Source organism: Ruegeria lacuscaerulensis, assembly GCF_013031245.1.
Classification (GTDB): Bacteria; Pseudomonadota; Alphaproteobacteria; order Rhodobacterales; family Rhodobacteraceae; genus Ruegeria; species Ruegeria lacuscaerulensis_C.
In genome coordinates this window covers 55,445-110,576 of the sequence record NZ_WPZL01000011.1, presented here as the reverse complement: position 1 = coordinate 110,576, position 55,132 = coordinate 55,445, and the positions used below count along the sequence as shown (strand labels likewise).

The following is a 55,132-nucleotide window of genomic DNA, read 5'->3' as shown; positions in this document are numbered from 1 at the left end:
GATGGCGACAGTTCCCTGCGGGGTGGGTGTATAGCGCAGAAATGCTATAACCCGCAGACCCCCACACGCGACCGTCTGAAGACGCCGCTGATGCGGATCTATGGCACGCTGATGCCGGTTCCGTGGGATCTGGCGCTGGATGTGGCGGCTGAGGTGGGCAACCACGTAATCGCCAAGCACGGCACCAATGCCTATGGCGTAAAGACCTTCAGCTATCAGTATATCGAGAACACCTATGCGATCTCGAAATACGCGCTGCGCCATATCAACACCGCAAACTTCACCTTCCACGACACGCCGTCCGACGTGACCTCGACCCCCGGTTTCCGGGATGCGGGTTTCGATAATTTCGGCCCGGCGTATGAGGACTGGCGTGACGCGGAAACCCTTCTGGTCTGTGGCACCGACCCGTATGAGACTAAGACCATCCTCTATACCCAGTGGATGATGAAGGGGATGCAGAACGGTCAGCGTGAGATCTATCTGATCCCGCGCCGGTCCGCCGGTGTGGCCCATGCCGAGAAGATGGGTGGTCTGCATATCGACGTCCTGCCCGGTACTGACTTGCTGGTCGTCAACGCCATCGCCCGCGTCATCGTGGAAAATGGCTGGGAAGACAGCGACTGGATCAAGAAATGGGTCAACAACAAGTGGGAAAGCTCATCCGGCTTTGGTCAGGGGACCCGGAACACGCCATGGCAGTGGCGCACGACCTGGGGCAAGTTTCAGACCAAAGGTTTCGAGGATTGGAAAGAGTGGCTGCTGTCACAGGACGAGTTCGTGCCTGAGACCGCCGCGGCCATGGCCGAGATCGATGTGCAGAAGATCTACACCGCTGCCGAATGGCTCGCCAAACCCAAGGATGACGGCTCGCGCCCGAAAACCTCGATCATGATCGAGAAAGGGTTCTACTGGTCCAACAACACCGGCAACACACAGGCGATTTCCGCGCTGGGCATCATTTGTGGCTGTGGTGGACGTCCGGGCCAGGTCATTGGACGGGCCGGTGGTCACCAGCGGGGTGGCGTGAAGGGCGGGAAATACCCGCGCAACAAATCGCCCGAGAAACTGCCGGGCCGCCGTCGCCGTGCCATGGATACCGACCGATATCTGATCGCGGGTCATACCCGGATGGCCCATGTGATCGGCACCACCTGGATTCAGTCCATGTGTGGCAGCCAGCAACTGGCCGACAAGTTCGAGGAGCTGACCGTCCGCAACCCGCACCAGATCGCCTCTTTCGACAAGCAAGAGATGATCGATACGCTGAAGGCCCGTGCCGACAGCGGCGGTATGGTGGTGATCAATCAGGACATCTACTTGCAGGACCCCATCGGCAACCGCTATGCCGATATCGTGTTTCCGGCAGCGACCTGGGGCGAAGAGGACTTTTTACGCGCTAACGGCGAACGCCGCCTGCGTCTGTACCAGAAGTTCTACGATGCGCCCGGCTCGGCGAAACCGGACTGGTGGATCATCGCGCAACTTGCCACACGGATGGGCTTTGACGGGTTCGACTGGCAGACCTCGAACGAGGTCGCGGAAGAAGCCGTGCGCTTTACCCGCGGGTCGCGCAAGGACTTCCACGCGGTTCACCGTCTGGCCAAGGCCGAAGGCAAGACCCTGCATGCCAAGGTCCGTGAATTCGGTACCGACGGTGTGCAATGTCCGGTCATGCTGGATGCCGATGGGGTCACGCTGATTGAAACCAAGCGTCTGCACGACACGACCCGTACGCTGCCCGATACCGGCGCAGCGGGGAAGGATGTGTTCAACAAGAAGCTGACGCATTTCAACAGCCAGACCGGCAAGTGCAACATCCAAAAATCGCCCTGGGGTCTGTTCTCGGACTATTGGGAATGGCTGAAACCCAACAAGGACGAAGGCGAGCTTTGGGCCACATCCGGCCGGATCAACGAACGCTGGCAATCCGGCTTCGACGACCGCCGCCGACCGTATATCGTGCAGCGCTGGCCCGAAAACTGGGTCGAGATTCACCCCGACGATGCGGCCGAGCGTGGCATCGAAAGCGGCGACTATGTGATGGTCTATTCGGAACGGGTTCCGGGCAACAAGACCACGCTGCTGGGCGTGGAAGGCGATGACTTCCAGTTCTCGAAACTGATGGAGAACGGGCACATCGAACTGACCAAAGCGGCGATCACCGCCGTGGCCATGGTCACGCCCGCCATCAAGAAGAGCGTTGTCTACATGGACTTCTTGCACATGCAGCAGCCCGCAAACGCGCTCGAGGGCCGGATCGTCGACTGGATCAGCGGCAACTACAACTACAAGATGGGCGTTGCCAAGCTGCGGAAACTGGGGCCGAGCCCCTACAAGACCTCGTTCCGTACGATGTCATTTGCACCGCGCGACATCGCCTGATGACAGCTTTCCGGGAGGCGGACGCCATACCGCCCCTCGGGTCTGGTCCCACTGCAGAAGGGACCGTCTGGAAAGCAGGTATCGGTTGGGAAACCTGCCTTCCACTTCGCCCCAACCCGCCCAACCGCATCATGGCAGCTTGATATGAACATGCATTCCGATACTGCACTGCGCGATGAGGCCACCGGCCTGTTAACCGAATTGGCCAAATCCGAATATGACGCGATCCGCCTGCGCGCCATTCAGGCGCTGGCTGCAATTGGCGCGAAGAACAGACCGGCATTGATCAAGGCGCTGTTGGATGACGATGAAGACGTACGTCAGGATGCCGCTCAGGCACTGGGTGCGCTGGGTGTGAAAGAGGCTGTGCCGCAACTACTCGAAAATCTGATCCACGATCCCTGTGGTGAGGTGAAACTGGCCTGCGTGACCGCTCTGGCCGAGTTGAAGGCCGAGGATGCCGCACCGTATCTGCGTACTCTGGTCACCGGGCGCGGGGATGAGATCACTTGGGATGAGGACGAGGTGCATCTTGATGAATGGGACGACTGGTTGGATATTCAGATTGCGGCGATCAGGGCATTGGGCACCATGGGCGATGAGGCCGCGATTGAACCAATTGTCGTGGCTCTGATGGATGAAGACGGTCAGGAGCTGGGTGATGTGGCCTGTGAGGCGCTGGGCCGGATCGGTCAACCTTCTGTGCCAACGCTGGGTGTACTTGCCCAGTCTTCGAACCGCCGCCTGCGCCACCGTGCGCTGCGAACATTGGCCAAAATTGGCGGGGCCGAAGCCGAAGCAATTCTGCGCAAGACACTGATCGACAAGGATGGAGCTGTCCGGATGATCGCTTATGAGGCGCTCATGCCAAATGATCCGGCTTTGGTCGAACAGGCCCTGACCGATACAGTCGAGGACATCCGCATCGCAGCGCTGACCCTTTCGGGCTTTTCGGAACCGGAACTGCTGGATCGCATGATGCGCGATCCCGGCGCCAAGGTGCAGCTGGCCCTGATCAATCGGCTGGAGCGGGATACCCCCATAACCGACCCGGACGACCTGCGCTGGCAGGTGCTGGATTTCCTGGCGACGGGTCATCAACCCGAAGTATCCGCGCAAGCGCTGGGCCTTCTGGCTGCGTTGTCCCCTGAATTGGTCGCGGACCGCCTGAACGCGCTGTTCTCAGTGGACGGCGATGACCTCAAGGCCGAGCGCGTTCAATGGGCCGTCGTCGATGCGCTGACTACCTCACCCTTGCGCGAGGCGGCGGAGTGGCTACAACGGGCCTGCCGCTCGCCTTTCCGGTCGGTACGGTTGAAAGCGGTGGCGTCGCTTGCGATGATTGTGACCGACGACACCCGGTCACACGTAAACCAACAGCAGAGTCGCGAGTTGCTGTTGTCTTTTGCGCTGGTTCCGATGCCGGTCGCCGAAGATGCGCCCGAGGAAGTCACACCGCAAACCGATTTCGCCGCGCTGGAAGCGGCCGGTCTGGACGTCTCGAACGAAGGCGAAAATGGCCCGACCTCAAGCCTCGGTGCGATCCTTGGTCATGATGCTATTGCAGCCGAAATGACTCAGGAGGCCAAGGAAGACGAGGTTCAGCCTCTGACCCCGCGCGAGCAGGCGCTGCTGGCCAAAGCCACACGTCACCCCAAACGTCGCCGTGTCGCGCTGGACGACAATGCCGAGGCGCTGGAACAGGAAACCCGCATGTCCTCCATCCGTCTGCTGGGCGAGGTGAAGGGTATGCAAGTCATGCTGGCCCAGATCGCAATAGATCCTGATATTGAAATTGCGCAACAAGCCCTGTCGGCGTTGTGCGTCTCAATTGCCCGCCACGGGGCAGAATTAAGCGAAGACCATCTGGTCGAGCTGATAACGCAAGGCCTGTCACACACGGATACCAACCTCTCGCTGCAAGCACTGAAGCTGCTTCAACAGGCCAACCTGCCGCCGCAGGACGCGCTGCGTGGCAAACTGCGGGCAATGCTGAAAACAGGAGATACCCCGTTCCGTATCGATGCCATGCAGATCCTGACAAAATGGGACGGTACCGCAGATGTCGCGCGCAGTCTGCTGGATGATATCTCAGCCCCGGTGCGGCAAGCGGCGATGCGGCTGCTGTCGGAAACCGCGCCGGATCAGGCGGGGGCGGCCATCGTTCCGTTCCTGCTGGCCAATCCCGAGCAGCGGATCGTGACCTATGTCAATGACAGCACCCCTGCATTGCTGTCCATTGGGCGCACATTGCTGACCGCGCTGCGTGACCAAGACCGCCGTGCGCAATGGCCGGTGATGATCAGCGCATTGGCCGATCTTCTGCGGGAGTCCCCGCGGGTGGCCTGAACCCGGAGGGACAGATGGAATACGCGCGACGGGCTGTAGTGGCTTTCTTGTTAGCCGGGGCGGTAGCCCTAGCCCCAGCCGCGCAGGCCGAAGACCTGCCCGAAGTAGCGGTGGTGCACCAGATCATTGACCTGAATGCCGATACCCCGGCGCATGCTTTCCGGTTCGAACCAAAGCTTTTACAGGTCCCGGCAGGAGCGACTGTGCGGTTCAAAGGCTCGACCGGGCGGCACACGGTGACATCGATCCTGCGGATGATACCGGTCGGGGCGCGGGCGTTTGAGATCCGTGGCCAACCCGAACTGGATTTGACCTTCGAAAAAGAGGGCGTCTATGGCATCCGCTGCCGCGTTCATGGTCGTCATGGAATGGTCATGCTGCTGGTCGTCGGCGACCCCTCTGTAAATCTGGAGGAAGCACGGGCTTATCTGCCTAAACTTGCCGAAGCGGAACGCGTGGAATTTGAGAAGCTGTTTGCGGCTCTGGAGGGACAAAATGGCTGATGGATGCGCCTGCGACCGCAACACTCATGTGTACCTGACGGTGTCCGAGGCTTTGACCCGGGGCCTTTCGGCTGCAGATACGATCACCGGCACCGAGGTCCTGCCTCTGATTGACGCGATTGGCCGGGTTTTGGCAGAGGACTGCACCAGCAGGGTCGATATGCCCGCCTTCGACAATTCGGCTATGGATGGCTACGCCATCAGAACATGCGATCTGGGCGACGGCCCCTTGTTCGACATGCCTGTTGCCGGGCGCGTGGCTGCAGGGGACAGTGGCGCGCATGACGCGCCTGCGGGCAGCGCCTTGCGCATTTTCACAGGCGCGCCGGTACCTGCTGATTTTGACGCGGTGCTGATGCAGGAAGATTGTGAAACGACTGCCGACGGCATCCGCTTCACACGTCGCCCAAGACCCGGCCAGCATATTCGATGTGCGGGCGAAGACCTGAAGGCCGGGGGTCCGGTCCTGCGTAAGGGCTGCGAGATCGGGGCGCGCGAAGCCGCTGCATTGGCCTCGGCCGGGTACGGGCAGGTGACGGTTTATCGCAAGCTCAGGGTCACGATCTTTTCCACCGGAAACGAGCTGCGTCAGCCGGGCGAAGAGCTCGGCCCTGGCCAGATCTACAACTCGAACCGCTATATGCTGCGCGCACTGCTGGACAATCCGTGGATCGATCTGATCGACAAAGGGCCGGTCCAGGACAACCCTGACCTGTTGGAAAAGGTTCTGCGAGAGGCCTGCGATACATCCGATCTTATCGTCACCACTGGTGGGGTCTCGGTTGGTGACGAAGATCACATGCCGCGCCTGTTCTCGGAAATTGGGGGTCAGGCGGATGTGATGAAAGTGGCGATGAAACCGGGTAAGCCGATCATGTTCGGACGTCGGGGTGCTGCGCTTTATGTCGGGTTGCCGGGCAATCCGGTATCGGCATACGTGACCTGGCAAATCATCGGCTCGCAGATGATGGCCCGCCGCGCCGGGCTGCATCACGTGCCCCGGATGCCCGAGCAGGCGGTTCTGGCTGAGCCGCTGGAACGTCGCGCCGGACGTCAGGAATACCGACCCGTTTATATCGATGGCCTGACATCGGATGGCATGCCCCGGCTGCGCCTGATGGCTGCGTCCTATAGCGGGCGGGTGGCCTTGCTGGCGCAGGCGGATGGTCTGGCAGTGATCCCGGCCGAGACCGAAACCATGGCGGCAGGAGAGGCTCTGGACTTTCTGCGCTTTTGATGGAGCGTCACGGTTCCGTATCCAGCGCGGTCCGCGCCCTGCGCGCTCCAATGTCCTCCAGCTACAACAGTTCCGCGTCGGCCGACCCCGCCCGTCCGGTACCCCAATAGCGTCAAAGAACATATCCTTGTTGTTGACGATGATCCGCAGATCACCTCGTTCCTGTAGCGCTATCTTGAAAAGCAGGGCTGCCGGGTCACTTGCGTGGGTGATGGAAATGCGATGGATGCGGTTCTGGAGCAGGCAGATGTGGACCTGATCCTGCCGGAAATCGGCTTGCCGGGCCGCGATGAGATTTTCGACCGGGTTGTCGGGTTGGAGTTCGGCACCGATGACTATATCACCAAACCGTTCGAGGCGTGCGAGGTTCTGCCCCGCATCCCCACTGTTCTGCGCCGCGCCCATTCGGAAGAGAAGGCGACGAACGACGCTGGTGCCCCCTTTGATCCGGCTCGGCGACTGGGTGCTGAATGTGAACGAACGTACCCTTACCGAATTAGGTGCGAACGAGCCGACCCCTCTGACGACCCCGGAATTAGATGTTTTGCAGACCTCCGTGACCAATCCTCACATGGTCTTTTCCCGTGATCAGTTGTGGGACAAGGCACGGGGGCACGAAACCATTGTCGGTGACCGCACGATCGACGTGCATGTCATGCGGTTGTTCAAAAAGATCGAACCCGACCCCGCGGCCCCGACCTATATCAAGACGGTACACGGCATTGGCTATTGCTTCGCGGCCAGTGTTCGCAAGACCGCCTTTTAAGTCAGTTCCTTGAACATATAAGTCGTGGGTTCCAACCGATTTTCGAACGGATTGCGGCAATAGTTCGGAATTTCCCCGGCGATCTGAAACCCAAGGTTCTGATAGAGTATCCGCGACGGGTCAGAACTGCGCGTATCCAGAACCAGTACGGTCCGGTTTAACTCGGCCGCACGGATTTCCAGCGCGTTCATCAAGGCGCGCCCCAGACCCATGCGTCTGGCGTCCGGGTGAACCAGCAGTTTGGCCACGTCGGCGCGGTGCGGTTGGTTTGGCATGGCCGCCGGGATTAACTGCACTGTGCCCACGATGCGCCCGTTCTCAAGGGCAGCGAACAGATCCAGCGCGCCCGATTGCAGGTCCGGTCTCACCCGGTTCTGCCAATAGTCGCGGGCTTGGTCGGTAGTAAAGGGCAGGATGAAACCAATGCTGGCCCCGGTATGCACGCAGGCGTGCAGAATTTCCGTTAGGTCAGTCAGCGCGTGGTCAAAGGTATCCTCGGTCAGCCGTGAGATCATATCAGCACCAATAGGTACCGCGCGCCACGTGCGGTCGACGTTGCGAACCGCGACGGGCCAGAGAGGTGATAGCGCAGGCAATCTCCACCATTCAGTTCGTGTGCAACATCGTCGACCGTCAGGGTCAGAGCGCCGTCCAGCATGATCAGGTGATGCTCCTGCCCCGGTTTTGGGGGCGTGTCATACGAGATCACCGTATCCGGCGGCAGATGCCCTTCCAGCACCTCACCGCTCAACCCCGCAGCAGGGGGCGAGACGGACCGGCGCGTGAACCCGGTTTCCGGGTCGCTCCATTCGGGTTGCCGCTCGAAGGGCACGCGCGGGTCAAAGCTGTCCTCGACCATCATAAGAAGGCGCGACATCGGTAGCCCATAGGCGGCGCATAAGCGGCCCAGAGTTTCAGCGGTCGGGCTGACATCGCCCTTCTCCATTCTGGATAAGGTGGCGCGGCTGATGCCGCTGATTTCTGCCAACTGATCCAGGGACAATCCGCGTCCCCGGCGCAGTTCGCTCAGACGATTGGCGAGTCTGTTTGAGAGGTCATCAAGCATGGATCAAATACGGGAATCTCGTTCATTTAAGAGAATATCGGTCAAAACTAAACGTCATGCAACAAGAAAAAGGGCACAGAAATCTCTGCGCCCCTTGTACTGCCCGTGTTCGCCGGATGGATTACTTCCAGCCGACTTCGTTAAAGATTTTCTGCGCCTCGGGGATGTTCTTGGCGACTTCGGACAGGTTTACCTCATCCGCCTTGAACTCACCCAATGCGGCGACGTTTTCCGCCAGTGCAACGCCTTCGACCGCCGGGTATTCGTCATTGCCGTTCGAGAAATACACCTGCGCCTGATCACCGGCCAGATACTCAAGGAACTTGACGGCGTTCTCGCGGTTCGGCGCGTTGGCCGCAACACCCGCTCCCGACAGGTTCATATGCGCGCCTTCAGCATCCTGCGCCGGGAACTGTACTCCGATCATGTCGATATCGGCGCTCAGGCCTTTGACGTCCTTGCGCAGAGCGCGCGCGAAGTAATAGGAGTTCGAAACGGCGATTTCGCATTCACCTGAAACAATGCCACGCAACTGGTCGGTGTCGCCGCCCTGCGGCTCTCGCGCCATATTGGCAACTACGCCTTCCGCCCAGGTCTTGGCGGCCTCGGCGCCGTGGTTGGTGATGATCGAGGCGAGCAGGGTCTGGTTATAGGTATTGCTGGACGACCGGATGCAGACCAGACCTTTGTATTCGGGCTTGGCCAGATCCAGATAGGTTGCGGGTGGGTTTGCAACGTCGGCCTTGTCGAAGAAAATGATCCGGGCGCGCTGCGAGAAGCCGAACCACTGATTGTCTTCGTCCTGCAGGTTGGGCGCGATGCGCTCTTCCAGAACGGCGCTTTCAACCGGCTGCAGAATGCCAGCATTCTTGGCCCGCGCCAGACGCGATGTATCAACGGTCAGCAGAATGTCCGCAGGAGAGTTCGCGCCTTCAGCCTCCATCCGTGCAATCAACTCGTCGGCTTTGCCTTCGATGCGGTTAATGGTGATGCCTGTGGCTTCTTCAAAATCGCTGTAGAGACGCTCGTCCGTGTCGTAGTGGCGCGAAGAATAGAGGTTCAGTTCGCCTTCGGCAGCGACGGAGGTTCCAAGCAGGGCCGTCAGAGCGGCGGCAACACAGGTAGAAGATTTCAGCATCATTTTTCCCAACGATGAAAGTTGTAGCGGGTCGTTATCCGACTGAATTGGTCAATTATACGATTCTTCTGGAGATGCAAGGATTTCCGACCAAATTAGTTGGTCAAAATGGCGCAGCCGGTCCCATGGCCATTTTCATGATCTAATCCAGCCTCTGGTTGCCAATGGATCAGCATCCTTTTTCGACAAATGGTTTACTCTCGATCCAGAACCTCGACGGCGAGAATAGTCGGCAAGTGTCTGGCCACTTCGTCCCAAGTGTCACCTTCGTCACCGCTGGCAAAAACAGATCCGCTGTTCGTCCCAAAATAAACTCCTGCGGGGTTGCGGCGGTCTCCCGCCATGGCCTGACGTAACACCGTAAAATAGCAGCTTTCCTGTGGCAGGCCGTGCCGATGATCTTCCCACGTTGCGCCTCCGTCGGTTGATTTCCACACCGCAGCCGCAGCGTCGGGTGGAAAACGACCGATGCTGTCGCCGTTCAATGGCAAGGTCCAGATCGTGCCGGGGTCACGGGGGTGAACATGGATCGGAAAACCAAATGTCGATGGCAGGCCCCCGGTGATATCTTCCCAGCTGCGCCCTCCGTCGGGTGAGCGCCAGACGCCGTGATGATTTTGCTGATACAGTAAATCCGTCGTCCCTGGGGCCTGAACCATGTTGTGGACGCAATGGCCAGTCTCGCCGTCCCGAGGCGCTGCGGGATGATCATGGTGCCCGCAGCTTTCCGCGTTGGACAACCTGTTACGCCTTTCCCAGTTCGTCCCGCCATCCTCGGACGCAAAGACACCGGCTGCCGAGATTCCAACCCAGAGTTTTTGATCATCACTTGAATCTGTCAGGATTGTGTGCAGAACCAGTCCGGCACCACCCGGATTCCAGTTCGGCGCCGATGGGTGGTTGGATAAACCCTCAACCGTCTCCCATGTTCGCCCGTTGTCTCGGCTGGAAAGCAGGCGTGCCGGTTTGGCGCCTGCATATAGCGTTCCATGTCCGTAACTCAGCGACCAGATTTGTGAGAACTCCTCGGCGAATGGTGCCGGTTCGCCCGTCCAGCCGATCATCTGGGCAAATTCAGAGTCATTGGCGGCCCACTGATCCATCTGACCGGTGGTGAGCTTAGTCAGTTCCCAGCTTTCACCGCTGTCTTCGGACCGCCAGACACCTGCGCCGTGCCAGTCGCTGCCGCCCCCGGCCCAAAGAGAACCGGTTTCCGTATCGCCGATCACGTGGTTGATGGGCCAGCCATCGCAATGCGGGCCCGATACCTTCCAACCTGACCTTGCTTGATCGCTGGTGACAATAAATGTGCCCTTGGTCGTTCCGACCAGTATGTCGACGCCTTGTTTTGGCATGGACTCCGCGCTCCGTTTTGGTGGAGCAAGGGTAACACGTAACGTTCGAAGGTGCAGAAAACAAAAAAAACCGCGCTCGAAAGCGCGGTTTCCTAATTCAGCGTGTGCCGTTCTTAGCCCTGGCGAGCTTTGAACTTGCGCTGCGTCTTGTTGATCACGTAGACGCGGCCTTTGCGACGCACAACCCGGCAATCACGGTGCCGGTTCTTGAGCGAGCGGAGCGAGTTCTTGACCTTCATGGTCTGTCTCCAATCTGCGGCGCCTTCATCAAGGACGTGGCCAGCGCCTGGGTTAGTCGGGTGTCCCGGAGGACCGGAACAGTGAATAGATGGTGGGCGGTACAAGGATCGAACTTGTGACCCCTTCGATGTCAACGAAGTGCTCTACCGCTGAGCTAACCGCCCACTGGAACCATTGCGTGCCCTGCCCCATAACGAAATGGGGCGCGGAACCCCGCGCCGGTAGCGGGGTCTATAAAAGGAGTCGCAAAGGGGTTCAAGGGGTTTGGTAGAACTATTTTCCGGTCTATGTTCAAAGCGAACAAGGAGTCACCATGCCGAACGTCCCCTATGTATTGGATATGCCCGCCAAGCGCACGTCTTGCGTGGTCTTTTCTTCTCCTCATAGCGGCCGGAATTACCCTGATGCCTTGTTGAACCGGACCGTTCTGAGCCAGAACGTGATTCGATCCTCGGAAGATGCGTTCGTCGATCAGCTGTTTTCTGCGGCGGCTGAGTTTGGTGCTCCGATGATTTCCGCCACGATGCCACGGGCTTTCATTGACCTGAACCGCAGCGCTGAAGAGTTGGATCCCGCGCTGATTCAGGGCGCTCGCCGTCACGGGCATAATCCGCGCGTAGCTTCGGGGTTGGGCGTGATTCCCCGGGTGGTAGCCAACGGGCGCGCGATTTATCGTGGCAAGCTGACGATGGATGAGGCGCGTTTGCGCATAGATACCTGCTGGCGCCCGTATCACGCGCGGATCAAGTCATTGCTGGCCGAGTCCCACGATGCTTTCGGGCAGTCGATCCTGATTGATTGCCATTCCATGCCACATGAGGCTGTTGCCATGGCCAGCAATGCAAAATCCAGGCGGCCGGAGGTCGTGCTGGGGGACAGGTTCGGAGCGTCGGCCTCAGCCGAGATTGTCGACCAGATAGAATCAGCCTTTGTATCCGCCGGCTTGAGTGTTGCACGCAATGCACCTTTTGCTGGTGCTTATGTAGCCCAGACCTATGGTCGACCCGGTCGCCAGCAACATGCGGTCCAGGTTGAGATCGACCGCTCGCTATATATGGATGAGGCGCAGATCGAGCCGAACGACAACTTCTCGGCCTTTCAGGAAATTCTGCGCGAGGTCATTCAGGACATCGCCCGCATTGGCGACGAGCCCTTGCGTCTGGCGGCAGAGTAGCCTCAGCGCAGGGCGCGACCTTTCACAATCGCATCGGTTCCGAATCGGCGTCGTATCTCATCTGTCGCCCGTTCCGCCTGCGACCGCCGGGTCGCGCCCGGGTCTAACAAATCGCCTGAGATATCCGCCTGTTCTTCCGAGCACAAGTCGGAGAGACCACAGCCCAGCAGACGGTATGGCCCCTCATCCCCGACCTGATCAAACAACCCCCGGGCGGTGCGATAGATTCGGTCCGCGATCTGCGTTGCATCGCGTAGCGAAACGCGGCGCGTGATGATTTTGTGATTGGCTTTTTTCAGCTTCAGCGTGACGACCCGCCCGGCCAGCCCCTTGGCTTTGGCCCGGTCGGCGACCTTCTCGGCCATGCGCCACAAATGCCCGTCCAAAATGTCGATGCTGGAAGTGTCTTCGAAAAAAGTGGTTTCATTGCTGATGGATTTCATAGGTTCATGCGAGGACACGCGCCGCTTGTCCTGCCCGCGTGCCAGATGCCACAGCCGATAACCCATTGACCCGAACCGGACCGTCAGTGCCTCCTGATCCCAGCGCAGCAAATCGGCAAAAGTGCGGATACCTGCGCGGTCCAAAGACTCCTGAGCAGCAGGCCCGATACCCCAGATCAAACGCACCGGTTTGTCGTACAGGAAATCACTCGTCTCGGCCTTGCCGATCACGGAAAACCCGCGCGGTTTGTCGAGGTCAGAGGCTACCTTTGCCAGAAACTTGTTGTGCGACAGCCCGATCGAGCCGGTCACACCCAGTTCTTCTTTCATCCGCTTCACAAGCCGCGCAAGCATTACCGCGGGCGGGGCGCCGTGCAGGCGCTCTGTTCCGGACAGGTCCATAAAGGCTTCGTCCAGAGACAGCGGCTCGATCACCGGGGTCAATTCGTCCATCATCTTCCGGATCTCACGTGAAACCTCGGCGTAGACTGACATGCGTGGCTTGATCACCACAGCCTCGGGGCAGAGTTGCAGGGCTTTGAACATCGGCATGGCCGAGCGCACACCGCGTATGCGTGCCACATAGCAAGCGGTCGACACAACGCCCCGTTTGCCACCGCCAATAATCACCGGTTTATCGGCCAGTTCCAGATTGTCGCGCTTTTCGACAGAAGCATAAAACGCGTCGCAATCCATATGCGCGATGGACAGGTCAAACAGTTCGGGGTGTGATTTGATCCGCGGGCTGCCACAGGCCGGGCAGCGCCGTTCATCAGTCAGTATAGTCAGGCAATCTCGGCAAAGACCGGGCATTCAAATCTTCCCGCTTTCCGTGCGATCAGTTCAGCGGTCTATTTATATCAGCCCTTGGCGCTGAGCAAAGCCCTGACGGAAGCAGATCTGAACAGAAGATCGAAAGAAGACCCCCCGCAATTGGGCGGGGGGAGGTGACGGACCACAGGAAGACACGGTCCGCGGGGAGTATCACGGACTTAGAATCGCTCAAATTCCAAACTTTCGGTAGGACCTAGGTCACAGACCCGAAAACTCGTGTTTTTCATGTGTGTTTTGAGGCACAGAGACGATTTGGCGCGGGTGGACCGGAATGTGACGTAAGGTCAACTGGTTGTAGGCGAATTCTGGCCGAAAAATCCCGGATTTCGAGCAATCCTTTAGTGGTGTGTCAAGGAATTTAACTCGGCAAGAACCGCCTCGGCGGCCGCTTTCGGGTCTTCCGCCTGATAGATCGGGCGCCCAACGACGATGTGATCAGCCCCGTCACCTATGGCGCTGGCCGGCGTTGCCACGCGCTTCTGATCGCCAAGGGCAGCCCCTGCAGGGCGCACACCTGGGGTGACAATCAGGCGACCTTCGGCCTGCGGCAGGGCGCGGATCAAAGCGGCTTCTTGCGGGCTGGCGATGACACCGTCGGCCCCGGCCTCCAGCGCTTTGGCCGCACGTTCGACCACCAGTTCCTGCACGTCCCCGGCTTTCAACAGGCTGGCATCCAGATCGTCACGATTCAGCGAAGTCAGGATGGTCACCGCCAGAATCTTGAGGTCCTTGCCCGACGCCCCTTCCTTTGCGGCGCGCACCACATGCGGATCGCCATGCACCGTCAGGAAATCCAGATCGAACTGCGCCAGCCCGCGCACCGCGTTCTCCACCGTGTTGCCGATGTCGAACAGCTTCATATCCAGAAAGATGCGCTTGCCGTGATCCTGTTTCAGTTCATTAGCCAATGCCAGCCCGCCACCGGTCAGCATCCCCAAGCCAATCTTATAGAACGAAACGCTTTGGCCCAGACGCTCGGCCATGGCCAGACCCTGCAGGGCATTGGGAACATCGAGGGCAACGATCAGGCGATCATCAGACATGGGGCAAGCTCCTTTTTGGCAAACGTCTGCGTCCTAACGGGTTCCGGCGCTTGTGTCCATGCAGGACGGGTTGGTGATCGGGAACAAGCGGTCAGGTGCGGACTGTGTTATGGTGCCGATCATTCAAAAGAACTTTTCAGATGGGGGGACTATGAAACAGGTAATTGGCGTTGGGTTCATTCTGGCTCTGGTGGGGTGTCAGGATATGCCGTTGGAAAACGAGGCGGCGGATACGGTCATCAAATCTCCGACCAATGACAATTTGCGACTGGTGCGCGGGTATCGCTCCACCGATGACGATTGCCAACTGACAGGCGAAACCGCTTTCACGGTCAACTACCTGGATGATGCGGCAGACCTCGTGTCCTGTCCAACAGGCAGTGACGCCGCGCAATCATTGGTCGCCATGTACGGCGCGCGGCAGGTTGCGGAAACCGGAGGGTACACTGTTTATACCGTGCCCCGTCGTTAAGCCGGAATTTGCGGTTTAGCCTCTTGAACGGACAAAGATATTTCCCAGATTGAATGTGAGGCCCAGACCGACGCGTGCTGCCTAGCGGGCGCATCACATTCAGGGCGCTTGAGAAAAGGAGAATAATATGGACTTGAACAAGTTCACCGAGCGGGCACGGGGATTCGTGCAGGCGGCGCAGACGATTGCACTGCGCGAGGGGCACCAGAGACTGGAACCCACACATATACTGAAAGCATTGATGGATGACGATCAGGGGCTGGCGAGCAACCTGATCACACGCGCTGGCGGCGCGCCCAACCGTGTGGTTGAGGCGTTGGATGCCGCTATGGGGAAAATCCCAAAGGTCAGCGGCGACGCCAGCCAGATCTATATGGACGGCCAGACCGCCAAGGTGCTGGATGAGGCCGAGAAGATCGCGACCAAAGCGGGCGACAGCTTTGTGCCGGTCGAACGGGTTCTGATGGCGCTGTGCATGGTGAAATCCAAGGCCAAAGACGCTTTGGAAGCCGGAGCCGTGTCCGCACAGAAACTGAATGAAGCGATCAATGACATCCGCAAGGGCCGCACGGCCGATACTGCCTCGGCGGAGGAGGGCTATGACGCCCTCAAGAAATACGCGCGCGACCTGACTGAGGCTGCGGCCGAAGGCAAGATCGACCCGATCATCGGACGGGATGAGGAAATCCGCCGCTCGATGCAGGTTCTGTCTCGCCGCACCAAAAACAACCCGGTTCTGATCGGGGAACCCGGTGTCGGTAAAACCGCGATTGCGGAAGGGATGGCCCTGCGCATCGTAAACGGCGACGTGCCTGAATCACTGAAGGATAAAAAGCTGCTTGCGCTCGACATGGGTGCGTTGATCGCCGGTGCGAAATACCGTGGTGAATTCGAGGAACGCCTCAAGGCCGTTCTGACCGAGGTCACTGAGGCCGCAGGTGAGATCATCCTGTTCATCGACGAGATGCACACGCTGGTCGGCGCCGGTAAATCCGACGGCGCGATGGATGCCGCAAACCTGATCAAGCCTGCGCTTGCCCGGGGTGAGCTGCATTGCATCGGTGCGACCACGTTGGATGAGTATCGAAAATACGTCGAAAAAGACGCAGCCCTTGCACGTCGGTTCCAACCTGTGATGGTCACCGAACCAACCGTCGAGGACACGATAAGCATTCTGCGCGGTATCAAGGAAAAGTACGAGCTGCACCACGGTGTCCGTATCTCGGATTCGGCGCTGGTCTCGGCGGCGACCCTGTCGCATCGTTATATCACCGACCGGTTCCTGCCTGACAAAGCTATCGACCTTGTCGATGAGGCGGCGTCGCGGTTGCGGATGGAGGTGGATTCCAAGCCGGAAGAGCTGGATCAGCTGGATCGCCAGATCCTGCAGATGCAGATCGAGGAAGAGGCGCTGAAGCTTGAAGATGACGCGGCCTCGAAGGATCGTCTGGAAACCTTGCAAAAGGACCTGGCGGATCTGCAGGAGAAATCCGCCGAGATGACCGCCCAGTGGCAGGCCGAACGCGACAAGCTCGCAGGTGCGCGTGATCTGAAAGAGCAGCTCGACAAGGCGCGGGCCGATCTGGAGATTGCCAAGCGCGAAGGCAATCTGGCGAAGGCAGGAGAGCTGTCCTATGGCGTCATCCCTGAGCTTGAGAAAAAACTGACCGAGGCGGAGAACGCCGAAAGCAACGCCATGATGGCCGAGGAAACGGTGCGTCCCGAACAGATCGCTTCGGTGGTGGAGCGCTGGACCGGTATCCCGACCTCGAAAATGCTGGAAGGTGAGCGTGAGAAGCTGCTGCGGATGGAAGACGATCTGCATTCCCGCGTGATCGGTCAGGATGCGGCGGTGACAGCCGTTGCCAACGCTGTGCGCCGTGCCCGTGCGGGTCTGAACGACGAAGGCCGCCCGCTGGGTTCCTTTCTGTTCCTCGGACCCACCGGCGTAGGTAAGACCGAACTGACCAAGGCCGTGGCAAACTTCCTGTTCGACGATGACAATGCGATGGTCCGCATCGACATGTCCGAGTTCATGGAGAAACACGCGGTTGCTCGTCTGATCGGAGCCCCTCCGGGCTATGTTGGCTATGACGAGGGCGGTGTGCTGACCGAAGCCGTGCGGCGCAGGCCCTATCAGGTCGTTTTGTTTGACGAGGTCGAAAAGGCGCACCCGGATGTGTTCAACGTGCTGTTGCAGGTTCTCGACGACGGCGTGCTGACCGATGGTCAGGGCCGCACCGTGGACTTCAAACAGACGCTGATCATCCTGACGTCGAACCTTGGGTCTCAGGCGCTGAGCCAGTTGCCCGAAGGCGCGGACAGTGCGCAGGCACGGCGGGACGTGATGGATGCGGTCCGGGCGCATTTCCGGCCGGAATTCCTGAACCGTCTGGACGAGACGATCATCTTCGACCGACTCAAGCGGGCCGATATGGATGGTATCGTAGATATTCAGATGGCGCGTCTGCAGAAACGTCTGGCGGCCCGCAAGATCGAACTGGTTCTGGACGACAGGGCCAAGGAATGGCTGGCCAACGAAGGCTATGACCCGGTCTTCGGTGCCCGTCCGCTGAAACGCGTGATCCAGCGCGCCCTGCAGAACCCGCTGGCCGAAGCCTTGCTGGCCGGTGAGATCAAGGATGGCGAGACCGTTCCTGTGACTGCCGGGGCAGATGGTCTGATTATTGGAGACCGGCTGGGGACGTCAGAAAGACCGCGACCAGATGATGCTGTGGTGCATTGATCGGATGCGCACAAACGGGAAACCCGCCAACTCGGCGGGTTTCTATTTCGTTGGTTGCCTGTAGCCTTCGTTCAGGTCATCCGAAATGACTTTCATCCAGACCTGCGCCTTGTCCATTGGAAATCGGGCCGTGAACCGCAGATTGACAATACAGTCATCGATCACCCCCAAGGCGAGAAGTTCGGAAATACCATCTGTCGACTCAGCTTCGGCCCGCAGCGGCATCACCTGGGATTTATTGTGCATTTGATAGGCGTTGATCTCACCCAACGTTGCTCCGCGTTTTTCGGCAACAGCGGCAATACCCCGGGGGCCGCTTGTTTGAAAATCTCCAGAGCCATTTCGGACGAGATGGTTCTCTCTTGGTGATCATTAAAGTAGATCGTCAGTTTTGAAGTCGGGTCCGCGAAGCTGACGCAGTAACCTAGATCAGGATTCTCAATCTCATATTCTCGGGAACCCACCTGATTCAGGTCCCCCAAGACCTGCGGTTCAACCATTCTTGTTGCGGTTCAATGTATGCGTCGAAGGCAGAGTTGCAGCCTGAACATACATTTTAGAGACAGAGCGTTACTTCTGTTCCGCTACGATCAGGCTGTTCCGGCGAATGTCGCGGAGGCTGTCATAGCCGATCCTGACAATGCATGTGAAAGCAACCAGGAATACATACTGTAGAAGAGAAATCTGCATGACCAGCACGCCATAAAATACGGCCACGTACAACGCCGCCAGGACTGCCGCTTTTACAGCCCAGACAATCACTTTCCTCAAAGTGACGGCTTTCCCCGGCCTGGTCCCATTTAGTATAGACTGGCGCTCTGCTTCGCTCTTCTCCAGCACGGCGGCCTGCGCCGCCCGCCTTACGCCTGCGCTTGCGGGAATATCCAAACGGTTGGCTGCAAGATAGGCATCAACCAGGATTTCCAGCTCTCGGCTGGTAGGGGTGGAAACAGACATATGGGCGCGTCCTGAAGCAATCAAATAAGGCAGTGAGCGCTCAGTATGATGCATGATCTCGATTCCCACAGACTCATCTCGGCGATGAGACGTGTTACCGTTGCCCTATTGCCATATAATCCGGCGAAGAATTGCCCGTTGTCATTCCGGCACAGCAAAATACCGCACAGGGGCAACCGGGGCTACATACCTGGCAGGTAAGTATATGCGCATAGGTTGCAAAGCAGGCAAACCCAATGCTCAGGCCCTATTCGAATTAAGGGCGGCCTGTGCAGGCCGCCCCTTGTTTCTGATACCTCCCGGGAACCGTTTCCCCACTACGCGGCTTTCATCAGCCCTTGCCTGCTGATTTCTTCTTGCGCCTCGTCCAGCGACTTGTAGATGCGCACGAACATCTCGTCGATGTCCGCCGGGGTCATGACCAGCGGCGGCGAGATGATCATCCGGTCGCCCACATGGCGCATGATCAGGTTGTTGGCAAAGCAGCGGTCACGGCAGATATAGCCGATGGTGCCCGGGTCGGACGCGAATTTGGCGCGGCTGACCTTGTCCGGTGTCAGTGCGATCGACGCCATCATGCCCACGATCTTGGCTTCACCTACCAGAGGGTGATCTGCCAGAGCCTCCCACTTTTCTTTCAGGTAGGGTGCGGCGACGTCGCGGACATGGTCCACGATTTTCTCCTCTTCGAGGATGCGCAGATTCTCCAACGCCACGGCCGCCGCCACCGGGTGGCCGGAATAGGTGTAGCCGTGGTTGAATTCGGTGCCGCCGATCACCTCGGCGATCTCATCGTTGACGATCGACCCACCGATTGGCGCATAGCCTGAACTGAGGCCCTTGGCGATGGTCATGATATGCGGCTTGATGCCTACGGTTTCCGACCCGAACCAGTTGCCGGTGCGCCCAAAACCGCAGATCACCTCATCCGCGATCAGCAGGATATCGTACTTGTCGCAGATACGCTGAATTTCCGGCCAATAGGTATCGGGTGCGACGATGACGCCGCCTGCACCCTGAACAGGTTCGGCGATGAAGGCTGCGACACGATCTTCGCCCAGCTCGAGAATGGCTTCTTCCAGTTCACGTGCACGGGCCAGACCGAACTCCTCGGGGGACATGTCGCCGCCTTCGGCCCACCAGTTCGGCTGGTTGATGTGGTGGATGTTCGGGATCGGGATGCCACCTTGCGCGTGCATTCCCGCCATGCCGCCCAGAGACGCCGACCCGACGGACGAACCGTGATACGCGTTGTGGCGGCTGATGATGATGTTCTTGTCGGGCCGACCTTTCTCGGCCCAGTAGGTGCGCACCAGGCGGATATTGGTGTCATTTGCTTCGGACCCGCCTGCCGCAAAAAACACGTGATTCAGGTCGCCTGGCGCGAGTTCGGCCAGCTTCGCAGCCAAAGCAATCGCGGGAACGTGGGTCGTTTTGAAGAACGTGTTGTAATAAGGCAGTTCACGCATCTGACGGGCGGCCACGTCGGCCAGTTCGTCACGGCCATAGCCGATGTTGACGCACCACAGACCGGCCATGGCGTCGAGTATTTCCTCGCCCTCGCTGTCGGTCAGATAGACACCCTTGGCTCGGGTGATGACGCGCGCGCCTTCTTCGCCAAGCGATCCGTTGGCGGAAAACGGGTGCATGTGATGGGCAGCATCCAGCGCCTGCAATTCGGTGGTGGGCATGTGGTTCGTGATGGTAGACATCCGGGAATCTCCTGCAAGAGCGGTTGCAGATCACAATATGATCAAATTTTTTTCTGTCAATCGAATCGGACGGTCCTAGCCGCTGATCAGAGCGTCCATCATCAGTTCCATCCCTTGCTCGATGTCCTGAGCGGTGGCTTTGGCGACATTATCGGCGTCCTGCGCGCGCAGCGCCGCGACGATATCCTTATGCCGGTCCGGCAGGCTTTGGGTGCCGAATCGACCGCAGACAACACGCAGGGACGGACCAAATCTGAGCCAGAGCCGTTCTGCCAGATCGTTCAGAATCGGCGCGTTCGCATGGCAATAGAGTGTTTCGTGAAACGTGTGGTTCAGGCGCAGATACCCGCTGACATCGCCGTCAGCTATGGTGCGGTCCAGCTGCCGGTCGATACGCTCAAGATGATCGATATCCGAGGACTTCACATTCGTAGTCGCGCGGCGGGAAAGTTCTGATTCTATTGATATTCTGGCGAATATCATCTGCTCGACATCACCGTCCGTCAGCAACGGTACACTGACCCGACGGTTGCCCTGGAACATCAGCGCACCGTCCGAAATCAGGCGTCGAATTGCCTCTCGCACCGGGGTCATGCCGACACCAAGCGAATCAGTCAGGCCCTGTATCGTTACAGGCTGTCCGGGCACCAGTTCCCCGTACATGATCTGTGATCTGAGGGTTTGGTACACCTGCTCATGCGCGGGTCGTTTCTCACTGCCCATGATCGAGCCGGATGCCTTATTTTTGATCAAATCCAATTGGTTTGCCCTGTTTTCAAAGATGCTGACTTGCCAGGTTTCTGACCTCGTGAAACCATACGCGGGATCGGGGGAAAACGCAAAACTTGATCAAATCCAAAAAAACGGGAAAATACCCGTACACTTGCAGGGAGAAGAAAATGACAATCAAAACGCTGACCATGACAGCGGTCATCGCATTGGGGACTTCGGCCGCCTTTGCCGAAGAGGTGCGTGTTTACAACTGGTCCGACTACATCGATGAGGACCTTCTGAGCAAATTCGAAGAAGAGACGGGCCTGACCCTGATCTACGACGTGTTTGACAGCAACGAGGTTCTGGAAACCAAGATGCTGGCCGGTGGCTCGGGCTATGATGTGGTGGTGCCGTCGGGCACTTTCCTTCAGCGCCAGATTCAAGCCGGCGCGTTTCAGGAACTGGACGCGTCCAAACTGTCGAACTCTGGAAATCTGTGGGACGTGATTCAGGAACGTACCGCAGGATATGACCCGGCCAACGCCTATTCTATCAACTACATGTGGGGCACCACGGGCATTGGCATCAACGTTGACAAAGTCAAAGAAGCGCTGGGTGAAGATGTCGCCCTCAACAGCATGGACCTGGTTCTGAAGCCTGAGAATATGGAAAAGCTGGCCTCATGCGGTGTGCATTTCCTGGATGCGCCTTCCGAGATCATCCCGATGGTGCTGCAATATATCGGTGAGGACCCCGACAGCCACGACACCGACGTGATCGGAAAGACCGAAGAGGTTCTCGTCAGCGTCCGCCCGCATATCCAGAAGTTCCACAGCTCTGAATACATCAACGCGTTGGCAAACGGTGACATCTGTGTGGCCGTTGGCTGGTCGGGCGACATTCTTCAGGCGCGGGATCGTGCGGCCGAGGCGGACAATGGGGTGAACATCGAATACCATCCCTTCGCCGAAGGCTCGCTGATGTGGTTCGACCAGATGGCGATTCCGGCGGATGCTCCAAACCCGGAAGGCGCGCATCAGTTCCTGAATTTCATTCTGGACGCCAACAACATGGCGGCTGCGTCCAATTATGTGTACTACGCCAACGGCAACAAGGCCTCGCAGGAGTTTCTTGCGGAAGATGTGATCGGTGATCCGGCGATTTACCCGGATGATTCAACCATGCAGAATCTCTACATCACAACGCCTTACCCGGCAAAAACACAGCGGACTGTGACCCGTCTGTGGACCAAGATCAAATCGGGCACCTGATCCGATTTATATGTGCAGGGCGGCCCTGCCGCCTTGCCCCATTTTCCAGATTGCCGAACGGGGGCCGTTTTGAACTCTGACGTCTTTGCGCCGTGGGATGACCCACAGGCGAAACCTTTGATCCAGTTCCAGAATGTCACCAAGCGGTTCGGTGAATTCACGGCCATCGACAATCTGTCTCTGGATATCTTCGAACAGGAATTCTTTGCTCTGCTGGGGCCGTCGGGCTGCGGCAAGACCACCATGATGCGGATGCTGGCGGGGTTTGAAACCCCGACCGAGGGGCACATTCTGCTGGGTGGTCAGGATATCGACCCGATCCCGCCGAACAAGCGGGCCGTGAACATGATGTTTCAGTCCTACGCCCTGTTTCCGCACCTGAGCATCTGGGAAAACATCGCTTTCGGCCTGCGCCGGGACAACATGCCCAAGCACGACCTTGAAGAGCGTGTGGAAGAAATGCTGCGCCTGACCCGGCTAGAGCAATTTGCCCGCCGCAAGCCGCATCAGATTTCCGGTGGTCAGCGCCAGCGGGTGGCGCTGGCGAGGTCACTGGCCAAGGCGCCGAAGTTGCTGCTGCTGGACGAACCTCTGGGCGCGCTGGACAAAAAACTGCGTCAGGACACGCAGTTCGAATTGATGGATATCCAGGAAAAGACCGGCACCACCTTTGTGATCGTGACCCACGATCAGGAAGAGGCGATGACAGTCGCCAGCCGGGTCGCCGTGATGGATCAGGGCAAGCTGATGCAGGTGGCGACGCCGGACAAGATTTACGAAAACCCGAACTCGGTCTATGTGGCCGATTTTATTGGCGACGTGAATATTATCGAAGGTCGCGCGACGGAAAATGGCGGGGAGACCTATCAGATCGACTGGGCCGAAGGGCAGGCGCCGCTGACCGCGACTTCAGCCAATGGGGTTTCGAACGGTCAGGCGTGCCACTTGGCCATCCGGCCCGAAAAGGTAACGATTTCGGCGGACCGCCCGGCTGATGCGATCAATGCCATTCAGGGCAAGGTGCATGACATCGCCTATCTGGGCAACCTGTCCACCTATTACGTTGAACTACCCAACGGCACGATTATCAAGGCGCAGACGGCCAACACCCGCCGCATTTCGCGCCGCTCGTTTACATGGGAAGACCCGGTCTGGCTGTCCTGGACAGCGACGGCCGCGGTCCTGCTGGCCAACTGATGCGCCGCGCCCTGCTGATCGCCGTCCCTTATGTCTGGCTGCTGGCGCTGTTTCTGGTGCCGTTCTTCATCGTTCTGAAGATTTCATTGTCGGATATCGCTCTGGCCATTCCGCCCTACACTCCGACGCTGGACCTGTCGCAGGGGTGGGTCGGGATCCAGGACTTTTTCAGCCAGCTGGATTTCGAGAATTTCATCTGGCTGACAGAAGACGCCCTGTATTGGAAAGCCTATCTGTCCAGCGTCAAAATCGCCCTGATCTCAACCATATTTACGCTTCTTGTGGGCTACCCCATCGCCTATGGCATGGCCCGCGCACCTACTGAGTGGCGTCCGACGCTGATGATGCTGGTGATCCTGCCGTTCTGGACCTCGTTCCTGATCCGCGTCTATGCGTGGATGGGCATTCTCAGCAACGAAGGCTACCTGAACCAGTTGCTGCTGTGGACGGGCATCATCTCGACTCCGCTGACCATTCTGAACACCAATACGGCGGTCTATATTGGCATCGTCTACACCTATCTGCCCTTCATGATCCTGCCGATCTATTCGGCGCTGGAGCGGATGGACGAATCCCTGATCGAAGCGGCCGAGGATCTGGGTTGCTCGCGCATTCAGGCGTTCTGGCTGGTGACCATCCCGCTGTCCCGTCCCGGCATCATCGCCGGATGTTTCCTGGTGATGATCCCTGTGATCGGTGAATTTGTGATCCCGTCGCTGCTGGGTGGGTCCGGCACGCTGATGATCGGCAAGGTGTTGTGGGAAGAGTTCTTCTCGAACCGCGACTGGCCGGTGGCCAGCGCCGTGGCGGTGGTACTGCTGTTGATCCTCGTGGTGCCGATTGTGCTGTTCCAGCGCAATCAGCAGAAACAGGCGGAGGCCGAACAATGAACAGGATGAGCTGGTTCAACGCGGTCTCCCTGACGCTGGGGTTTGCGTTCCTCTACATTCCGATGGTCATACTGATCATCTTCAGCTTCAACGAAAGCAAGCTGGTGACGGTCTGGGCCGGGTTCTCGACCAAATGGTACGGTGAACTGGTCCAGAACGAGCAGATGCTGAACGCAGCATGGGTGACTTTGCGCGTTGCGGTGTTCTCGTCGACAATCGCAACAATTCTGGGCACTGCCGCCGCTTATGTGTTGGTGCGCGGGGGCCGTTTCTTTGGCCGCACCCTGTTTTCGGGCATGATTTACGCGCCGCTGGTGATGCCCGAGGTGATCACCGGCCTGTCGCTGCTGCTGCTATTCATCGGCATCGGATTGGATCGGGGCATCCTGACCATCGTTCTGGCCCACACAACCTTTTCGATGTGTTTCGTTTCGGTCGTCGTCTCCTCGCGCCTAGTGACCTTTGACCAATCGCTGGAAGAGGCCGCGCTGGACCTTGGTTGCTCACCCGCGCAGGCATTCCGCCTTGTGACGCTGCCGATCATTGCACCTGCGGTGATCTCGGGTTGGCTGCTGGCCTTCACGCTGTCGCTGGACGATCTTGTGATCGCATCCTTTACCTCGGGACCGTCGGCAACGACTTTGCCGATGAGGATATTCTCTGCCGTGCGTCTTGGCGTCAGTCCCGAAATCAACGCCCTGTCGACGCTGATGATTGCGGTCGTGACAGTGGGGGTCATCACCGCCTCACTGGTCACGAAACGCGCAATGGTGCGGCAAAAACAGGATGAAATGGCCGCCGCGCGTACGGAATGAAGCGGCTGTTTCCAGACTACACTTATGGTCCCGGCCCCCGCACGAACTGTTGGTGGGACGAGACCATTGCCTGCCCGGACTGGCCGGTCCAGCAAGGCGATCTGGACGTTGACGTCGCAATTGTGGGCGGTGGATACACGGGCGTTTCAGCCGCACTGCATCTGGCCGAAACCGGTGTTTCGGTTGCTGTTTTGGAGGCCGAAACGCCCGGCTGGGGTGCCTCGGGCCGCAATGGCGGGTTTTGCTGTCTTGGCGGGTCAAAACTGAGCCATCGAGCCATGGTCCGGCGGTTCGGAGGGGCCGCCGCGCGCAGCTATGAGAAAGCCGAAGAAGATGCGGTCCATCTTGTTGCAGACCTGCTTGATACTCACCAAATCGACGCGGACACGCATTCAAGTGGTGAAACCCAGCTGGCCCATAACGCCCGCGCAATGGAGGGCCTGCGTCGCAAAGCAGACGAGGCGGGTATTTTGCACGAATCTGTCGACCTGCCGGGACTGGGGTTTGGTGGGGCTTTTCACGGCGGGTATACCAACCCGGTCGGGTTCGGGTTGAACCCCAGAAAATACCTGTTCGGGCTGGCAAATGCTGCCCAGTCCCGTGGCGCCAACCTGTTCCAGAAAAGCGCCGTTCGAAACATCCGCAATGCACAATCCGGGTTCGACGTTCAGACGGTATCGGGCCGGGTCAGAGCCTCGAATGTGCTGATCTGCACCAACGGCTATTCCAGTGAAGACGTACCGCTCTGGATGTCCGGTCGATATATGCCTGCCCAGTCCACGGTATTGGTGACACGCCCCATGTCCGAGGCCGAGTTGCTGGCGCAGGGCTGGTTCAGCGATCAGATGTCTTATGACACCCGCCATTTGTTGCACTATTTTCGACTTATGCCCGATCGACGGTTCCTGTTTGGGATGCGTGGCGGGCTCTGGTCGTCGCCCCAGGCCGAGGTCGCGATTCGCCGAAACGTCCAGCAGGATTTCCGCCGGATGTTTCCGGCTTGGGCGGGTGTCGACGTTACCAATATGTGGTCGGGTATGGTCTGTCTGTCGCGAGACTTCATGCCCTATGTCGGGCCTGTTGCGGATCAAACGGGCATGTTCGCCGGCTTTGCCTATCACGGAAACGGAGTGGCGATGGGTACCTATTGCGGGCGTGCGCTGGCGCGACTGGTATTGGGTCAGGACACGGATCTGCCGGAGCCGATAGTGCGCGATCCGGGGCGTTTCCCACTTGGGCCGTGGCGGCGCGCATTGCTGCCGCCTGCTTATGCAATGATGGCGCTTGGCGATTTGTAAGGGCTAAAGCGCAGCAATTTCCAAGTCCAATCCGACTGAGTAATCCGGCGCACCTTTTTCGACACGCCACAGGCAATAGGCCGCCATGCGCCACGCATACCAACGGCGCAGGTTCTTATATCTTTCCACCGTGTCGATGTCGCCATAAGCGAACAGAAACTGGTTCTCTTCCGACGTATTCAACGGGGCGCCCCGGTACAGGTGCTGCATCGCGGGCGACAGAAAAAGCGCCAGATCTTCGCTGGGATCACCCTGCGCCGGACATTGCCAGTCAATGAGGGTCAGGCCAGACGGGGCAACCAGAATGTTTCCGGCAACCGGGTCTCCGTGGATCAGGCAAGTGCGGGCAGCCGAAGCCACCTGTTCCTTAGGGCGCAGACGCTCCAATCTGTGGCGTATTTCAGATTTGCACTCATCAAGAATGCTTTGCCCGTGTCGGGCCAGATCCTCACTGCCGTTACATCCAGCAGGCACCTCAACAGAAAGGTCGAGCGTGTGCAGCTTTTGCAGCAACTGTGCGACGCGCGCAGGATCCTCCTGCCACGGTGACCCCGGAGCGTGATCGTAAAAGACCCACCGGCCGTTTTCATGCCGGCCGGTCGCGCGCAGACGAGGGACAAAACCCGTGTTTTCCAAGGCCATCAGGCAACGTGCTTCCAACTCGGCATCATTGCGAAACAGCGGGTTGCGAAGCGCGGTACGGTACAGTTTCAGGACCTTGCCGCCACCTCCGCCCAGCACCTTCCACACCTGATTGGTGCGTCCGCCATAGAGCGTTTGAAATTGCGCACCGGAGTCGACTAGGCCCCGGTCGCCCAGTTCGTCAACAAGATCCGGAGGTGGGGTAGTCGGGTCAGGCAGTGGGGTCACCGATACTGTAAGCGAGTCGAATTTTGTCCCGGTTTGGCCTGTCCTGCCTTGTAGATCAAGCTCCGGTTCGCACTGCCGTAACTGTTCCCGCCGGAACGACCTGACCGCTTTCCAGCGTCAACAGGATCGTGTCGTCTACGACCTGCGCCTCAATCACCTGATTGTAGACAGATACCAGTTGCTCGGACAGCAACTCCTCTCCGTCATAACTTTCCAACGTTGCGGAGTATGTACCAGCTGGTAACGGGCTGCCGTCGCTGTCTGTTCCGGCCCAGGTAAATTCGGTCGCGGTGGTGGGGACTGCAACCCGGTCGATAACCGTGCCGTCGCCGCCGCGAATCACGATGGAGGCGTCTTCTGCGGCAGGATCCGCCTGAGCGAACAGGGTTTCGGGCGTGCCATCAAAATGAAATTCTCCGGCCGTCCGGACATCCATGCCGACCCAACTTGCGAGTTCCTCAAGATTGACACTGCCTTGTGACAGTCCCGCCAACAGGTCATTGGTCTGAACCTGCTGTTCGACCATGGAAAACTGCGCGAGTTGCGAGGCGTATTCGCTTGAATCCATCGGCTCCAGTGGATCCTGATTTTGGGCCTGAGTCGTCATCAGCAACAGAAAAGTTTCGAAATCCGACGTAAGGGCCGACGTCTGTGATTGTGTGCCAGACTGGGTTTGTGCGTAGGGCTGGGTCATGGATTGCGTTGGTGTGATCATGGTCAAAGCCTCATGTCGATTCGCCCGTCGGGGCCGATTCTCGGAAGAGCAGGACCTGCTTTGGCGGTGTGCTCGGGTTCGGGTGCCGAAAACGGCGATCTATCATCAGCGTTTGATCCGTCCTGCTGAGCGTCTGACGAGGTGTCCAGATCAAAGGACAGGTCCCCAAGCCCAAGATTTTGGAACTCTGTCTCCAGAAGCGAAAGATGCCTGCGCATCATATCCAGCGTTTCCGGACGTTCCGCCGCAATCGTCATATGCAAACCATCGTCACGGCCGTTCAATACGATCGAAACGCGCCCCAGTTCTTCGGGGTTCAGGGCGATCTCAATGGCACCGGACTGAGGGCGGGCGCTGACGGCAGTTGCCATCTGCCCGGCGATGGCCTTTGCCGTTTCAGCCCGTGCCGCCGTCAGAGGTTGAAGAGTGGTTCCTGTTTCTCGTGCCGCGGAAAGCAATGGTGCATCCCTGACCGGGAGCGCATCCTCGGTTTCCGGCATAGCCGAGGATTCAATTCGGTCACTGCTCCGTTCGGTCGCCAAAAGCTGTATTTGCACCAATGCAGGCGCGCGATCGGGAAGGGTCGGCTGCTTCGGCGCCAGTTCGGGTGCAGTTGGGGTGCGCGGTGCGTTCTGGTCCTGTCCAAAAGATGAGGAGAGATCGGCTGTCTCCCTTGGGCGTGAGTGCAGAACCGCCGGAACCTTAAAGGTGTGTTGCGATTTCAGAGCTGTTTCTGTCGTTCTCAGCGCCGAAACGGAATCTGTTGCAAGCGCTTGGTCAACCGGTGGAACGAGACGTTCGCCAGAGTTTTCTGGCGATCTAACGGATATCCGACCTGGCGCGACCGGCGGAGCGTAAAGCTCCGGCTCCTCGTCCGCAATGCCGACAGAAGGCAACAAGGTCGGTTTCGCTTCGTGGTCCTCAACGGGCGGTATTGGCACACTTTCTGGCGCAAAACTTTTCGCATCAGCAGGCTGCTGAACCTCAGGTGCAACAGAGATCTCTGCTGGATCAACCTCTGCAATGATCTCGTCCATTTCCGAATCGGGGTCGGGCTTCTGGATTTTCAGTTCTGCCGTTTCGAGTTCTTCGGAGTGTTGATCAGCCTCCTGATCCATGACCGTTTGAAATGATGTCGCGCCTTTCGGGTCGCGCTGCTTTTGCGTGTTTGCGTCAGGTTTCGCGGCGGCTGCTGGCGGGGGCATCACTGCTGAAAGAGGGTTGGGCATTTTGCTCCGGCTCCGATTGTGTGACCGGAAATCTGCCAGCAGGAAGTTACGTATATTTTAACCGCTTTCGCCTTTGATCGAGAAAGTTCGATGCAAATTCGGAGAAAGCGATGAAGATTTCTGCGACTCTTCCTGCTGCGCAGCCGCCCACGACAACAGAAAAACTGAAAGAAGCCTCGATTGAGTTGGAGGCCGCCTTTCTGGCTGAAATGCTGACCTCGGCTGGCCTGGGCGAAGCGCGCCAGTCTTTTGGCGGAGGGGCGGGCGAAGACCAGTTTTCCTCGTTTCTTGTAAAGCAACAGGCCCTGCAATTGGCGAAATCCGGAGGCGTCGGCCTGTCCGAAATCCTGTTTCAGTCCATGATGGAGAAAACCAATGCCGAGCAAAGCTGACGCCGCCCTGATCAGATCCCTCGAAGAAGTTCTGGATCTTGAACGCACCGCGCTTGTCGATGGCGATCTGGACCGTTTGAACCAGATGGTCCCCGAAAAGGAAAAACTGATCGGGGCGATCAATGAGCTGCAGGTCTTTGACAGCGACGAATTGATTCGCCTTCAGGAAAAGGTCGAAAGAAACCAGGCGTTGCTGAACAGCGCTGCCGAAGGGATTCGCGCGGTTGCCAGCCGCATGGCCGAATTGCGGCGGGTTCGCCAGGAGTTCAGCACCTATGGGGCCGACGGGCAACGCAACGGATTTACCGTGCGCAGCAACGTGAAGCTGGAAAAGCGGGCATAACGACAGGTTTGATTCAAATCCGAAATTTCCAGCTCGGACACTTTAGCACTCCGTTAGGGGATCGACGTCAAAGGTGTTCCTGCACCTGAAACAACAGGTGGCGCGAACAGCCCGACGGCGGATCGCACCGATCAGAAAGACGTCAAAGCCCGCATGTGATGCGGGGTTAGCAAGGGCGCAAAAGGCCCGAACGGAAAAGGAAGAAAGCTATGTCCAGCATTCTGACCAACAATGGCGCAATGGTTGCGCTGCAAACCCTGAAATCGGTCAACAAGAACCTGGCGCAGACTCAGAACGCGATCTCGACCGGTAAGGACGTTGCGACGGCCAAAGACAATTCGGCCGTATGGGCGATTTCCAAAGTTATGGAATCCGACGTCAACGGTTTCAACGCGATCAAAGGCAGTCTTGCCTTGGGTGAATCGACCGTTGCTGTGGCGCGGAACGCCTCCGAAACAGTGACCGACCTTCTGACCCAAATGAAGGGTAAGATTGTCGCCGCGCAGGAAGACAACGTCGACCGTGGCAAGATCAACGACGACGTGACTGCGCTGCGTGATCAGATCGCTGCCGTGGTAGGCGCGGCCCAGTTCAATGGACTCAACCTGGTTGACGGCTCGGCTGGTTCCGCTTCAATCCTGGCGTCGCTCGACCGCGACAACACGGGTAATGTGACGGCATCGTCGATTACAGTGACCGGGCAGGATTTGTCCGTTGGCGGCTATACAGCGAACGACATCTTTTCGGGCAGTTCGGCGGGGGCATCGGTCAACGGTGACACCGTGGCAATTGCGCTCGACAACGGCGGGGGCAACGAACAGATCGAAATCGCTGAGAACGGTGCTGCCTTCGCGGCCGGGGACAGTGTCAGCCTGACGGTGGGTGACGAGACTGTTTCCTATACAGTAACGGCGGACGATGCCGCGTCTACCACCACGGCGGATATTGTTGCCGTGGCGCTCAAGGCTAAGGTCGATGAGCTGGGCGTTGCGGGATTGACCGTCGATTATGACAGCGGCACGCCCGGTACGCTCAATTTCACCAATGGCGGCGGTAACGATCTGACCGTGAGCGGCCAGTTCGCCAATGCCGGATCAGGTGGATTGGGCGCGCTGTCCTCAATTGACGTTTCTACGGGTGCGGGCGCAAATGCGGCACTGGCGACCGTTGAAACGTTGATCGACACGGCCATTGATGCATCGGCTGCGTTTGGTTCGTCGCAGGGTCGGATCGAAACCCAGAAAGAGTTCATCTCGAATCTGGCGGACTCGTTCAAATCCGGTATCGGCTCGCTGGTTGACGCCGACATGGAGGAAACCTCGGCGCGTCTGCAGGCCCTTCAGGTGCAGCAGCAGTTGGCCACTCAGTCGCTGTCGATCGCCAACCAGGCACCGCAATCGATCCTGTCGCTGTTCCGCTAAATCTCGGAACCCGGTCGGGGCGTGGATATGCGCCCCGACCCTGACCGCCAAAAGACGGACTATTGGAAGGACTTCAAGTGACACCGCAGACTCTTGCACAGCGCGCCTATTCGCAGACCGCCGCACCAACGCGCACCCCGCGCGACACCGAGTACGAGGCTATTTCAAAAATCACCCATCGGCTCAAAGCTGCGGCAGCTCGGAAAAAGTCCGATTTTGGCGGGTTCGTTCAGGCGCTGCACGAAAACCGTCGACTGTGGGCGGTCCTGGCCAGCGGTGTATCGGATTCAGAAAACGCGTTGCCCAACGAATTGCGTGCGCGGATTTTCTATTTGGCCGAGTTTACCGAACAGCACAGCAGCCAGGTTCTGGGCGACAAAGCAACGGTCGAGCCTTTGCTGGAGATCAACATGGCAGTCCTGCGCGGCCTGCGGCAAATGGGTGCGACCTGATGAGCGGGCTGGTATTGAAACTGGCACCCAAAGAGAGGGTGCTGATCAACGGTGTGGTTCTTGAAAACGGAGACCGTCGCAGCCGGTTTTCGATCATGACGCCACAAGCAAATGTCCTGCGGCTGCGGGATGCCATCCACCCGGATGAAGTGAATACGCCGGTTCGGCGGGTGTGCTATGCCGCCCAGCTTGTGCTTTCCGGTGACATGGAACCGGACCGGGCACGTCAGCAACTGCTGCGACGGGTCGAGGAACTGAGTCAGGTCTTTACCGATGCGGACAGTCGCCGAGTACTGTCCGAGGCCACCGAGGCCTTGTTGGCCGAACAGTATTACAAGTGCCTGAAGGCCCTGCGCGCGTTGTTGCCGCGTGAAGAACGGTTGATGGCGTATCAGCAATGACCTTCCAGCCGGTCATACCTGCCGGCGGAATTGTCGGCTGGCGGTTCCTGCAGCGCACTTACGATGCGCAACTGGACAGTTTTTCGTCATCGACCGTCAATGAAAGGGAGACGCAGTACTTTCTTGAAAACATCGGCAATGTGCAATCCGCAGAGGATCTGGTCTCGGACCGGCGTCTGCTGCAGGTAGCCTTGGGAGCCTTCGGTTTGAAGGGCGATTTAGACAATCGCTACTTTATCCAGAAAATTCTGTCCGATGGCACGAGTGCCGATGATGCGCTCTCCAATCGTCTGGCCGACAAAAGGTATCGGGAGTTTTCAGAGGCATTCGGTCTGGGCCCGGGTGAGGTGCGAAAGACGGGCCTGATCACCAATATGGAAGAGATTGCGCAGGACAGCGTACTGTCCCGGTTCGAAATCGCTGTAGGTGATTCTGATGAGACGATGCGCATATCGCTTTATGCGCAGCACGCCCTTGCCGATCTGGCGGCAAAAGACAGCAGCGCTGACACCAAGTGGTTCGACCTGATGGGCTTGCCGCCCCTGCGCAGCATGATGGAAACGGCGCTTGGACTGCCTTCGAGTTTCGCGCAGCTGAACATCGACAAGCAGCTTGAGGTTTTCAAGGACAGGCTATCAGGTTTGACGGGGTCCGACGATCTGGCCCAGTTTGCGGATGAGGCAGCCGTTGCCCAACTGACGGATCGGTTCCTGGCGCGCAGCCAGATCGCCCAGCTCCAAAGCACGATTTCGCCTGCGCAAACAGCATTGATTCTGCTCGGAGCGTAACCGGCCAAGACACCTGACCGAAACGCAGGTTATGTGCTTGCCGCTGCTCGCATTGGGTAAACCCGCCAGCCAGACCAGATCAGTGTTGCGCCGCGCAACGGTGGTTGATGCTAACGGATATCCGGTGCTTCAGGCGTTCAGCACCGCGTCCGCGGATGTTCTGAGAGCGTAGGATTTAACCGGTTGGGACACGTTGTGTAGTTTGACATCACCCAGCGGCTGCGCATTTGCACATGCGGGCATAATATCGGCTGACACGACAATTCGGTGATTGACCGTCTTGCCGTATTCCCCCAGGCGGGCGGCGATATTGGCAGCCTGCCCGATCACGGTGAAATCCAATCGCTCGCGGGATCCGACATTGCCATAGGTCACGCGGCCGTAAGCAACGCCAATAGAGCAATCGCAATGAGCATCGGATCCTGATTGTCTTAGTTCGCCAAGCTTCTCGACAATTTCAATGGCCGAGCGTTGGGCATTTCCGCGCGCAGCGATTGAATCCTCGCCTTCAGGAAAGACCGCCAGAACAGCGTCGCCGATAAACTTCAGAACCTCGCCGCCGTTTTCATGTACAATGCCCGACACGGTTTCGAAAAAGTCGTTCAGAAGATTGATATAGGCGGTGCGGCCAAGCTGTTCTTCCAGGCTGGTCGAATTGCGAAGGTCGCAAAACATGATGGCTGCATCGATCTCATCGCCGTCGCCACGCCGGATTTCTCCGCCCAGAACGCGCGCGCCTGAACGTTTGCCCACATAGGTTTCAAGCAGGACCTGAGCGTTTTCGCGCTGCATGAAGACCTCATAGAACCGGGCGATCACCAACGAGCATTCAAACACCAGCCCAAGATTTGCCGTTGTGAACCCGTCAGGATGATCACAGGTCAGCGTCAGCACGTTGGTCCGGCCGTCCGAAAAACGAAGGGGCATGGCAACATAATCGGTCGCGCCTTTTGCCCTAAGATCCTCCATGATCGGAAAGCTGTTATGAGGGTTTTCGTCGTTCAGCCGCTGACGTACGCCACCCAACCCGTTCGACACGTGGCGCAGGGGGCTATTGATATAGGCCGGGTGGTCATGGATTTCATAGGTCGGGATGTTGGTCGAGATTTCGTCCTCGTCCTTTTCCCAGATATAGTGTTTGCCCGCGATCAGCGGGTGAAGTGACCAGGTCAGAATACTCAGACGCTGAATGGCGATCCCGTGTTCCAGCATCTTCTCGGCCAGCGCTTTGGTGAACGCTTCAGGCGTGTCGTTTTGGGACGCTCCTCGCATCAGCCAGTCAATCAGAGGCCCGCTGATGTTGCCGTCATCGGGTTCGCGCAGTCGGTTTTCACCCAGATCGATCCGGGTATAGGCATCGGGCATGAACCCGATATGCCCTTGAATGGCGGCGCTTTCGGGAAGAGCATCTTCATAAGCCCAAACGGAATTTTCCAGGCGTTGTCCCTCAAGGACGACATCGTGATAGGTCGCCGTCCCTTTGAAAGGGCAAAATGTCTGCAATTCGGTTTCTTCACCCAGATCAATGCGCACATCTTCGCGCGGAATATAGATCGCCGGCGGTAGCCGCGTTTCGTACATGACTTTGGCATCGGAGCTATCGGCCAACAGAATTTCGTCGCGGTAAATCGCAATCCGACCGTTCAGCCGCTCAACTGATATCCCATAGCCTTTGGTTCTTGGCGTGGCGTAGACGTTCATCATCAACCTCCCTGGCACGGGTCTTTATAGGATGGGGCCTGGACCGCGTTTTTCCAAGGGGGTTGACCGGCATTTTACCACACAGCCCATGTACGGCATTGCCGGTTCAGACCATCTGGATCACATCTTTTTCGATAGAGAGCATATAACCCTTCTTTGCGATGTTCTTGACCAGCAACTCGCTGACCATCTGGTTACCCAGGGCGTCGCGCAGCCGTTTGATCCGCGTGGCACCTGCGGCCTCATCGCAATCGGCGGCGTTTTTGCCGGAAATCATCGCTTCGATCTGGACACCGGACAGCACCTCGTCATCCAGCCGCGATTCCGCCAGCACCGAAAGCGTCTCCATCGCCGCCGGTGTCAGCTTGAAATCCATGTTGTTCAGGTAAACAGTGTTTTCTTCGCGGCTGATCAACAAGGACGTTACCTGAATACCGGTACGCTCGATCTGCGCCATCCGGCGGTTCAGCATCACCAGCATCACCAGAAACACCAGCGCTGTCACCAGCATGGCGCTGGCAAAGACCAGCAGGACGAATATCACCATGCGGTAACTGGACAGTGTGTCGGCAAAGGCGGTGCCGGACTGCGCCAGAATCTCCAGCAGGCGAATCTCGGTCTGCGAGGTCAGGTCGCTTTCGATGAACAACCGTTCGACCCGCGCGTTAAAGGCATTCGCGTCGGGCAAGGTCCAGAACAGAAAGATCGCTGCCGTCACCAGAATCAAAACGATCGCCGCGATACCTGCGCCGACCAGTCTGACTCCAGATCTCCGGGCTTCAGTAACGGAGATAGAATTTTCCGGCATTGGCCTTCCTTTTATCCAACCCTTCCGGCCCGAACACCGACATGACGTTCAGCAAAGTCCAGCCGGAACCCTTGAGGCGCTGGGCGACCTCTTTCTTGGCCTGCCCTTTGCCACAGGCGGAAACCTGCATGACACCATAGTGCAGGCGCAGCGGATTGTCCTTCTTGGCCTTGTAGTCGGCATAGCAGTCCGCCGCCGAAACTGCGGTGCCTAGCGATATCAGGGCCAGGATAGTCAGAGAAGAGAGGATCTGTTTCATAGGCTGCATCCTGCGCACGGGTTCGCAAGATATTCAATAACCAAAGGGGTTTCGCAGGGCTGATATCGGATAACAACGGGCCGTTATTGCTTGTCTGACTGGGGAGCGGCCAGTTTCGGTGCATCAAGCACACGGCCTGCCACCGGGCCTTCCCGAGACTTCTGAAGGACAAGAACCATGCATAAGAAATTCATCGCGCTGATCGTTGCCTCTGCAGTCGCTATAACCGGTATTTCGGCATCCAAGGCGCGGGCTGCTGATACCGGAGACATCATTGGCGGGCTTGCGGCCATCGCTCTGATCGGTGCCGCCGTGAAGCATTTTAGTGACCAAAACAAAAAGAACACCGTTACGCGAAACCACAATCATGTTTATAAGGCGCCCAGAAAACCCGTGTACGCAAAACCAAAGGACAGGCCGCATTATGTGCGCCCCCTGCCGGAACGTGTCGCGCGCTACACCCTGCCGCAACGATGCTTGCGCACCTACAAGGCGTATTCCCACAACCGCCCGCTGCTGGGAACACGCTGCCTGAGCAAGTATTACAAATACAGCAATAGCCTGCCGTACCAGTGCAAGGTCGGTTTCTGGAATGGCAAAGAAGTCAAGCGGGCATACGAACCCGCGTGTCTGCGCCAAAAGGGATACCGCGTGAGTTACAAGTAACAGATTTCGAGCAGGAGCGGTGCCACAGAAGTGCCGCACGGGAGAGGGCGGTTCAAGCTGCCCTCTCTTTTTTCTTGCGATAGGCGGCGAAACACGGTTTTCCGGGTGCATGACGATTCCAGATTTCGAGCTTGAAAATGCGCTGCTGGCGCGGGGCTGCTTGCGGATCGCCGGGGTGGATGAGGTTGGTCGCGGACCGCTGGCCGGACCAGTGGTAGCCGCTGCTGTCATCCTGAACCCGGATGATATTCCGGAGGGGCTGAACGATTCCAAGAAGCTGACGGCCAAACGCCGCGCAGCGCTGGATATAGCGCTGCGGGAACGGGCTGAGTTTGCGGTGGCCGAAGCATCGGTGGCTGAAATTGACGAGATTAATATTCTAAGGGCTTCTCATCTGGCGATGGCGCGAGCAGTGGCGGCGTTGAACCCCGCCCCCGATTTCCTGTTGATTGACGGCAATATGATCCCCCGGGGGCTGAAAATTCAGTCTCAGGCAGTGGTCAGAGGGGATGCCCGTTCCGTGTCGATCGCGGCTGCTTCGATCATTGCGAAAAACTGGCGCGATCAGCTGATGGTGGATTTGGCGCAACAGCATCCTGGTTACGGGTGGGAGACAAACGCTGGATATCCGTCGAAACAACACAAGGATGCGCTGCAAAATCTCGGTGTAACCCCACACCATAGATGTTCGTTCAAACCAGTCCACAATATCTTGTATCAAGAGTAAATCGTAAGTCGCTGATTCAAAAAAGAAATTGACGGCGAATCCAGGATGACTCATCCTTGTCTCAACCAAATGAGCGCAAAAGCGCCGTGGAACTTGAGGCAGTGATATGACAACGACCAAGACAAAGGGCGCAAAAGCGCTCCCTCTAAACACGATTCTATCCGGGGACTGCATCGATGTGATGAACAGTCTGCCCGAGGCGTCTGTAGACCTGATTTTTGCGGATCCGCCCTATAACCTGCAGCTGAAAGGACAGCTGCACCGCCCCGACAACAGCCAGGTAGACGCGGTCGACGATCACTGGGACCAGTTCTCGAGCTTTGGTGTCTATGACCAGTTCACCCGTGAGTGGCTGAAGGCAGCGCACCGGCTGCTGAAGCCCAATGGAGCGATCTGGGTAATTGGGTCTTATCACAACATTTTCCGCGTGGGATCGGCCCTTCAGGATGCCGGGTACTGGATTCTGAACGACGTTGTATGGCGCAAGTCAAACCCGATGCCGAATTTCCGCGGCAAACGCTTTACCAATGCGCATGAGACGATGATCTGGGCGTCCAAGCGCGAAGGCGCGAAATACACCTTTAACTACGAGGCCCTGAAGGCGCTGAACGAAGGTGTGCAGATGCGCAGTGACTGGGTTCTGCCGATCTGCACCGGGCATGAACGCTTGAAGGATGAAAACGGCGACAAGGCGCATCCGACGCAAAAGCCGGAATCGCTGCTGCACCGTGTACTGATTGGTTCCACCAATCCGGGCGATGTTATTCTGGATCCGTTCTTTGGCACGGGTACGACGGGTGCCGTGGCCAAGATGCTGGGCCGTGAATTCATCGGCATTGAGCGCGAGGAAAGCTATCGCAAGGTGGCTGAAAAGCGCATTTCGAAAGTTCGAAAATTCGACCGCGAGGCGTTGGAGGTCAGTGCCAGCAAACGCGCCGAGCCGCGCGTGCCCTTTGGTCAGCTGGTCGAACGCGGCATGCTGCGCCCTGGCGAGGAACTGTATTCCATGAACCAGCGTCACAAGGCCAAGGTGAGGGCCGACGGAACACTGGTGGGCGACAACGTCAAAGGGTCGATCCATCAGGTTGGCGCGCATCTGGAAAACGCGCCGTCCTGCAACGGCTGGACCTACTGGTGCTTCAAGCGCGACGGCAAGACAGTGCCGATCGACGTGCTGCGCCAGCAGATCCGGGCAGAGATGAACTGATTTCACGAACACCGCCGGTGCCTGTGGCCTGACACAAGGCACTACGCCTTGCCCCGCCGATCTCGGCGGGGTCTTTTGTTTTCTTCGCCGCCCGGTTCCGATATGAGCTTGTCCTATCCTGCGGCGCAGTGAAGGAGCTCCAGCAATGTCGGACACCACAGCCAGCGAGTCCCGTTTTGGACGGTTCTTCGTGACGCGCCCGGACAATTTCGATCTGGACAACAAGTATACAGAGGCGGCGCTGGAACGGCACAAGCGCGAAGGGCTGGAACTTGCGGTACGCGCCCGGTGGATCGCGATGGGGCTGACCGGGATCCTGCTGATCTACCTCAACCCGCACTGGGAGGTGCTGTGGTACCACTTCATCCTGTTGCTGATCTGCGCAAACGGCTGGCTGATCCGGCGGGCGGGTCGCGTGGGGCAGTCGCGGACCGAGTTGTTGCTGATCTTTGTGGACCTGCTGATCATGACCCTGGGGATGATCATTCCCAACCCGTTCAGCGACGACGTCCGGCCGCTGGCGATGCAGTACCGGTTCGACAACTTTCAGTATTTCTTCATCATTCTGGCAGCGGGAACTCTGGCTTATTCCTGGCGTACGGTGGTGGCCATCGGGTCCTGGACTGCCGTGATGTGGACGGTGGGCTGGATCATCGCCTGGTGGGTCTCAACACCGATCCCGGGCATCAGCGAACGGGTGGCTGAAGCTTTGGCAGGCTACCCGGATGTGGCCGAACTGCTCGATCCCAACAGCTTCGCCCCGCAACTGCGCATTCAGCAGGCGATAGTGTTCGTAATGGTGGCCGTGACTTTAGGCGTGTCGATGCGGCGTCTCAATCGATTGCTGATGACGAATGCGGGGCTGGAGCGTGAGCGGGCAAACCTGTCGCGGTATTTCTCGCCTAACGTGGTCGAGGAACTAAGCCAGAATGACGAACCGCTCAAGCAGGTTCGCAAAGAGAATGTGGCCGTTCTTTTTATCGATATCGTCGGGTTCACCAAATATGCCGCCGGCCGTGATCCTTACGAAGTGATCGAGGTCCTGCGCGGGTTTCATGCCCGGATGGAGACCGAGGTGTTTCGCCATCATGGCACACTGGACAAATATCTTGGCGATGGGTTGATGGCCACGTTTGGTACTCCGGTGCCAACGCCTGCGGATGCCAGCAACGCGGTGGCCTGCGCGCGCGACATGGTCGATGTGATCGACCGCTGGAACGTTGAGCGCCGCCGGGCGGGCGAGCCCGAGATCAGTGTCGGTATCGGTGTCCACTATGGCTCGGTCGTTCTTGGCGATATCGGCGCCAACAGGCTGGAGTTTGCCGTGATCGGTGACGCCGTGAACGTGGCGGCCAAGCTTGAGGCGCTCACCCGTGATCTTCAGGCAATAGTTGTCCTGAGCGATGCGGTGCGTCGACAGTTGGAACAGGAAGGCAGTCGCGCGTCCGAGCTGACAGCGGGATTCGAGATGCATGAAAACCGGACGGTTCGGGGCGTAGAGGATCCGATGGATATTTGGGTGGCGTAGGTGGCAAGGCTCCCGCCGATCGGCCATGCATCTCAGATGCAAGGCGGACCGTTGGGCCGGGCAGCGCGCCTGCGCGCGCTGCGGTCAGGATCCTGGTAACGGGTTCAGAGATTTGTTGTAAGGCACCCAGTCCGTGACCTCGGGGTAGTACTGGCGTCGCCATGCTCGGACCCGCGGGTTCATGACGCGACGCCATAGCGGTGGGATCATCGCCGCAACAGTCATCACCGGATAGCCATAGGGTAGTTGCGGGGCGGCGTCTTCGGAATGGTGCTGCAGCAATGGAAAGCGGCGGTTGGGTTTGAAGTGGTGGTCTGAATGGCGTTGCAGATTGATCAGCAGCCAGTTGGACGCTTTGTGCGACGCGTTCCACGAATGACGTGGCTGCACATGTTCATACCTGCCCTCACCAAGGTGTTTTCTCGTCAGGCCATAGTGTTCGACGTAGTTGACCAGTTCCAGCTGCCAGATGGCGACCCCGGCCTGGATCAGAAACAGCGCAAGACCAGAGAGGCCTCCGATTGCGAAGGCCAGGGCCAGCATTCCGACCTGAAGCGTCCAATAACGCCAGAAGGGATTCGAGCGGTCGGTCCACGGTCGGTCCTTGCGCGCCAGTTTGTCACGTTCCGCGCGGAAGGCTGAAACGAGGCATTGCCTCAGGACGCGCGGGTAGAACCGATGAAAGCCCTCGTTGTAGCGCGCAGTGACCGGGTCGCGCGGCGTGCCGACATATCGGTGATGGACCAGCAGATGTTCCGACCGGAAATGCGAATACAGAACCATCGCAAGAAGAATATCGCCCAACCAGCGTTCCAGCCGCCCTTTCTGGTGCATCAGTTCATGGCTGTAGTTGATGCCGATTGTACCGGACAGCACACCCATCCCAAAGAACAGGCCTACCTTCGCCAGCGGCGACAGGTGATCGGTGTGGGTCGCGAACCAGATCAGCCCGTAGAGGGTCAGAAACTGCACCGGAACCCAGGTTTTGGTTAACAGGATGTACCACCGCAACGCACTGTCCGGGGTTTCAGGATCGGCGTTGGTTAGATTCAGCCCGGTCAGACGGTCCAGAACGGCAAAGACCCACCACGTCGACAGCGGCACCAGCAACACCCACCAGCTGCCCGCTATGGCGGTGACCCAGATCAATGGGATCAGCAGGAGTGATGCCCAAAAGGGCAGGGCCGATTGCCAGCGTGACAGGGCGTCTGATGCGGTCATTATTTGGCTCCGTACAATTGCGCCGAGGTTAGCCATACCCTGCCACGGCGTACAATGGGTTACCGGGTGCGCCAAAGGTCATGAGCCTTGCGCATTACGGTCGGCAGGTCACTCGGGCGGAAGGCGTGTTTTTCCACGATAATCAGGCCGTCGGGGGCAGTGTTTGGCGGCAATGGGGCCGTCCAGATGCGCAGGATCAGGTGAAAATGTGTGAAGGTATGCCGCACCTTACCCGCAAGTGAGTGCCAGTCCGCCGGGAAGGGGGGCGTCTCGACCGGGGTATCGGACCAATCGGATCCTGGCCAGCCCAGCATACCGCCCAGCAAGCCTTTGTCCGGCCGGCGTTCCAGAAGCAGGGCGCCGGTGTCGCCGTGAGCAATGTAGATGTGCCCGTACCGCGTAGGTTTGGGTTTATTCGGCGTTTTGCGCGGCAGGTCTGATTGAGTTCCGGCCAGACGCGCCTGACAGGGATCGCGCAACGGGCATATCCCGCAGGCCGGAGATTTCGGCGTGCAGATCGTAGCCCCCAGATCCATCACCGCTTGTGCGTAGTCGCCCGGGCGGGCGTCAGGCGTCAGAGTGGCGGCTTTTTCCTTCAAAATCGTTTTTGATCCCGGCAGGGGTTCGTGGATGTCGTAAAGACGGGCCATCACGCGTTCGACGTTGCCGTCCAGCACCGTCTCGGGGCGGTCGAAAGCGATGGCCGAAATCGCGGCGGCCGTATAGGGCCCGATTCCCGGCAGTTTCAGCAGGGCGTCGTAAGTGTCGGGGAACCGACCACTCTGTTCATTGGCCACGACCCGCGCGCATTTCAGGAGGTTGCGGGCACGCGCGTAGTAGCCCAGACCGGCCCATTCACCCATGACCTGATCATCGGGTGCCGCGGCCAGCGCGCCGACCGTCGGCCAGCGGGTCGTAAAGCGCAGGAAATAGTCGCGTACGGCGGCAACGGTTGTCTGTTGCAGCATCACTTCGGAGAGCCAGACTCGATAGGGGTCGGGCACCACGCCCGCAGCCCGGTCCGCAGGCCCGACGCGCCAAGGCATTTCGCGGGCGTGGCGGTCATACCAGCCCAGCAGAGCGCCGCTCACGTCGAATTCACCGGTGTCACGCAAGTTTTATCTATCTCCCTGTCGGGTTTCGCTGGCGCCCATTTGTATGCCCTTTACAATAGCGGCGCAGGAGTTGGAAACCAGATGCAGCGCAGACGTTCTTCGACCCGCGGGTTCAAACGCACCGCGACATTGCTGAACGACCAGATTCGGCGCGCCGGGGAAAGCCGGGGATTTGCCGTGTCGCGCCTTCTGACTCATTGGTCCGAGATTGTGGGACAGGATATGGCCGCCATCGCGCGACCCGTAAATGTGGGCTATGGCAAAGGCGGGATCGGCGCGACGCTGACCGTGCTGACCACCGGACCGCAGGCGCCGATGTTGGAGATGCAGAAAGAACAGCTGCGCGGCAAGGTGAATGCGGTCTATGGCTATAACGCGATCAGCCGGGTGCGCATCACGCAGACCGCTCCGACCGGATTTGCCGAGGGGCAAGCCAGTTTCGACCACAAGCCGAAACCGGCGAAACCCAAGATCGAACCAGAAATCGCGGCCGAGGCGGACCGAACCGCGCGTGACGTCAATGACGGTGATCTGCGCGCGGCACTTGAACGTCTGGGCCGTAACGTTTTATCCAAGCAAAAACGCTGAGAAAGGGCTGAGTAATGAGCCGTATTGCAACCGGAATTTGTGCGGCTGTCGCCGTTGCCGCTGGCGGTTATTGGCTGTCGCTGTCGAATTCCAACCCCTCCTATCCGCTGATCAGCAGCGCCGAGGCACAAGAGGCCGATCTGGACACCTCGACAATCGTCGAAATGGTGCAGGGTGCCGAGGACGCGCCGGTCGAGATCATCGAATATGCCTCCTACACCTGCCCGCATTGCGCCAATTTCCACACCGGGGCATTTAAGCAGCTGAAGAAGGATTTCATCGACACCGGCAAGGTGAAGTTCATCTATCGCGAGGTGTATTTTGACCGCTATGGTCTGTGGGCCTCGATGATTGCCCGCTGCGGTGGACCCGAGAAATTCTTTGGCATTTCCGACCTGATCTACGAAGGCCAATCCGAATGGACCAAAGCCGGAGGTCCGGCCGAGATCGTGGACGAACTGCGCAAGATCGGTCGTCTGGCGGGTATCGACAATGACCAGCTTGAGGCCTGCCTTCAGGACGGCACCCGCGCCCAGACGCTTGTGGCCTGGTATCAGGAAAACGCCGAGCGTGACGGCATTCAGGCCACGCCTACGTTCGTCGTGAACGGTAAGAAAGTCGATAACCAGTCCTACGACGACTTCAAGAAGCTGATTGAAGACGAACTGGGTAGCTAATTGCTAATACGGCCGGCTCGATACGGGCCGGTCGCCCTTCAGGGTGACGGGGCTATTTGCAGCAGCATGTCCCTGACCTTGTCACCCTCATTCACCTTCAGACGTACGGGCAGGGTGATGACTTTGCTGCGAAACGCGGCGGGCAGGCGAACGGCGTCTTTTTCCGTTGTCACCATCTGCGCACCCAGGAGCCGCGCTTCGTTCTCAAGCCGCGCCATCAGGGCTGGTGTCAGCGGCTGGTGATCGTCCAGAGCCTCGGCCCGCAGCAGTTCCGCGCCTTGCTGGCGCAGGGTGGCAAAGAACTTCTCGGGGTGGCCGATGCCCGCAAAGGCCAGAACGGGTGTATCGCTCCAGTCCATGCCGGTTTGCAGCGGCTCGACCGCGCCGGTGGCGTGAGGCGCGGTCAACTTGTCACCCCAACGTTTTGCGAATTGGGTTTGCGCGGCGGCTTCCCCCAGCGACAGAACCAGATCGGCACGACGCAACCCGATATCGACCGGTTCCCGCAATGGACCGGCAGGCAGGCACAGGCCATTGCCAAACCCGCGTGCCGCATCGACAACGATGACCGATAGATCTTTGGCCACCGAGGGGTTCTGGAACCCGTCATCCAGGACAATCACGGTTGCTCCGGCGTCAACGGCGGCCTTGGCCCCGGCAGCGCGATCCTTGGCCACCCAAACTTCGGTAAAAGCCGCCAGCAACAGCGGCTCATCCCCGACCTGAGCGGCAGTGTGTTTGCCGGGGTCAACGCGCACGGGCCCATCAAGTGATCCGCCATGGCCGCGCGTAACGACATGGGTCTGGTGCCAGGCGTCGCGCAATTGTTCGACTATCCAGATAACCGTTGGCGTCTTACCGGTTCCGCCCGCGTTCAGATTGCCGATGCAAATGACGGGTACGCCCGGACTGATTCCGGGTTCCGAAGCGACCCGGCGGGCGGTCGCGGCGGCATACATGCGCCCCAGCGGGGCTAGTATTCTGGCGCGCAGGTCCGGATCATCAGGCGAAGTGTTCCAGAAATCAGGTGCTCTCACGTGTTTTCGCTCCGCTGATCCAGGTAATCCAGCACCAGTTCGATCAATTGATCAGCTTGTGGTGCGCCCTCTGATACGATTTCCCATCCGGCCAGCGCCATATCCGCGCCGCGATCCGGGGCCAGCAGCTCAACAACAGCGTCACCCAGTTCAGTAGCCGACCTCACCTCGCGCGCGGCGCCGGCCCTGTCCAGCTGATCGTACACTTGCTGATGGAGATGAACAAAAGGGCCGTGGATGACCGCCGACCCAAGGGCCGTGGCGACCAGCGGATCGTGACTGCCTGCGCCGCGTTCCAGCGAGCTGCCCATGAAGGTCACCGGCGAAACCCGGTGCCAAAGGCCCAGGTCCTCGGGAATTGCTGACAGGATGACCTGCGTCGTGTCTTCGATCTGCCCGCTTGTATCCCAGTTGGAACAGCGCAGGTCCATGGTTTCCAGCCGACGATGCAATGGGTCTGCCTCGGCTATATCCGCGACATGCAAGACCAGGGCCAGCCGCGGCAGCATCCGCATCGCCTGACGGTGTGCGCTGAGGACCGAGATAAACTCTTTCGCCTGCACACGTGCTGCCAGCCAAACGGGGCGGCCCGCCAGAGCGTGATTTGTTTCGATCAGTTCGTCTTCGGGCCATGGTCGCGGGTTCGGACTGACATGCAGCGGCGGAGATTCCTTGACTTTGACCGAGGCTATGCCCAGGCGGCGGACTTGCCGGGCCGTTTCGGCCGTCGTTGTCAGGATCGCCTTGAAACAATCAAAGGTGTATCTGGTGATATCGGGTAGCCATCCGCCCCCTCGCACGACCTTGATATCGACCTCTGCCTCGATGAGGATTAGAGGGATACCGCGTTCTTCGGCGCGGGTGATAATGTTGGGCATCAGCCCACCACCAACCCAGAGGCCAGCATCCGGACGCCAGTGATCCAGAAATGCCCGTGCCGCGCCGGTTTGTTCCGACGGAAGGTTCACCAGCAGGTATTCACCACGGTCCCAACGCGACAAATTGGCTTCGGGAGGCGCGGTCAAAAGAACCGAAAGATCAGGACGGACCAGCTGCAGCCTGCGGCAGAAACCTTTGACGGCGCGCAGACGGTCCTGTGAACAGATATGAACCCATAAGAGCTCGCCCTCGGGCCGCGGAATTTGGGGGTGGTTGCCATTGTTCGGCACGCTCCAGGACAGAACGCGGTACGCGGCCAGACTAAGTGAGCGCGGCTTGCTCATGGGTTGATTCCGGTGCTGTCCGGGTCAAGCCGTGCACTTAGCGTTTCGTGTATGACCCTGCCTGCTGCGACCACGCCGTTCAGGCGCGGATGGGCGTTGTTAAATTTCAAAGGCTGTCCCAGCCGGTTCGAACATATGCCGCCTGCCTCGCGGATGATCAGATCACCGGCGGCAATATCCCATTCCCAGCTGGGTCTGAGCGTCAGCATTCCGTCGAAACGGCCTTGCCCGACAAGAGCCATGCGGTAAGCCAACGAAGGGCGGTATTTCCGCTGGAAGGTGGGTGGCTGGCCTTGCCGCCAGTGGCGCGTGTCGAGATTGGGTTTGGCGGCCAGGATTTCCGCTGCTTCCAGGTCGGAGACCTGAGATACCCTGATCGGCGTGCCGTTCAGCGTCGCACCTTGTCCTTTGGCCGCGGCGTAAAGAAGATTGCGCAGCGGCAGATAGATCACGGCGGCAGCCACTTCGCCCTGTTCGGCAATGGCCAGAGAATGCGCCCATGTGCGCGACCCTTCGGCAAAGCTGCGGGTGCCGTCGATCGGGTCAACGATGAACACACGATCCTTTGTCAGCCGATCCTTGGAATCCTCGGTCTCTTCACTCAACCAGCCATAGCCGGGCCGGGCGACAGGCAGCCGCTGTTCCAGCATCGCGTTGACGGCCAGATCGGCTTCGGTCACGGGGCCGGCGCCGTCCGGTTTGTCCCAGCGCTGCGCCGTGGTGCCCGAATACCGGGTTGCGATCTTTCCGGCCTCTAATGCGGCGTCGATCAGCAGGGGCAGGTCAGTTGCCGGCAAGTGTCATTCCTTCGATCAGCACCGACGGGACCACGCGTGACAGATAGGGGCGTGCATCATTGGCAGGGATGATCCGTTTCAGCATATCGCGCAGATTGCCCGCGATGGTGCATTCGTTGACCGGATGGGTGATTTCACCGTTTTCGACCCAAAAACCTGACGCCCCGCGAGAATAGTCACCCGTGTTCGGGTTGATCGTCGATCCGATCATGGATGTCACCAGCAGGCCGGTGCCCATATCGCGCAGCAGGTCGGCGCGGCTTTGATCGCCCTGCGTCAGGCTGAGGTTCCAGTTGCTGGGCGATGGCGGTCCGGACACGCCCCGCGCCGCATTCCCTGTCGGGGTCATGTCCAGTTTGCGCGCGCTGGACAGGTCCAGTGTCCAGCCGGTCAGAACTCCGTTTTCGACAATGGCCCGACGCCTGGTCGGCAGCCCTTCGGCGTCAAAGGGACGAGATCCCGCGATGCGCGGGCGAAACGGGTCTTCGATCAGAGACAGTTGTTCCGGCAGCACCTGCTCTCCCAGACAATCCTTCAGCCATGACGCGCCACGGGCAATGGCCGCGCCATTGCTGGCCCCCAGAAGGTGGCCAATCAATGAGGACGAAATGCGTTCATCGAACAGCACGGGAAAAGTGCCGGTGGCGGGCTTCCGGGCGCCGACCAGCGCAACGGCGCGTTCGCCTGCGGTCCGGCCAATCTCTTCGGGGCTGCGCAGATCGCTTTGAAAGGTGCGGCTGTCCCCGTCATAGTCGCGTTCCATCCCGGTGCCTTCGCCTGAAATCGCCACGCAGGATGTGGAGCGGCTGCTGCGGACATAGCCACCAGAAAACCCGTTTGTAGCAGCGAGATGCACGCGATGTGTTCTATAGGCCGCTGCCGCATCGGATACCTGCGCGACCCCCTGAACCGCAAGGGCCGCAGCTTCGGCGGCCAGCGCGTCATGCAAGAGGTCTTCGGCTGCTGGCTCCGGAGCAGGATCAAACAATTCCAGTGCCTTTACGTCCCAGTTACTGGCCAGTTGATCGGCATCCGCCAAACCGGTGAACGGGTCTTCGGGGGCTTCGCGCGCCATGGCAACGGCGCGCTCGGCCATGGCTTTCAGCGTTTCAGGGCGACTGTCCGAACTTGAAACGATGGCTTGCTGTTTGCCCAGAAATACCCGCAACCCAAGGTCTGTGCCTTCTGAGAGTTCGGCATGTTCCAATGCTCCGCTGCGCACTTCGACCGATACCGAAGAGCCATCAAGCACGATGGCATCCGCCGCTTCGGCTCCGGCATCGCGCGCCGCATCCAGCAGGTTTTGGCTGATTTCTTCAGGTGTTCGGGTCATGCGGCCTCCGGTCTTATTGCATTGGACCTAGCCTTGGACTGCCCGTCCCGCAAGACCTACAGTTGTATTGAATGGTGCAAAAGGAGGTGGTTGGCGCGGGTGCAAGTCGACGCCAATGGGGGGAGGGCAGCCGGGCCGCCCTCCCAAGATGTCATCACTTGATGCGTTGACCATTTGCCAGAATCTGACCGTCTTCCGTGAACTCGATTTTTGAGTTCAGAGTGTCCGGTTCTTCGCCGGGAACGGCCATCAGACCCATCATCATTCGTGCACCCAACGCGTCGCTGTCGGAAACCAGGCCCATGCCGATCAGTTTGTCGATCAGAGCGTTTGCGCCCACCAGTTTCAGGTTCGCAATGCCCGACGGGGCGGGCATGCCGTCGAATTCTTCGGTGTTCGAATTGTCGAAAGTGAAATCGCCGTCACCGGTCAGCTTTGCGCCGACCAGCGACACCAGCAACTCGTTAATCTTCAGTGAATGCAGTTCACCCGGAGCTTCTTCGGAAAACTCCAGTTCTTCGACGGCGGCCGGATCAAAGATATTCGTCAGGATCTTGGCCGTGCCGGTGGTGTCCAGCGCAATGGTTGCCGGATCACGCGGTAAAGCGCCAGCCGGGTCAAAGATGCTCCACAAAACATCCGACATGGTGAAATCGGTCAGGTTCATGGCGAACCCAAAGGGTTGGATTTCTTCGGATTCCTGCACCGGGAACTCGAATTTCAGCCCGGCATTGGCCATCGCGATTTCGATCGGGAAGGGCAGATCGGCGGTCGTAACCGCCAGCTTCGAGCTGTTTTGTTCGACATCATACGCAAGGCGCTGGGAATCGAAGCTGGCGCCAAACCGCCCGCCTTCGGATTCACTGCCAATTGAAAACGCTTCGCCTTCGCTGGTGCCGGCAATGGCGGTCTTGCCCGAAGCATAGGTAAAGAGGCCGGAGAACGAGAATCCTTCCTTGGAAAAAGCCTGCGGGTCCGCGACGTTAAAACCTGCGGGGATGACGTTGGTGCCTTCAAAGGTCAGTTGGTTCAGCGATCCGTCGATTTTGCCGTCTTCATTACTTTCCGGGTCGTTGAACACCAGATCATAGGTCAGCCCGTCGGCGGTAAATTTCTGATCTATATCGCGATTTTCACCGATTTTCATCCGCGAACTGCCCGCCAGGTTGGCCAACGCGATTTGCACGCCCAGAACGTCATCCGGCAGGGGTTCGCCATCAACGGTCAGCTCATCCAGTTTTATCCCCAGCGTCTCGGCGGAATAGTCATAGGTCATGTCGTCCGGCGCGCCCGAAACAACCATCTGCAATCCACTGTGGGAGTATCCGATATCGACCGAGAATTCTTCGTCGCCTTCTTCGCCCGACAGAGTCATGGGGAAGCTCTCGGGTAAACCGATGCTGACGGTACCGTCACCGTTCTCGGTCAGGGTCATCTCGGGAACGACCATGCGGAACGATCCGTCCTGGTCCGGTATTTCCACCGCAAAGGTCATATCCGTGATCGTGGTCACGTCGCCCGAGACAGATTGATCGCCCGAAACGGTGTAGCCCATCTGGGTCAGGTAAGCCTGCCAATCATCCCAGACCTCCTGTGCGGTGACATCGGCGAACGCGCCCTGGGTTATAGCGGCATAAGCCAAAACTGCGCCGCAACTGCGGCGAAGGAAAACGGACATTACAGAACCCTTCTTGATAAATTTGCGCGCATCGTCGTGCTTGCAGCGCCGGGCGTCAAGGGGCAAGGGCTGGACCCTTTCCCCGTTCGCGCGGTAGAGATTCACTCAATCTCAATCCAACAGAGGTAGAGGGTCTAGATGCAGGGGAAAACCGTACTGATAACTGGGGCCAGCCGTGGCATCGGTGCCGAGGCGGGGCGTGTATTTGCCGCAGCCGGGGCAAATGTAGCACTGGTTGCCCGCAGCAGGGATCAGATCGCGGCATTGGCCGCAGCCCTGGGTGACAATGCAATCGCGCTGGGATGTGATGTCAGCGACTTCGCGCAGGTGGAGCAAGCGGTTGCAGATTGCGTTGACCGGTTCGGAGGGCTGGACGTTCTGATCGGCAATGCGGGTGTGATCGATCCAATCTTTCATTTGACCAATGCCGATGTCACTGCGTGGAGCAAGGCGATCGACATTAACCTCAAGGGTGTTTTCTACGGAATGCGCGCTGCCATGCCCGTTATGCGCGCAGCGGGTGGAGGTACCGTGTTGACGGTATCGTCCGGCGCGGCGTCCAACCCAATTGAGGCATGGAGCCATTATTGCGCTTCGAAAGCGGGGGCAAAGATGCTGACAGAATGCCTGCATCTTGAGGAGTCCATTCACGGCATTCGCGCCATGGGCCTGTCGCCCGGAACCGTGGCCACCGACATGCAGCGGGTCATCAAGGCCAGCGGTATCAACGCCGTCAGCCAGTTGGACTGGAACGACCACATCCCCGCCGATTGGCCCGCGCGGGCGCTTTTATGGATGTGCTCGGACGATGCGGACGAATTTCTGGGCACCGAAATCTCGCTGCGGCGCGAAGATATCCGGCGAAGGGTTGGGCTGACGTGATCGAACTGACAAAGGCGGATGGGTTGTGGACCGTCACACTCAATAACCCGACCAAGGCTAACGCCCTGACGGGTGCCATGCTGACCGAACTGGCCGAGATTGCCGAAGATGCAACCGAGGCCCGTGCCCTCATCCTGTCCGGCACAGGCAAGGTCTTCAGCGCCGGGGCCGATCTGGACGAAGCTCGGGCCGGTCTTGCGACCTCGGACGTGTGGGAGCGATTGTCCGGAGCAATCGCCGCCTTGCCTTGTTTGACAGTCGCGGCTCTGAACGGAACGCTTGCGGGTGGGGCAAACGGTATGGTGCTGGCCTGTGACATCCGCATCGCGGTGCCGCAGGCCAAATTCTTCTATCCGGTCATGAAACTGGGTTTTTTGCCGCAACCTTCTGACCCTTTGCGCATGGCCGCCCTGATTGGGCCAGCACGCACCAAGATGGTTCTGATGGCAGGGCAAAAGATCACGGCGGAGGAGGCCTATACCTTCGGTCTTGTGGATCGGGTGGTTGAACCCGAAGTGCTGATGCAGGTGGCGCGTGAACTGGTTGCAGACAGTCTTGCCGCCGACCCGCAGATTGCGGCTGGTATCGCAAGGATGTGTCAATGAGGTTGTCCGCTGTGCTGCTGCGCGCAGCTGACCCCGACAAACTGGCCGGGTTCTATGCGGATGCTCTGGGCATGTTGGTATGGGAGCAGGGGCCGAACCGCCGCGTTGGATATGCCGGTCAGGACGCGGACCTTCTGCTGATGCCGGGTGGCGGCGGGTATGTTCATGACGGTGGCCAAAGGTACTGGAAGATCGGGATCACCGTACCGGATGTCGACCTTGCCGTTGCATATTTAGGGAAAAAGGGGGTTGAGGTCTCGGACCCGAAACAGTTTCTGGACATTGGCTACATGTGTCACCTGAAAGACCCTGAAGGCTTTGTGATCGAACTGCTCCAGCACGATTTCGAGGGCGACCGCCCCGAAAACGCGGCAGACCCCGATGATCCTTTTGCTGATGCCTGCATCGGACAGATCACCTTGCGCACCGGCGACATTACTGCCGAGGACACGTTCTGTCGGGCACAAGGTATGCGCCTTTTGTCGATGCAAGATGTGTCCCAATACGGATTTGATCTGCATTTCTATGCGTTTACCGAAGAGGTGCCGCCGAATGCAGATCTTTGGTCGGTCGAAAACCGCGAATGGCTGTGGAAGCGCCCCTACACAACGTTGGAGTTCCAGCACCTCGCCGGAGCGCAGTTTGCTCCGGTTCCGGATTATCGGGGATTGGAGGTGCAAGGGCTGAATGACTCGATCCGGGATGCCTTTGGCGATCCGGTCCGGCCCGGCTGATCACCGCTTGCGTCGTTTGCCCGGCACTTTTGACCGAAAACCGGGCGGGCGTTTACGGACCCAGTTCAGAAATTTTTCCAATCTTGGATGGATACGCAGGGCTTCGACCGTATTGAACTCGCGCGCAAGCTCGCCTTCGGTCAGGGTGGAATGAACCTCTTTGTGGCAGATCTGGTGCAGCAATACCGTGGGTCCGCCCTTGCCCCCTTTGAGTTTTGGGATCAGATGGTGCAGGCTGCCGACCCCGTCGGGGATTGGGCGGTCACAGAGCGGGCAGATCGGATCACTGTTCGACATGGTAATCACAAAGTCGCGCCGGACGGCGCAGAACGCAAGGGTACGGCAATGGCGCAGGCAGTGGTAATCGGGGCCGGACCCGCAGGCCTGATGGCGGCGGAGGAACTGGCCTCAGCAGGCCACGATGTTCTGGTGGCCGAAGCCAAACCCTCGGTGGCGCGCAAGTTTCTGATGGCTGGTAAATCGGGCCTGAACCTGACCAAGGACGAACCGTTCGAAACTCTGCTTCGATCCTATGGCGAGTCGGCAGACTGGCTGCGCCCGATTGTTGCCGATTTCGACGCCGTTGGCGTGCAGGAATGGGCGCGGGGGCTGGGGCGGGAGGTGTTCACCGGCTCGACAGGCCGGGTGTTCCCGACCGTGATGAAGGCCTCTCCTCTGCTACGGGCCTGGCTCGGGCGGCTTGAGACCGCGGGGGTTGAGATCAGGACCCGCTGGCGCTGGGTTGGCTGGGTTGGCGATTCGCTTGCATTCGACACTACGGATGGCAGGCACGTCATTGCGGCGGATGTGACAGTTCTGGCCTTGGGCGGGGCAAGCTGGGCCCGACTTGGATCAGACGGGCATTGGGCGCGGTTTCTGCGAGACAAAGGCGTCGGTCTCGCTCCGTTTGCCCCAGCGAACTCAGCCCTGTCCGTGGACTGGAGCCACCACATGCAGCCCCATTTCGGTGCGGCGTTGAAATCGGTCCGCTGGGCGGCCGGAGACGTGCAGAGCCGTGGTGAAGCGACGATTTCAGCGAAAGGGCTGGAGGGTGGGGGATTGTATTCCCTGACCCCGGCCTTGCGTAACGGCGCGCCGCTTACTGTCGATCTGGTTCCCGATCTGGACGAAAACGCTCTGCAAGCGCGCCTTTCTTCCAGGAAAGCCAAAACCACGCTGTCGCAATGGCTGAAAAAGTCACTCCACTTGCCGCCGCAGAAAATCGCGCTGTTTCACGAGATGGTTAAGGGCGGACCACCGAAGCCAGAGGAATGGGCCGGTGTCTTCAAGCGCCTCCCGATTCGGCATTCCGGACTGCGCCCGATGGACGAAGCAATTTCCACGGCCGGAGGGGTCACGCGCGCCGCGTTGAACGATGGGCTGATGCTGGTTTCAATGCCGGGCGTATTCTGCGCGGGGGAAATGCTGGACTGGGAAGCGCCGACCGGTGGCTATTTGCTGACCGCCTGTCTGGCGAGCGGTCGTTGGGCCGGTAAGTCAGCCGCGGACTGGCTGCGCCGCGTCGCTTAGCGCGACCGAGCCAGCATCGCCAGACGGATCATGGCCCGTTCGACAAGCGCCATGGCCGGTGCCGTCTGGCCTGCCGAACGTAGCGACAAGTCAGTGTCTGTGAGAACCGTCAAGGCCGTCTGCAGTTTCGGCGCGCCCCAGCCCTGAGCCTGCCGTAAAATCCGGTCGCGTCGTTTGCCATAGACCGGAGGCCGCAGTTTGCCGATGCCCTGTGCCGCCCCGCCGGGATCAGAGGCGCAGGCGTAAAGCGTACGAAAATGCCGGGTCGCCCCGATACACAAGCTCACCGCGTTGGTGCCTTGCGATTGCAACCGTCGGATCAGCGGGCCGATTTCTCCGGCACGACCCTCGGCGACTACGTTCAGAACGTCGTCCAATGCGGCCTCGGTCGAGCGGGGCGCGCAGGCTTCGATATCCTCGATGGTCAGTTCTGAACTGTCACCGTGTTTATAGAGTGACAGTTTTTCAACTGTTTGCGCGAAATCTCCCGGGCTGATCCCGGTCGCCAGTTCGGCGATCGCCGACATGGCGTCCTGTGGGATGTTCCGTAACCCCGCGTCGGTCAGAACTCGCTCAATCTCCCCCCGCGACGGCGGGTCGTCGTAGATGCCGACCGCATAGGCCGCCGGGTGCGCCTCGAATGCCTTGCGGATTTTGGAACTGGGTTTGAGCTGCCCGGCAGTGACGATGATCTGGGCATCGCCCGGAGCCCAGTCCTCAAAAGCAGCGATCAGCGCAAGAGCAGCTACATCCGTCGTGTCTTCGACAAAAACAGCGCGCGGGCCGGGAAAGAAACCCACTGCCTTGACCGCGTCCAGCAGCAGGGCGGGTTCGCCGCGCAGATTGGCGCCCGGCATGCGGGTCAGACGCATTTCCTCTTCGGCATTGGGGCCCAGCAACGCGGCCAGAACCTGTTGCCGTTTCAGCGCCACGCGCATCGCATCCGCGCCGTAGATCAACAGCCCGGCTTTGTCGGCGTCGGGTCGGGCGAAATACCCTTCAGCCTCGCGCGGGCTGAGCTTCATTTTGACAGATCCGGTGCGGCGTACAGGCGGTTCACGATCTGGTCCGACAGAATCACCATGAGGCGTTCTCTTGCGTCGCGCTCGTCCGCAAGCGTGGACACAGTAGATCCCGCAGCGGAATAGCCGACGAAATCCGAAACGTTGCCGGAAGCAAGCACCTTCCCTGTTTCATTCGATTTCAGCGAAAAGTTGGCGCGTCCTTCGATCGTGTAGCGGTTGGTCACGTTGGTCGTGGTGATCGCCTGGCGCCGGGATACGGTGGTAACCCTTACGTTCAGGACGTATTCCTTACCCGAAGTGGCGCTGCGGCCCAGCCGTTGTTCCAGATTCTGCACAAGCAGATAGCTTTCAACAGTGTTCGGGGCGGAAACCTCGACCCTGCCGTTAAGCGCCGACCCCGCGCCGCCGGGCGCGTAGACAGGTTCAAAGCCGCAGGCGGCCAGCGCCAGCGGGAGCATCAGCAAAGTTCTGCGATCAAACAACGACATTTACGATCCGGCCCGGGACGACAATCACCTTTTTCGGCGCATTTCCATCCAGCGCCTTTTGCACAGCTTCGGTGCTGAGCGCGATTT

General features: G+C 59.0%; 58 protein-coding genes and 1 tRNA gene (2 of these 59 cut by a window edge). 30 read left to right on the top strand and 29 right to left on the bottom strand.

The window, feature by feature from the left end; translation table 11 throughout:
* From GOX66_RS14595 to GOX66_RS26175, 6 genes are all read left to right on the top strand, one after another.
* Nucleotides 1–2,385, top strand: the 3' portion of a protein-coding gene (locus GOX66_RS14595; RefSeq protein WP_170763468.1) for an arsenate reductase (azurin) large subunit. It extends 297 nt beyond the left edge of the window; only the last 2,385 of its 2,682 coding nucleotides appear in the window; the start codon falls outside the window, past its left edge; its stop codon occupies nt 2,383–2,385.
* A 144-nt stretch (nt 2,386–2,529) separates the two neighbouring features.
* Nucleotides 2,530–4,734 carry a HEAT repeat domain-containing protein gene (locus tag GOX66_RS14590; protein WP_170763467.1) on the top strand — a complete coding sequence of 735 codons (2,205 nt, stop codon included), beginning with the start codon at nt 2,530–2,532 and terminating at the stop codon, nt 4,732–4,734.
* 14 nt (nt 4,735–4,748) lie between these two features.
* Nucleotides 4,749–5,237, top strand: coding sequence for a plastocyanin/azurin family copper-binding protein (locus GOX66_RS14585; protein ID WP_170763466.1), 489 nt, complete (start codon nt 4,749–4,751; stop codon nt 5,235–5,237).
* A complete protein-coding gene (locus GOX66_RS14580) occupies nt 5,230–6,474 on the top strand; it encodes a molybdopterin molybdotransferase MoeA (RefSeq protein WP_170763465.1) in 1,245 nt (414 codons plus the stop codon). The genes GOX66_RS14585 and GOX66_RS14580 overlap by 8 nt, the downstream gene beginning before the upstream one ends.
* A gap of 204 nt (nt 6,475–6,678) precedes the next feature.
* Nucleotides 6,679–7,062 (top strand): hypothetical protein, encoded by a 384-nt coding sequence (locus GOX66_RS26180; RefSeq protein ID WP_170763464.1) that lies wholly within the window; start codon nt 6,679–6,681, stop codon nt 7,060–7,062.
* Entirely contained in the window at nt 7,031–7,240 is a 210-nt protein-coding gene (locus GOX66_RS26175) for a winged helix-turn-helix domain-containing protein (RefSeq protein WP_336509483.1), read from the top strand. Before GOX66_RS26180 ends, GOX66_RS26175 begins: the two co-directional genes overlap by 32 nt.
* Here the strand turns inward: GOX66_RS26175 and GOX66_RS14565 are convergent.
* The 6 genes from GOX66_RS14565 to GOX66_RS14540 form a co-directional block, all read right to left on the bottom strand.
* Nucleotides 7,237–7,755 carry a GNAT family N-acetyltransferase gene (locus GOX66_RS14565; protein WP_170763462.1) on the bottom strand — a complete coding sequence of 173 codons (519 nt, stop codon included), beginning with the start codon at nt 7,753–7,755 and terminating at the stop codon, nt 7,237–7,239. The genes GOX66_RS26175 and GOX66_RS14565 overlap by 4 nt on opposite strands.
* On the bottom strand, nt 7,752–8,306 hold the full coding sequence (locus GOX66_RS14560; protein WP_170763461.1) for a helix-turn-helix transcriptional regulator: 555 nt from the start codon (nt 8,304–8,306) through the stop codon (nt 7,752–7,754). The genes GOX66_RS14565 and GOX66_RS14560 overlap by 4 nt, the downstream gene beginning before the upstream one ends.
* A gap of 121 nt (nt 8,307–8,427) precedes the next feature.
* Nucleotides 8,428–9,444, bottom strand: a complete 1,017-nt coding sequence (locus tag GOX66_RS14555) for an extracellular solute-binding protein (RefSeq protein ID WP_170763460.1) — start codon at nt 9,442–9,444, stop codon at nt 8,428–8,430.
* Nucleotides 9,445–9,638: 194 nt separating this feature from the next.
* Nucleotides 9,639–10,799: a sialidase family protein gene (locus GOX66_RS14550; RefSeq protein ID WP_170763459.1), complete on the bottom strand. Its 1,161-nt coding sequence runs from the start codon at nt 10,797–10,799 to the stop codon at nt 9,639–9,641.
* A gap of 113 nt (nt 10,800–10,912) precedes the next feature.
* A complete protein-coding gene (gene ykgO / locus GOX66_RS14545; RefSeq protein ID WP_005648635.1) occupies nt 10,913–11,038 on the bottom strand; it encodes a type B 50S ribosomal protein L36 in 126 nt (41 codons plus the stop codon).
* A 90-nt stretch (nt 11,039–11,128) separates the two neighbouring features.
* Nucleotides 11,129–11,203: transfer RNA gene (locus GOX66_RS14540), tRNA-Val, on the bottom strand.
* Nucleotides 11,204–11,352: 149 nt separating this feature from the next.
* Here GOX66_RS14540 and GOX66_RS14535 point away from each other — a divergent pair.
* Entirely contained in the window at nt 11,353–12,213 is an 861-nt protein-coding gene (locus GOX66_RS14535) for an N-formylglutamate amidohydrolase (protein WP_170763458.1), read from the top strand.
* Between the two features lie 2 nt (nt 12,214–12,215).
* Here GOX66_RS14535 and GOX66_RS14530 read toward each other — a convergent pair whose 3' ends face one another.
* Both GOX66_RS14530 and pyrF read right to left on the bottom strand, forming a co-directional pair.
* Nucleotides 12,216–13,469: a DNA polymerase IV gene (locus tag GOX66_RS14530; RefSeq protein WP_170763457.1), complete on the bottom strand. Its 1,254-nt coding sequence runs from the start codon at nt 13,467–13,469 to the stop codon at nt 12,216–12,218.
* 359 nt (nt 13,470–13,828) lie between these two features.
* Nucleotides 13,829–14,533 carry an orotidine-5'-phosphate decarboxylase gene (pyrF, locus tag GOX66_RS14525; RefSeq protein ID WP_170763456.1) on the bottom strand — a complete coding sequence of 235 codons (705 nt, stop codon included), beginning with the start codon at nt 14,531–14,533 and terminating at the stop codon, nt 13,829–13,831.
* Nucleotides 14,534–14,684: 151 nt separating this feature from the next.
* On the opposite strand from pyrF, the gene GOX66_RS14520 reads away from it, so the two are divergent.
* Nucleotides 14,685–15,005, top strand: a complete 321-nt coding sequence (locus tag GOX66_RS14520; RefSeq protein ID WP_170763455.1) for a hypothetical protein — start codon at nt 14,685–14,687, stop codon at nt 15,003–15,005.
* 127 nt (nt 15,006–15,132) lie between these two features.
* Nucleotides 15,133–17,751 carry an ATP-dependent chaperone ClpB gene (clpB, locus tag GOX66_RS14515; RefSeq protein WP_170763454.1) on the top strand — a complete coding sequence of 873 codons (2,619 nt, stop codon included), beginning with the start codon at nt 15,133–15,135 and terminating at the stop codon, nt 17,749–17,751.
* Nucleotides 17,752–17,793: 42 nt separating this feature from the next.
* Here the strand turns inward: clpB and GOX66_RS14510 are convergent, their stop codons facing one another.
* The 4 genes from GOX66_RS14510 to GOX66_RS14495 form a co-directional block, all read right to left on the bottom strand.
* The gene (locus tag GOX66_RS14510) at nt 17,794–18,021 is read right to left on the bottom strand and encodes a hypothetical protein (protein WP_170763453.1); all 228 of its coding nucleotides are present in this window, start codon (nt 18,019–18,021) and stop codon (nt 17,794–17,796) included.
* A 300-nt stretch (nt 18,022–18,321) separates the two neighbouring features.
* Nucleotides 18,322–18,762, bottom strand: coding sequence for a hypothetical protein (locus GOX66_RS14505; RefSeq protein WP_170763452.1), 441 nt, complete (start codon nt 18,760–18,762; stop codon nt 18,322–18,324).
* Nucleotides 18,763–19,025: 263 nt separating this feature from the next.
* Nucleotides 19,026–20,420 (bottom strand): aspartate aminotransferase family protein, encoded by a 1,395-nt coding sequence (locus tag GOX66_RS14500; RefSeq protein ID WP_170763451.1) that lies wholly within the window; start codon nt 20,418–20,420, stop codon nt 19,026–19,028.
* Nucleotides 20,421–20,495: 75 nt separating this feature from the next.
* Nucleotides 20,496–21,179 (bottom strand): GntR family transcriptional regulator, encoded by a 684-nt coding sequence (locus GOX66_RS14495; RefSeq protein ID WP_419555562.1) that lies wholly within the window; start codon nt 21,177–21,179, stop codon nt 20,496–20,498.
* Between the two features lie 140 nt (nt 21,180–21,319).
* Here GOX66_RS14495 and GOX66_RS14490 point away from each other — a divergent pair, with 140 nt between their 5' ends.
* The 5 genes from GOX66_RS14490 to GOX66_RS14470 all read left to right on the top strand — a co-directional run bounded on the left by GOX66_RS14490 (nt 21,320) and on the right by GOX66_RS14470 (nt 26,605).
* Nucleotides 21,320–22,405, top strand: coding sequence for a polyamine ABC transporter substrate-binding protein (locus GOX66_RS14490; protein WP_170763450.1), 1,086 nt, complete (start codon nt 21,320–21,322; stop codon nt 22,403–22,405).
* A 69-nt stretch (nt 22,406–22,474) separates the two neighbouring features.
* On the top strand, nt 22,475–23,602 hold the full coding sequence (locus GOX66_RS14485; RefSeq protein WP_170763449.1) for an ABC transporter ATP-binding protein: 1,128 nt from the start codon (nt 22,475–22,477) through the stop codon (nt 23,600–23,602).
* Nucleotides 23,602–24,492: an ABC transporter permease subunit gene (locus GOX66_RS14480; protein WP_170763448.1), complete on the top strand. Its 891-nt coding sequence runs from the start codon at nt 23,602–23,604 to the stop codon at nt 24,490–24,492. The genes GOX66_RS14485 and GOX66_RS14480 overlap by 1 nt, the downstream gene beginning before the upstream one ends.
* A complete protein-coding gene (locus GOX66_RS14475) occupies nt 24,489–25,307 on the top strand; it encodes an ABC transporter permease (RefSeq protein ID WP_170763447.1) in 819 nt (272 codons plus the stop codon). Before GOX66_RS14480 ends, GOX66_RS14475 begins: the two co-directional genes overlap by 4 nt.
* Entirely contained in the window at nt 25,304–26,605 is a 1,302-nt protein-coding gene (locus GOX66_RS14470) for an NAD(P)/FAD-dependent oxidoreductase (RefSeq protein WP_170763446.1), read from the top strand. The genes GOX66_RS14475 and GOX66_RS14470 overlap by 4 nt, the downstream gene beginning before the upstream one ends.
* A 3-nt stretch (nt 26,606–26,608) precedes the next feature.
* On the opposite strand, the gene GOX66_RS14465 is transcribed toward GOX66_RS14470, so the two are convergent.
* Genes GOX66_RS14465 through GOX66_RS14455 form a run of 3 tightly spaced genes read right to left on the bottom strand, consistent with a single transcriptional unit; the run spans nt 26,609 to nt 29,419 of the window.
* Nucleotides 26,609–27,475 (bottom strand): phosphotransferase family protein, encoded by an 867-nt coding sequence (locus GOX66_RS14465; RefSeq protein ID WP_336509482.1) that lies wholly within the window; start codon nt 27,473–27,475, stop codon nt 26,609–26,611.
* A gap of 55 nt (nt 27,476–27,530) precedes the next feature.
* A complete protein-coding gene (locus GOX66_RS14460; RefSeq protein ID WP_170763445.1) occupies nt 27,531–28,190 on the bottom strand; it encodes a flagellar hook capping FlgD N-terminal domain-containing protein in 660 nt (219 codons plus the stop codon).
* A 2-nt stretch (nt 28,191–28,192) separates the two neighbouring features.
* Nucleotides 28,193–29,419, bottom strand: coding sequence for a flagellar hook-length control protein FliK (locus tag GOX66_RS14455; RefSeq protein ID WP_170763444.1), 1,227 nt, complete (start codon nt 29,417–29,419; stop codon nt 28,193–28,195).
* Nucleotides 29,420–29,529: 110 nt separating this feature from the next.
* Between GOX66_RS14455 and GOX66_RS14450 the strand changes: the two genes are divergently transcribed.
* The 6 genes from GOX66_RS14450 to GOX66_RS14425 all read left to right on the top strand — a co-directional run bounded on the left by GOX66_RS14450 (nt 29,530) and on the right by GOX66_RS14425 (nt 33,216).
* Nucleotides 29,530–29,811 carry a rod-binding protein gene (locus GOX66_RS14450; RefSeq protein ID WP_170763443.1) on the top strand — a complete coding sequence of 94 codons (282 nt, stop codon included), beginning with the start codon at nt 29,530–29,532 and terminating at the stop codon, nt 29,809–29,811.
* Nucleotides 29,795–30,154, top strand: a complete 360-nt coding sequence (locus GOX66_RS14445; RefSeq protein WP_170763442.1) for a flagellar biosynthesis protein FlgN — start codon at nt 29,795–29,797, stop codon at nt 30,152–30,154. Before GOX66_RS14450 ends, GOX66_RS14445 begins: the two co-directional genes overlap by 17 nt.
* A gap of 209 nt (nt 30,155–30,363) precedes the next feature.
* Nucleotides 30,364–31,575, top strand: a complete 1,212-nt coding sequence (locus GOX66_RS14440) for a flagellin (protein ID WP_170763441.1) — start codon at nt 30,364–30,366, stop codon at nt 31,573–31,575.
* Between the two features lie 77 nt (nt 31,576–31,652).
* On the top strand, nt 31,653–32,027 hold the full coding sequence (gene flaF, locus GOX66_RS14435) for a flagellar biosynthesis regulator FlaF (protein ID WP_170763440.1): 375 nt from the start codon (nt 31,653–31,655) through the stop codon (nt 32,025–32,027).
* The gene (gene flbT, locus GOX66_RS14430) at nt 32,027–32,428 is read left to right on the top strand and encodes a flagellar biosynthesis repressor FlbT (RefSeq protein WP_170763439.1); all 402 of its coding nucleotides are present in this window, start codon (nt 32,027–32,029) and stop codon (nt 32,426–32,428) included. Before flaF ends, flbT begins: the two co-directional genes overlap by 1 nt.
* Nucleotides 32,425–33,216 carry a DUF1217 domain-containing protein gene (locus GOX66_RS14425; protein ID WP_170763438.1) on the top strand — a complete coding sequence of 264 codons (792 nt, stop codon included), beginning with the start codon at nt 32,425–32,427 and terminating at the stop codon, nt 33,214–33,216. The genes flbT and GOX66_RS14425 overlap by 4 nt, the downstream gene beginning before the upstream one ends.
* A 129-nt stretch (nt 33,217–33,345) precedes the next feature.
* Here GOX66_RS14425 and GOX66_RS14420 read toward each other — a convergent pair whose 3' ends face one another.
* The 3 genes from GOX66_RS14420 to GOX66_RS14410 all read right to left on the bottom strand — a co-directional run bounded on the left by GOX66_RS14420 (nt 33,346) and on the right by GOX66_RS14410 (nt 35,984).
* Nucleotides 33,346–34,917, bottom strand: a complete 1,572-nt coding sequence (locus GOX66_RS14420; protein ID WP_170763437.1) for a DUF427 domain-containing protein — start codon at nt 34,915–34,917, stop codon at nt 33,346–33,348.
* A 106-nt stretch (nt 34,918–35,023) separates the two neighbouring features.
* Nucleotides 35,024–35,725, bottom strand: coding sequence for a winged helix-turn-helix domain-containing protein (locus GOX66_RS14415; protein WP_170763436.1), 702 nt, complete (start codon nt 35,723–35,725; stop codon nt 35,024–35,026).
* Nucleotides 35,697–35,984 carry a hypothetical protein gene (locus GOX66_RS14410; protein ID WP_170763435.1) on the bottom strand — a complete coding sequence of 96 codons (288 nt, stop codon included), beginning with the start codon at nt 35,982–35,984 and terminating at the stop codon, nt 35,697–35,699. The genes GOX66_RS14415 and GOX66_RS14410 overlap by 29 nt, the downstream gene beginning before the upstream one ends.
* Nucleotides 35,985–36,161: 177 nt before the next feature.
* On the opposite strand from GOX66_RS14410, the gene GOX66_RS14405 reads away from it, so the two are divergent.
* From GOX66_RS14405 to GOX66_RS14390, 4 genes are all read left to right on the top strand, one after another.
* Entirely contained in the window at nt 36,162–36,650 is a 489-nt protein-coding gene (locus GOX66_RS14405; RefSeq protein WP_170763434.1) for a hypothetical protein, read from the top strand.
* Between the two features lie 109 nt (nt 36,651–36,759).
* Complete coding sequence (locus tag GOX66_RS14400; RefSeq protein ID WP_170763433.1) at nt 36,760–37,377, top strand: ribonuclease HII; 618 nt, start codon at nt 36,760–36,762, stop codon at nt 37,375–37,377.
* 106 nt (nt 37,378–37,483) lie between these two features.
* Nucleotides 37,484–38,584 (top strand): site-specific DNA-methyltransferase, encoded by a 1,101-nt coding sequence (locus tag GOX66_RS14395; RefSeq protein WP_170763432.1) that lies wholly within the window; start codon nt 37,484–37,486, stop codon nt 38,582–38,584.
* Between the two features lie 145 nt (nt 38,585–38,729).
* Nucleotides 38,730–40,112: an adenylate/guanylate cyclase domain-containing protein gene (locus GOX66_RS14390; RefSeq protein WP_170763431.1), complete on the top strand. Its 1,383-nt coding sequence runs from the start codon at nt 38,730–38,732 to the stop codon at nt 40,110–40,112.
* 84 nt (nt 40,113–40,196) lie between these two features.
* Here the strand turns inward: GOX66_RS14390 and GOX66_RS14385 are convergent, their stop codons facing one another.
* Both GOX66_RS14385 and mutY read right to left on the bottom strand, forming a co-directional pair.
* A complete protein-coding gene (locus GOX66_RS14385) occupies nt 40,197–41,333 on the bottom strand; it encodes an alkane 1-monooxygenase (protein ID WP_170763430.1) in 1,137 nt (378 codons plus the stop codon).
* A gap of 59 nt (nt 41,334–41,392) precedes the next feature.
* Entirely contained in the window at nt 41,393–42,448 is a 1,056-nt protein-coding gene (gene mutY / locus GOX66_RS14380; RefSeq protein WP_170763429.1) for an A/G-specific adenine glycosylase, read from the bottom strand.
* An 81-nt stretch (nt 42,449–42,529) separates the two neighbouring features.
* Here mutY and GOX66_RS14375 point away from each other — a divergent pair, with 81 nt between their 5' ends.
* Nucleotides 42,530–43,036, top strand: a complete 507-nt coding sequence (locus GOX66_RS14375) for a DUF721 domain-containing protein (RefSeq protein WP_170763428.1) — start codon at nt 42,530–42,532, stop codon at nt 43,034–43,036.
* 14 nt (nt 43,037–43,050) lie between these two features.
* The gene (locus GOX66_RS14370) at nt 43,051–43,713 is read left to right on the top strand and encodes a DsbA family protein (protein WP_170763427.1); all 663 of its coding nucleotides are present in this window, start codon (nt 43,051–43,053) and stop codon (nt 43,711–43,713) included.
* A gap of 38 nt (nt 43,714–43,751) precedes the next feature.
* Here the strand turns inward: GOX66_RS14370 and lpxK are convergent, their stop codons facing one another.
* The 5 genes from lpxK to GOX66_RS14345 all read right to left on the bottom strand — a co-directional run bounded on the left by lpxK (nt 43,752) and on the right by GOX66_RS14345 (nt 49,781).
* Complete coding sequence (gene lpxK / locus GOX66_RS14365) at nt 43,752–44,750, bottom strand: tetraacyldisaccharide 4'-kinase (RefSeq protein ID WP_170763426.1); 999 nt, start codon at nt 44,748–44,750, stop codon at nt 43,752–43,754.
* On the bottom strand, nt 44,747–45,973 hold the full coding sequence (locus GOX66_RS14360) for a 3-deoxy-D-manno-octulosonic acid transferase (protein ID WP_170763425.1): 1,227 nt from the start codon (nt 45,971–45,973) through the stop codon (nt 44,747–44,749). Before GOX66_RS14360 ends, lpxK begins: the two co-directional genes overlap by 4 nt.
* Nucleotides 45,970–46,770, bottom strand: coding sequence for an inositol monophosphatase family protein (locus GOX66_RS14355; RefSeq protein WP_170763424.1), 801 nt, complete (start codon nt 46,768–46,770; stop codon nt 45,970–45,972). Before GOX66_RS14355 ends, GOX66_RS14360 begins: the two co-directional genes overlap by 4 nt.
* Nucleotides 46,757–48,103 (bottom strand): TldD/PmbA family protein, encoded by a 1,347-nt coding sequence (locus GOX66_RS14350; RefSeq protein WP_170763423.1) that lies wholly within the window; start codon nt 48,101–48,103, stop codon nt 46,757–46,759. Before GOX66_RS14350 ends, GOX66_RS14355 begins: the two co-directional genes overlap by 14 nt.
* A gap of 154 nt (nt 48,104–48,257) precedes the next feature.
* The gene (locus tag GOX66_RS14345) at nt 48,258–49,781 is read right to left on the bottom strand and encodes a DUF2125 domain-containing protein (RefSeq protein ID WP_170763422.1); all 1,524 of its coding nucleotides are present in this window, start codon (nt 49,779–49,781) and stop codon (nt 48,258–48,260) included.
* 138 nt (nt 49,782–49,919) lie between these two features.
* On the opposite strand from GOX66_RS14345, the gene GOX66_RS14340 reads away from it, so the two are divergent.
* The 3 genes from GOX66_RS14340 to GOX66_RS14330 are packed head-to-tail and all read left to right on the top strand — an operon-like array spanning nt 49,920 to nt 52,002.
* Nucleotides 49,920–50,663 (top strand): SDR family oxidoreductase, encoded by a 744-nt coding sequence (locus tag GOX66_RS14340; RefSeq protein WP_170763421.1) that lies wholly within the window; start codon nt 49,920–49,922, stop codon nt 50,661–50,663.
* On the top strand, nt 50,660–51,268 hold the full coding sequence (locus GOX66_RS14335; protein ID WP_170763420.1) for an enoyl-CoA hydratase-related protein: 609 nt from the start codon (nt 50,660–50,662) through the stop codon (nt 51,266–51,268). The genes GOX66_RS14340 and GOX66_RS14335 overlap by 4 nt, the downstream gene beginning before the upstream one ends.
* The gene (locus tag GOX66_RS14330; protein WP_170763419.1) at nt 51,265–52,002 is read left to right on the top strand and encodes a VOC family protein; all 738 of its coding nucleotides are present in this window, start codon (nt 51,265–51,267) and stop codon (nt 52,000–52,002) included. Before GOX66_RS14335 ends, GOX66_RS14330 begins: the two co-directional genes overlap by 4 nt.
* Here GOX66_RS14330 and GOX66_RS14325 read toward each other — a convergent pair whose 3' ends face one another.
* Nucleotides 52,003–52,299, bottom strand: coding sequence for an HNH endonuclease (locus tag GOX66_RS14325; protein ID WP_170763418.1), 297 nt, complete (start codon nt 52,297–52,299; stop codon nt 52,003–52,005).
* 48 nt (nt 52,300–52,347) lie between these two features.
* Here GOX66_RS14325 and GOX66_RS14320 point away from each other — a divergent pair, with 48 nt between their 5' ends.
* A complete protein-coding gene (locus GOX66_RS14320) occupies nt 52,348–53,532 on the top strand; it encodes a TIGR03862 family flavoprotein (protein WP_170763417.1) in 1,185 nt (394 codons plus the stop codon).
* On the opposite strand, the gene holA is transcribed toward GOX66_RS14320, so the two are convergent.
* The 3 genes in view from holA to leuS are tightly spaced (each overlapping or abutting the next) and all read right to left on the bottom strand, a layout consistent with a single transcriptional unit that may run on beyond the window.
* A complete protein-coding gene (gene holA / locus GOX66_RS14315; RefSeq protein WP_170763416.1) occupies nt 53,529–54,557 on the bottom strand; it encodes a DNA polymerase III subunit delta in 1,029 nt (342 codons plus the stop codon). The genes GOX66_RS14320 and holA overlap by 4 nt on opposite strands.
* Nucleotides 54,554–55,045 (bottom strand): LPS assembly lipoprotein LptE, encoded by a 492-nt coding sequence (gene lptE, locus GOX66_RS14310; RefSeq protein WP_170763415.1) that lies wholly within the window; start codon nt 55,043–55,045, stop codon nt 54,554–54,556. Before lptE ends, holA begins: the two co-directional genes overlap by 4 nt.
* A protein-coding gene (gene leuS / locus GOX66_RS14305; RefSeq protein ID WP_170763414.1) for a leucine--tRNA ligase crosses the window boundary here: on the bottom strand, nt 55,032–55,132 show its 3' end. 2,437 nt of this gene lie beyond the right edge of the window; only the last 101 of its 2,538 coding nucleotides appear in the window; its start codon lies off the right edge, out of view; its stop codon occupies nt 55,032–55,034. The genes lptE and leuS overlap by 14 nt, the downstream gene beginning before the upstream one ends.

Excerpts from the sequence above, each read along its gene's own strand:
- GOX66_RS14340 (WP_170763421.1), top strand. The coding sequence starts at position 49,920 with ATGCAGGGGAAAACCGTACTGATAACTGGGGCCAGCCGTGGCATCGGT.
- GOX66_RS14350 (WP_170763423.1), bottom strand. The coding sequence starts at position 48,103 with ATGACCCGAACACCTGAAGAAATCAGCCAAAACCTGCTGGATGCGGCG.
- GOX66_RS14325 (WP_170763418.1), bottom strand. The coding sequence starts at position 52,299 with ATGTCGAACAGTGATCCGATCTGCCCGCTCTGTGACCGCCCAATCCCC.
- GOX66_RS14390 (WP_170763431.1), top strand. The coding sequence starts at position 38,730 with ATGTCGGACACCACAGCCAGCGAGTCCCGTTTTGGACGGTTCTTCGTG.
- pyrF (WP_170763456.1), bottom strand. The coding sequence starts at position 14,533 with ATGTCTGATGATCGCCTGATCGTTGCCCTCGATGTTCCCAATGCCCTG.
- GOX66_RS14560 (WP_170763461.1), bottom strand. The coding sequence starts at position 8,306 with ATGCTTGATGACCTCTCAAACAGACTCGCCAATCGTCTGAGCGAACTG.
- GOX66_RS14580 (WP_170763465.1), top strand. The coding sequence starts at position 5,230 with ATGGCTGATGGATGCGCCTGCGACCGCAACACTCATGTGTACCTGACG.
- GOX66_RS14425 (WP_170763438.1), top strand. The coding sequence starts at position 32,425 with ATGACCTTCCAGCCGGTCATACCTGCCGGCGGAATTGTCGGCTGGCGG.
- GOX66_RS14480 (WP_170763448.1), top strand. The coding sequence starts at position 23,602 with ATGCGCCGCGCCCTGCTGATCGCCGTCCCTTATGTCTGGCTGCTGGCG.
- lptE (WP_170763415.1), bottom strand. The coding sequence starts at position 55,045 with ATGTCGTTGTTTGATCGCAGAACTTTGCTGATGCTCCCGCTGGCGCTG.
- GOX66_RS14555 (WP_170763460.1), bottom strand. The coding sequence starts at position 9,444 with ATGCTGAAATCTTCTACCTGTGTTGCCGCCGCTCTGACGGCCCTGCTT.
- GOX66_RS14565 (WP_170763462.1), bottom strand. The coding sequence starts at position 7,755 with ATGATCTCACGGCTGACCGAGGATACCTTTGACCACGCGCTGACTGAC.
- GOX66_RS14550 (WP_170763459.1), bottom strand. The coding sequence starts at position 10,799 with ATGCCAAAACAAGGCGTCGACATACTGGTCGGAACGACCAAGGGCACA.
- GOX66_RS14420 (WP_170763437.1), bottom strand. The coding sequence starts at position 34,917 with ATGAACGTCTACGCCACGCCAAGAACCAAAGGCTATGGGATATCAGTT.
- GOX66_RS14475 (WP_170763447.1), top strand. The coding sequence starts at position 24,489 with ATGAACAGGATGAGCTGGTTCAACGCGGTCTCCCTGACGCTGGGGTTT.
- GOX66_RS14520 (WP_170763455.1), top strand. The coding sequence starts at position 14,685 with ATGAAACAGGTAATTGGCGTTGGGTTCATTCTGGCTCTGGTGGGGTGT.
- GOX66_RS14330 (WP_170763419.1), top strand. The coding sequence starts at position 51,265 with ATGAGGTTGTCCGCTGTGCTGCTGCGCGCAGCTGACCCCGACAAACTG.
- GOX66_RS14360 (WP_170763425.1), bottom strand. The coding sequence starts at position 45,973 with ATGAGCAAGCCGCGCTCACTTAGTCTGGCCGCGTACCGCGTTCTGTCC.
- GOX66_RS14395 (WP_170763432.1), top strand. The coding sequence starts at position 37,484 with ATGACAACGACCAAGACAAAGGGCGCAAAAGCGCTCCCTCTAAACACG.
- GOX66_RS14445 (WP_170763442.1), top strand. The coding sequence starts at position 29,795 with ATGCCGAGCAAAGCTGACGCCGCCCTGATCAGATCCCTCGAAGAAGTT.
- GOX66_RS14405 (WP_170763434.1), top strand. The coding sequence starts at position 36,162 with ATGCATAAGAAATTCATCGCGCTGATCGTTGCCTCTGCAGTCGCTATA.
- GOX66_RS14385 (WP_170763430.1), bottom strand. The coding sequence starts at position 41,333 with ATGACCGCATCAGACGCCCTGTCACGCTGGCAATCGGCCCTGCCCTTT.
- GOX66_RS14535 (WP_170763458.1), top strand. The coding sequence starts at position 11,353 with ATGCCGAACGTCCCCTATGTATTGGATATGCCCGCCAAGCGCACGTCT.
- ykgO (WP_005648635.1), bottom strand. The coding sequence starts at position 11,038 with ATGAAGGTCAAGAACTCGCTCCGCTCGCTCAAGAACCGGCACCGTGAT.
- clpB (WP_170763454.1), top strand. The coding sequence starts at position 15,133 with ATGGACTTGAACAAGTTCACCGAGCGGGCACGGGGATTCGTGCAGGCG.
- GOX66_RS14460 (WP_170763445.1), bottom strand. The coding sequence starts at position 28,190 with ATGATCACACCAACGCAATCCATGACCCAGCCCTACGCACAAACCCAG.
- GOX66_RS14410 (WP_170763435.1), bottom strand. The coding sequence starts at position 35,984 with ATGAAACAGATCCTCTCTTCTCTGACTATCCTGGCCCTGATATCGCTA.
- flbT (WP_170763439.1), top strand. The coding sequence starts at position 32,027 with ATGAGCGGGCTGGTATTGAAACTGGCACCCAAAGAGAGGGTGCTGATC.
- GOX66_RS14400 (WP_170763433.1), top strand. The coding sequence starts at position 36,760 with ATGACGATTCCAGATTTCGAGCTTGAAAATGCGCTGCTGGCGCGGGGC.
- holA (WP_170763416.1), bottom strand. The coding sequence starts at position 54,557 with ATGAAGCTCAGCCCGCGCGAGGCTGAAGGGTATTTCGCCCGACCCGAC.
- GOX66_RS14345 (WP_170763422.1), bottom strand. The coding sequence starts at position 49,781 with ATGTCCGTTTTCCTTCGCCGCAGTTGCGGCGCAGTTTTGGCTTATGCC.
- GOX66_RS14320 (WP_170763417.1), top strand. The coding sequence starts at position 52,348 with ATGGCGCAGGCAGTGGTAATCGGGGCCGGACCCGCAGGCCTGATGGCG.
- GOX66_RS14585 (WP_170763466.1), top strand. The coding sequence starts at position 4,749 with ATGGAATACGCGCGACGGGCTGTAGTGGCTTTCTTGTTAGCCGGGGCG.
- GOX66_RS14470 (WP_170763446.1), top strand. The coding sequence starts at position 25,304 with ATGAAGCGGCTGTTTCCAGACTACACTTATGGTCCCGGCCCCCGCACG.
- GOX66_RS14370 (WP_170763427.1), top strand. The coding sequence starts at position 43,051 with ATGAGCCGTATTGCAACCGGAATTTGTGCGGCTGTCGCCGTTGCCGCT.
- GOX66_RS14440 (WP_170763441.1), top strand. The coding sequence starts at position 30,364 with ATGTCCAGCATTCTGACCAACAATGGCGCAATGGTTGCGCTGCAAACC.
- GOX66_RS14375 (WP_170763428.1), top strand. The coding sequence starts at position 42,530 with ATGCAGCGCAGACGTTCTTCGACCCGCGGGTTCAAACGCACCGCGACA.
- GOX66_RS14590 (WP_170763467.1), top strand. The coding sequence starts at position 2,530 with ATGAACATGCATTCCGATACTGCACTGCGCGATGAGGCCACCGGCCTG.
- GOX66_RS14490 (WP_170763450.1), top strand. The coding sequence starts at position 21,320 with ATGACAATCAAAACGCTGACCATGACAGCGGTCATCGCATTGGGGACT.
- GOX66_RS14530 (WP_170763457.1), bottom strand. The coding sequence starts at position 13,469 with ATGCCCGGTCTTTGCCGAGATTGCCTGACTATACTGACTGATGAACGG.
- GOX66_RS14500 (WP_170763451.1), bottom strand. The coding sequence starts at position 20,420 with ATGTCTACCATCACGAACCACATGCCCACCACCGAATTGCAGGCGCTG.
- GOX66_RS14455 (WP_170763444.1), bottom strand. The coding sequence starts at position 29,419 with ATGCCCAACCCTCTTTCAGCAGTGATGCCCCCGCCAGCAGCCGCCGCG.
- GOX66_RS14505 (WP_170763452.1), bottom strand. The coding sequence starts at position 18,762 with ATGCATCATACTGAGCGCTCACTGCCTTATTTGATTGCTTCAGGACGC.
- GOX66_RS14450 (WP_170763443.1), top strand. The coding sequence starts at position 29,530 with ATGAAGATTTCTGCGACTCTTCCTGCTGCGCAGCCGCCCACGACAACA.
- GOX66_RS14415 (WP_170763436.1), bottom strand. The coding sequence starts at position 35,725 with ATGCCGGAAAATTCTATCTCCGTTACTGAAGCCCGGAGATCTGGAGTC.